24 protein-coding genes and 3 pseudogenes (1 of these 27 running past the window's edge) are annotated in these 57,671 nt (G+C 59.1%); 8 read left to right on the top strand and 19 right to left on the bottom strand.

Translation table 11 applies throughout. The features are described from left to right. Together IHE30_RS14120 and IHE30_RS14115 are read left to right on the top strand one after the other, a co-directional pair. Nucleotides 1-23: the final stretch of an ABC transporter permease gene (locus tag IHE30_RS14120; protein ID WP_337691525.1), read on the top strand. The gene continues 631 nt to the left of window position 1, outside the view; 23 of the gene's 654 nt are visible here — the last part of the coding sequence; the start codon falls outside the window, past its left edge; it ends in the stop codon at nucleotides 21-23. Beyond that, a complete protein-coding gene (locus IHE30_RS14115) occupies nucleotides 20-1,168 on the top strand; it encodes an ABC transporter ATP-binding protein (protein WP_337691524.1) in 1,149 nt (382 codons plus the stop codon). The genes IHE30_RS14120 and IHE30_RS14115 overlap by 4 nt, the downstream gene beginning before the upstream one ends. A gap of 1,189 nt (nucleotides 1,169-2,357) precedes the next feature. On the opposite strand, the gene IHE30_RS14110 is transcribed toward IHE30_RS14115, so the two are convergent. Then, nucleotides 2,358-2,819, bottom strand: a complete 462-nt coding sequence (locus IHE30_RS14110; protein ID WP_337691522.1) for an NUDIX hydrolase — start codon at nucleotides 2,817-2,819, stop codon at nucleotides 2,358-2,360. A 53-nt stretch (nucleotides 2,820-2,872) separates the two neighbouring features. Beyond that, on the bottom strand, nucleotides 2,873-5,131 hold the full coding sequence (locus IHE30_RS14105) for an amylo-alpha-1,6-glucosidase (protein WP_337691519.1): 2,259 nt from the start codon (nucleotides 5,129-5,131) through the stop codon (nucleotides 2,873-2,875). A 199-nt stretch (nucleotides 5,132-5,330) separates the two neighbouring features. On the opposite strand from IHE30_RS14105, the gene IHE30_RS14100 reads away from it, so the two are divergent. Continuing rightward, the gene (locus IHE30_RS14100) at nucleotides 5,331-5,642 is read left to right on the top strand and encodes a hypothetical protein (protein ID WP_337691517.1); all 312 of its coding nucleotides are present in this window, start codon (nucleotides 5,331-5,333) and stop codon (nucleotides 5,640-5,642) included. Nucleotides 5,643-5,843: 201 nt separating this feature from the next. Here the strand turns inward: IHE30_RS14100 and IHE30_RS14095 are convergent, their stop codons facing one another. From IHE30_RS14095 to IHE30_RS14070, 6 genes are all read right to left on the bottom strand, one after another. Beyond that, nucleotides 5,844-7,010, bottom strand: coding sequence for a porin (locus IHE30_RS14095; RefSeq protein WP_337691515.1), 1,167 nt, complete (start codon nucleotides 7,008-7,010; stop codon nucleotides 5,844-5,846). A 217-nt stretch (nucleotides 7,011-7,227) separates the two neighbouring features. Further along, a complete protein-coding gene (gene kdpC, locus IHE30_RS14090) occupies nucleotides 7,228-7,809 on the bottom strand; it encodes a potassium-transporting ATPase subunit KdpC (protein WP_337691513.1) in 582 nt (193 codons plus the stop codon). Nucleotides 7,810-7,909: 100 nt separating this feature from the next. After that, nucleotides 7,910-10,048, bottom strand: a complete 2,139-nt coding sequence (gene kdpB / locus IHE30_RS14085) for a potassium-transporting ATPase subunit KdpB (protein ID WP_443193680.1) — start codon at nucleotides 10,046-10,048, stop codon at nucleotides 7,910-7,912. 13 nt (nucleotides 10,049-10,061) lie between these two features. Continuing rightward, nucleotides 10,062-11,870 (bottom strand): potassium-transporting ATPase subunit KdpA, encoded by a 1,809-nt coding sequence (gene kdpA, locus IHE30_RS14080; RefSeq protein ID WP_337691511.1) that lies wholly within the window; start codon nucleotides 11,868-11,870, stop codon nucleotides 10,062-10,064. Then, the gene (locus IHE30_RS14075; protein WP_083813550.1) at nucleotides 11,867-11,962 is read right to left on the bottom strand and encodes a potassium-transporting ATPase subunit F; all 96 of its coding nucleotides are present in this window, start codon (nucleotides 11,960-11,962) and stop codon (nucleotides 11,867-11,869) included. The genes kdpA and IHE30_RS14075 overlap by 4 nt, the downstream gene beginning before the upstream one ends. Further along, on the bottom strand, nucleotides 11,959-12,063 hold the full coding sequence (locus IHE30_RS14070; RefSeq protein WP_337691506.1) for a potassium ABC transporter ATPase: 105 nt from the start codon (nucleotides 12,061-12,063) through the stop codon (nucleotides 11,959-11,961). Before IHE30_RS14070 ends, IHE30_RS14075 begins: the two co-directional genes overlap by 4 nt. A 644-nt stretch (nucleotides 12,064-12,707) precedes the next feature. Between IHE30_RS14070 and IHE30_RS14065 the strand changes: the two genes are divergently transcribed. Together IHE30_RS14065 and IHE30_RS14060 are read left to right on the top strand one after the other, a co-directional pair. Further along, the gene (locus tag IHE30_RS14065; protein WP_337691504.1) at nucleotides 12,708-13,025 is read left to right on the top strand and encodes a hypothetical protein; all 318 of its coding nucleotides are present in this window, start codon (nucleotides 12,708-12,710) and stop codon (nucleotides 13,023-13,025) included. A 184-nt stretch (nucleotides 13,026-13,209) separates the two neighbouring features. Continuing rightward, the gene (locus tag IHE30_RS14060; RefSeq protein ID WP_337691501.1) at nucleotides 13,210-13,401 is read left to right on the top strand and encodes a hypothetical protein; all 192 of its coding nucleotides are present in this window, start codon (nucleotides 13,210-13,212) and stop codon (nucleotides 13,399-13,401) included. Nucleotides 13,402-13,888: 487 nt separating this feature from the next. On the opposite strand, the gene IHE30_RS14055 is transcribed toward IHE30_RS14060, so the two are convergent. Continuing rightward, nucleotides 13,889-14,356, bottom strand: a complete 468-nt coding sequence (locus IHE30_RS14055) for a DUF29 domain-containing protein (RefSeq protein ID WP_337691499.1) — start codon at nucleotides 14,354-14,356, stop codon at nucleotides 13,889-13,891. 310 nt (nucleotides 14,357-14,666) lie between these two features. On the opposite strand from IHE30_RS14055, the gene IHE30_RS14050 reads away from it, so the two are divergent. Continuing rightward, a complete protein-coding gene (locus tag IHE30_RS14050; RefSeq protein WP_337691498.1) occupies nucleotides 14,667-15,329 on the top strand; it encodes a UdgX family uracil-DNA binding protein in 663 nt (220 codons plus the stop codon). 91 nt (nucleotides 15,330-15,420) lie between these two features. Here the strand turns inward: IHE30_RS14050 and IHE30_RS14045 are convergent. From IHE30_RS14045 to IHE30_RS14030, 5 genes and pseudogenes are all read right to left on the bottom strand, one after another. Beyond that, nucleotides 15,421-15,845 (bottom strand): annotated as a pseudogene (locus IHE30_RS14045) (IS3 family transposase); the annotation flags it as partial. A 242-nt stretch (nucleotides 15,846-16,087) separates the two neighbouring features. Then, a complete protein-coding gene (locus IHE30_RS14040; RefSeq protein WP_337691496.1) occupies nucleotides 16,088-17,677 on the bottom strand; it encodes a phenylalanine aminomutase (D-beta-phenylalanine forming) in 1,590 nt (529 codons plus the stop codon). Between the two features lie 448 nt (nucleotides 17,678-18,125). After that, nucleotides 18,126-44,123 (bottom strand): non-ribosomal peptide synthase/polyketide synthase, encoded by a 25,998-nt coding sequence (locus IHE30_RS14035; protein WP_443193681.1) that lies wholly within the window; start codon nucleotides 44,121-44,123, stop codon nucleotides 18,126-18,128. Between the two features lie 717 nt (nucleotides 44,124-44,840). Further along, a pseudogene (locus tag IHE30_RS15255) lies at nucleotides 44,841-48,104 on the bottom strand (amino acid adenylation domain-containing protein); the annotation flags it as partial. Between the two features lie 1,254 nt (nucleotides 48,105-49,358). Continuing rightward, nucleotides 49,359-49,565, bottom strand: coding sequence for a hypothetical protein (locus IHE30_RS14030; protein ID WP_337691491.1), 207 nt, complete (start codon nucleotides 49,563-49,565; stop codon nucleotides 49,359-49,361). 66 nt (nucleotides 49,566-49,631) lie between these two features. Here IHE30_RS14030 and IHE30_RS14025 point away from each other — a divergent pair, with 66 nt between their 5' ends. Then, nucleotides 49,632-51,758: a VTT domain-containing protein gene (locus IHE30_RS14025; protein WP_337691488.1), complete on the top strand. Its 2,127-nt coding sequence runs from the start codon at nucleotides 49,632-49,634 to the stop codon at nucleotides 51,756-51,758. Nucleotides 51,759-51,763: 5 nt separating this feature from the next. Beyond that, nucleotides 51,764-52,576: an endonuclease/exonuclease/phosphatase family protein gene (locus tag IHE30_RS14020; RefSeq protein ID WP_337691486.1), complete on the top strand. Its 813-nt coding sequence runs from the start codon at nucleotides 51,764-51,766 to the stop codon at nucleotides 52,574-52,576. A gap of 93 nt (nucleotides 52,577-52,669) precedes the next feature. Here the strand turns inward: IHE30_RS14020 and IHE30_RS14015 are convergent, their stop codons facing one another. The 5 genes and pseudogenes from IHE30_RS14015 to IHE30_RS13995 form a co-directional block, all read right to left on the bottom strand. Continuing rightward, a complete protein-coding gene (locus IHE30_RS14015; RefSeq protein WP_337691531.1) occupies nucleotides 52,670-53,380 on the bottom strand; it encodes a succinate dehydrogenase/fumarate reductase iron-sulfur subunit in 711 nt (236 codons plus the stop codon). A 171-nt stretch (nucleotides 53,381-53,551) separates the two neighbouring features. Continuing rightward, nucleotides 53,552-54,313 carry a 4'-phosphopantetheinyl transferase family protein gene (locus IHE30_RS14010; protein WP_337691484.1) on the bottom strand — a complete coding sequence of 254 codons (762 nt, stop codon included), beginning with the start codon at nucleotides 54,311-54,313 and terminating at the stop codon, nucleotides 53,552-53,554. A gap of 281 nt (nucleotides 54,314-54,594) precedes the next feature. Then, complete coding sequence (locus tag IHE30_RS14005) at nucleotides 54,595-55,548, bottom strand: hydroxymethylglutaryl-CoA lyase (RefSeq protein WP_443193679.1); 954 nt, start codon at nucleotides 55,546-55,548, stop codon at nucleotides 54,595-54,597. A gap of 122 nt (nucleotides 55,549-55,670) precedes the next feature. After that, a complete protein-coding gene (locus IHE30_RS14000; protein WP_337691483.1) occupies nucleotides 55,671-56,456 on the bottom strand; it encodes an enoyl-CoA hydratase/isomerase family protein in 786 nt (261 codons plus the stop codon). 44 nt (nucleotides 56,457-56,500) lie between these two features. Continuing rightward, nucleotides 56,501-57,671, bottom strand: a pseudogene (locus IHE30_RS13995) (carboxyl transferase domain-containing protein); the annotation flags it as partial.

The following is a 57,671-nucleotide window of genomic DNA, read 5'->3' as shown; positions in this document are numbered from 1 at the left end:
CGAAGGGAGTAGCGAAGACATGATCGAACTTGACCACTTGACGAAGACCTTCACGCGCAAGGACGGCAGTGCGGTACGGGCGGTCGACGCCGTCAGCCTGACCGTTGCCGAGGGCGAAATCTGCATTTTTCTCGGCCCTTCGGGATGCGGCAAGACCACGACGTTGAAAATGATCAATCGGCTAATCCAGCCGACCAGCGGCCGGGTGCTGCTCAACGGCGAGGACACCGCGAACGTCAACGAAGTGGAACTGCGTCGCCACATCGGCTACGTGATCCAGCAGGTCGGCTTGTTCCCGAACATGACGATCGAGGAGAACATCACGGTCGTGCCCCGGCTGCTGGGCTGGGACAAGTCGCGCTATCGTGAGCGCGCGACCGAACTGATGTCGATGGTTGCGCTGGACCCGAAGCTGTACTTGAAGCGCTATCCGCGCGAGCTGTCTGGCGGCCAGCAACAACGCATCGGCGTGATCCGCGCGCTCGCGGCTGATCCGCCTGTGATGTTGATGGACGAGCCGTTCGGCGCAGTCGACCCGATCAACCGGGAGTCGATCCAGAACGAGTTTTTCCAGATGCAACGTGCGCTGAAAAAAACGGTGATCATGGTCAGCCACGATATCGACGAGGCGATCAAGCTAGGCGACAAGGTCGCCGTGTTCCGGCGCGGTCAGTTGGTGCAGTTCGATCATCCCGACACGTTGCTTGCCCATCCCAAGGACGAATTCGTCAGCGCGTTCGTGGGCCACGACAGTACACTCAAGCGCTTGCTGCTGGTCAAGGCGAGCGACGCGGCGGCCCACACCCAAACCGTGCATGTCGATACCCCGCTTGCCCAAGCGCTCGGCGTCATGGATGACGCCGACAATCGCTACGTGACAGTCACCGATGACGCGCGGCGCGCGCTAGGCTATGTATCGCGTCGCGCTGCGCGCGAAGGCGCATCCACCCCGGCGCGCTGCGGCGACAAAATGCGTGAATTTGCAACCACCGTAAATGCGGAGGATAACCTGCGCGTGGTGTTGTCAAAAATGTTTGAGGTTAACTCGCCGTGGTTGCCAGTCGTCGATCCGGAAGGCGGCTATCTCGGCGAAATCACGCAAGACTCGATTGCCGAATACTTGAGTTCGGGCCGCTCACGCGGCGTGCCAACCGCTGCTAGCAGGTAAGTGCGATGCATCGAAGCGCCCATCGACGTCGATCGATGGGCGGGTGCCCGCAGGAGACTAGACATGCGTCTCACGTAACCTGCCTAAGAGAGCGAAACGTTGTTCAATTGGGCGGAAACGCTGTTCAGTTGGCCAATCTGCCGGCTGGTCGCTGCATCGGCCACGCATGATTGTTCTGCGGCACTTCACTAGCTTAACCTCGTCAACGTCGCGTATCATCAAGATCGAGGGCCCTTGCATAGGGTGCTCACGCACGGGTGTACACCACTCGTATCGGAGATCGAAAAGCCGGGCTACGCGCGCTCCGCAGGAAGCCGGAAATTCCATCCCGATCGGAAAGGCGCGCACGCGCACGACAGGCGGATCGAGCTTCAATTCGGGATCTTGAAGTCACGGCACGCCAACTCGCATTGCGCGTCTTATCGGGAATGGAAGGTGCTTACTCCTGGACATGCGGATTTAACGTAGTCGTGAGATGTGCTGAGATACAAGGTAACCTGTCCAACCACAAGGAGTGCGTTATGTCAGGAGCGAATCGGCCAGCAGGCCCTGCTACCCCAAAATCCCGACAATTGGCAGAACAGATTACCCGCGACGAGATGGAGCGTAATCTCCCGGATGCATTATGGGGTCAAGACCGCGACAGCGAAAGCGGCCACGGCGGGCCGGACGGCCCACTATCCCAGGCACGCCCCATCGGCAAGCCTCGCCATTCGGCGAAGACACCCGACGGCGGTTGAATGCAAGGCGGCGCAGGGGCCAACTGCCTGTGCGTCGCCCACCACACCCTTGCCGGCCACCGGAAAATGCGGCCCGACTCACGCGCGGTCAGTCCACGTTGAAGCGTGTAATGGCAGCGTAACCGGGACCAGCCTGTCTATGCTGCGTTCACGACACGCGCCGGCACGCTACCGTTTACCGTTACGCATTATTCCATGCGAGTTCGACTCAGCGATCGCGAACATCCGCGTGCAGGTCACCGAATACGGATTAACTTCCCAGGACATCTTTGGCCGACGGCATGCGGTGAGCATGCGTAACGGCAAAGCGTGCTCCCGTGCGGGCGAAGTACCAAGACCTAGCCAGCGGGGCCATGGGGTCCGGGTGAGGACGGACGCCGGCCGAGATCCACGGCAAGAAGCGCGAACGCAAAAAGCGCGAACGGTTCCTGATCAACGAATAATGCGAATCACGCTGCTGCACCGTTCAGTTGGCAGTGCAGCGCCGGCAGTGAAAGCTTGGTTTCGAACAGTCTCGTGAGGCTGGCGCTAGTGTAGCGGCTCACTTCAGTCGGCTGCACCCACCGGAACGCGTCCATTTCGGGCAACATTTTTCCGTTCCGGTGGCTCAGAAATAGGCACGTGCAGACGCATTTGCGGATATCGACGTCGCCCGTTGAGACGCTGGTCGCGAACAAGTGCAATGCCTTGTCCGGTCGATAAGGAAACGCCCCCAGCTCGACCAGCGCTGCTGCGTCGAGCGTCAAACCGGTCTCTTCGCGGGTCTCGCGCAGCGCTGCGTCGATCGGTGTCTCGCCCGGATTGGGCTGACCCTTCGGGATGTCCCAATGGCGCGTCCCGGTTGCGTGGCACAGCAACACGCTACCGAGTTCGTTGAGTATCACGATGCCGCACGAGGTCTGTTTTGGCATAACGACCCTGTTTCACGTTCTGGTACGGCTCGATGCATCGATCTGTACACGCGCTAAAGCAACGCGATCACGCGCGCGTCACCGCGGTCCACCGCCGGCACCACCTGTTCCCCCACGCGGCGGAACGTCAACGATACAGTCCGGCTGCCCACGCGTAGATCGCCGACTTCCAGCCAATCTATGCCTTCCGGCAACCGCGGGTGCTCGATGCGGACTTCCTCCCGCTGCGCGTCCACGGTCACGCCCAGGCAAGCCTCGAGCATCATGAACGGCGAACCTGCCGCCCAGGCCTGCGGCAAGCACGCGACCGGATAGGCAACCGGTGGTTCGCCGCGCCGCCGCGTGAAGCCACAGAACAGCTCAGGCAATCGCATGTCGAAGTGGACCGCTGCCTCGAACAATGCCTGCAGCAACCGCACCGCCGCGTCCTTTTCGCCGTAGCGCGCCATGCCGCGCACGCACAGCGCGGTATCATGCGGCCACACCGAACCGTTATGGTACGACATCGGATTGAATCGGGGCTGGCCGCCGGCCAGCGTGCGCAGGCCCCATCCGGTGTGGAACAACGCGGAGTCGAGAGTATGCGCGACCTGCTCGCCACGCGCCTTGTCCGGCAGCCCGAACGCCAACAGGTGCCCGGCGTTCGAGGCTAGCACGCGGCACAGCTGACCATGCCCGTCCAATGCCATCCCATAGAAACCTTCCTGGGGCATCCAAAACATCGCCTCGACCCGTTCGCGCAGCGCTTGGGCACGCGCCGTATAGTGGGCGGCGAGCGTGGCGCCGCCACGGTGCTGCGCCAGCCGTGCCATTGTCTCGAACGCCGCACACGCGTACGCCTGTACTTCGACCAGTGCGATCGGTCCGTCCGGCATGCGCCCATCCGAGTGGAACACCGAATCGTGGCTGTCCTTCCAGCCCTGGTTGGCCAGGCCGCTGTCCGCCGCGCGCTGATAGTCGAGCAATCCAAACGGGTTGCGATCGCATACCCGTGCCATCCATCGCGCGGCCAACTCCAGCGCCAGCCACAATTCGTCGATCAATGCCACATCGCCGGTCCTCTCGAGGTAGGCTCCGGCCAACACGATGAACAGCGGCGTCGTATCCACGCCGCCGTAGTACAGCGCAAACGGCACTTCCCCGGTTGCCGCCATCTCGCTCTTGCGCATCTCGTGCATGATTTTGCCCACCGCGGCATCGCGAAACGCCGAATCCTCGCGCGCCTGCTGGGCCGCGAGAAAGCGAAGCACGCCACGAGCCAGCGCCGGCTGCACCCACAGCGTCTGCAAGGACGTCATCACCGCGTCCCGCCCGAATGGCGTTGAGAACCACGGAATGCCCGCATACGGATAAGGTCCGGTGTCTCGATCCGTGGTCAACAATCCCAGATCGGCAAACGAACGTTCCATCCAAGCATTGAATAACGGATTGCTCGAGCGCAGCTTTGCACTGGCGCGACGCCTATTGCGCATCATCCGGTGCGACTCGGCCAGCGCGGCGCGTACCGCCGCCCGTCCCGCGCCGCTCAAGCCGGCTGGCGGCTTCGACACCGGACCGCTAGACACCGGCACGGCGGACTCGTTGATTGACCGGGTAACGACCGTGACCTGCAGGTAAACCGACAGGCACGCCTCGGCCGGCAGCGTCAACGTATAGTCGGCGCGCCCCGGCAGCAGCTTGTCCGGGGCGGGAGAAAACGCGATGCGCACAATCCGCTCGACATTGTCCAAACCCTGGTAGCACAACACGACCTCGCCATTGTCGACATAGGGCGTCACCAGCGTGCCGCGCCGGCCGCGCGGCGAGCCACGCACTTCGAACATGTCTAAAAAATCGCTGGCGAATGAAAGCGACAGCGGTACGACTGCCAGCTCGGTGCCGTAATCGGTCAGCGTGATCGCCTCGTTCAATACATTACCGCACAGCACCCGCAAACGCTCAACATGGATCACGCCCTGCGGCGTAGGCTCGCCACCCCATGGCGGCAACGGCCGGTTGGTCAAATGCGCGGTGAACGCCGTGTTGTCGCTGCTCACGCTGCTCGACAGCAGCGATGGCGCCCGGCCGCCAAACGTGAGTTGCAGTTGCGACAGTACCCGCGTGTCGTTGACGAACAGGCCGTCGTCATGGCCTAGGATATCGCCATTTGGATCGTTGACGACGAACGTGTCGCCCGACTTCAGCACGTACTGCCGGCCGGAGGTGACATTCGCGTGCTCCAGCGCAATGAACACGCCGCCGTCGTCGCCGCTCTCGGCGCCCTGCTCCGACAGCTTCGCGAGCCCGCTGGCGATCGGTTCTGGCTCCTGCATGAGTTGGCTCCCTTTCAAACACCTGCGTTGTCACAGCACCGCTCGCATGCTGCCGATTGTATGACCATGGCACAATGCGATCGTGCATTCGCACAAGGATGTTCGTCCAATCACCCAGTGCTCCTCCCAGAGCTCCTATAACATGCAAATCTGATACGTTGCATACTCGGCGTTTCCGATGTCGGCCAGACCTTGCACATTGACCGAACATGATATCGAGCAATGGATCGCAGCCATTTCATCCGGCCAATATCTAGTGGGCACAACGCTGCCCGCCGGCAGGGTGCTCGCGCCAATCCACGGCATCAGCCAGGCGGTGATCCGCGATGTTGCAGGAGGACGGCGGGCACAAGGACTTGTCGATAGGCGCCAGGGCGCCGGCGGCACAGGGCGCTCGCGCACCTGCGCCCGCGGCTATCGCTCTAATTGCACGGACATCGCCATGCCAGGACGCACAGGCTTCGCAACGTGGCCGAGCAGTGCCCTGCTTGGCCAGATTCATACTCCTTGATGATCGATAACTTGAATTGCTCCGTGTACTTCGCCATGGAAAACACCCCAAAGATTGGATCGGCGTCCAACTTTTGGGGTGCAGTTCAGGAAAACGTGGGGTTTCGTCAGCAGCCCGAGCGCAGGTCAGGCCTGCGCTTTTGTTGCCCCCTGCGTCGAACCGGCCACCCCGGTCCTCCCGCAGGAGCAGATTGCGTGCCGCTTAGAACCTGTGGCGCAGGCCCAGCGCAACGTACTCTTGTGCACCGCCGTTCGCACCGACAAAGCCGTACGAGCCGATCGAAGCCTGAGCTTGCGAGCCCGCGCCGTCCTGCTGGCCGGTGGCCTTTTGCCATGCGCCCACCAGATACACGTCGGTGCGCTTGGACAAGCTATAGTCGGCGCCCAGGCTGACCTGGTTGTACTTGGCCGATGCGTTGCCCGAACCCTTCGTGTAGCTATAGCCAATGCCCGTGAGCAGCGCTGGCGTGGCCCGGTAGGTCGCGAACACGTTGCCGGTGTTGTACTTCTGCGTCTGGCCGAACGACGAAGCGGAGTCCGCCGTGTACTGCGCGTTGCTGTACGACGCACCGACGTTGACCGGGCCGATTGTGTACTGGCCGGCAACACGGGCGATCTTGAGCGACGCAGCCGACGTGTAGGCACCATTGACCGGACCGTTAAAGACCGAGTCGGTCGTCGTATTGGTCGCCGTCGTGGTGGAACCTGAGAAGTCCCGCACGCCGTCGGTGACCTTGCCGCCGTTGTAGTATTGGTAGCTCGCCGCCACGGCGATCGGGCCGTTCGTGTACGCCAGCGCGGCGCCCCACGCACGGCGGTCGCCGAACGAGCCGGCCTGGTTACCAAACGCGTACAAGCCCTCAAATTGGAAGCCGGCCCAGATCGGGCTCGTGTACTTGACCGAGTTATTGACGCGGATGCTGTTGTCGTAGTTGTCGACGTCACCCGGGGTGGCGAATACGGAGCCGAAGTAGTTGTCGCCCGTGATGCCTTGTACCAGATCCGTATCCGGCACATATTGGCGACCCAGCGTCACCGTGCCGTATGCATCGTTCTGCAACCCTAGATAAGCCTGACGGCTGAATTCGCGGCCGCTTTGACCGAGACGGCCATTGTTTGGGTTAAAGCCGTTTTCCAACTGGAAGATCGCCTTCAGGCCACCGCCCAAATCTTCCGCACCCTTCAAGCCCCAGCGCGACCCTTGCAGGTTGCCAGAAACCGTGGACCATTGGTTCTTGCCGCCTTGGTTATGCAAGAAGGTCATGCTTTCATCGATAACGCCATACAACGTCACCGCGCTTTGGGCGTGGGCTGCCGAGGTAGCGGCGAGCACACCGAGCGAGATGGCTGAGAGTACCAATCGTTTCATCTAATCTTCTCCGAACGGTCGTTCATTTGGTTTTCCGTGCGGCCGAAGCATACCTCGACACCCGTAGAAGAAAGAAATAAAAGCCCGGCCAACGTTGTTAAATTTAGACGGCATGGATTCTTAACCCCTGTTCTCGGCAGACGGCGTGGTAGCCCGGGCCAGCGGCGCCACGCACCTATTCTGTATAAGGCGGGATCGTTATCATCGAGCCGTTTCCTCAGTGCACCGGCTTGATCTGATCCAGCGCCAGGTTCAGCTTGAGCACGTTCACTCGCGGCTCGCCCAGCAGGCCAAACTGCCGACCAGTCGTATGGCGGGCAATCAACTCGTCGACCTGCGCGGGTGAAAGGCCTCGTGCTCGCGCCACGCGGGGGGCCTGGTAAGCTGCCGCCGCGGGGCTGATGTCCGGATCCAAGCCACTGCCTGACGAGGTTACCAAGTCCACCGGCACCGGCGCCGTGTTAGTCGGATCGGCTTCATGTAAGGCGGCAAGCCGTGCCTTCACCTCGTCCGCCAGCGCCGGATGGGTCGGGCCTAGGTTCGACCCGCTCGAGCTTTGCGCGTTATACGGATTGGGCGTCGTCGCCGACAGCCGGCCCCAGAAGTAGTCGTTTCTATCGAACTGCTGCCCGATCAGCGCCGAGCCGATCAGCTTGCCGTCCTTTTCGATCAGGCTACCGTTGGCCTGAGTCGGGAAAACAGCCTGCGCGATCGCCGTGACCGCGGCGGGATAGACGATGCCCGTGATCACCGTCAGCGCGACGAACAGCACCAGCACGGGACGCAGTAAAGTGTTCATGATCCTGGTTCACAATGGAGCAGCACGCCGCCCCGAAAAAGGCCGGACGGGGGCAAACGAAGCGACGCCGACCCGCCCGGCAAGGGTTGCACGAAACAAATCAGGCCCAGCCCAGGGCCGTGATCGCCATATCGATCAACTTGATGAATGGGAACGGCAGCACAATGCCACCCAGCCCATAGATCAACAGATTGCGCCGCAGCAGCGAAGCGGCACCCAGCGGCCGGTACTTAACCCCCTTTAGCGCGAGCGGGATCAGAAACACGATGATCAGCGCGTTGAACACCACCGCCGACAAAATGGCGGAGGAAGGCGAAGTGAGCCGCATCACGTCGAGCACATGCAACTGCGGATAGGTGGTCGCGAAGGCCGCCGGAATGATTGCGAAGTACTTCGCCACATCGTTAGCGATCGAGAACGTGGTTAGCGAGCCGCGCGTCATCAACATTTGCTTGCCGATCTCCACGATCTCAATCAGCTTGGTCGGATTCGAATCGAGATCGACCATGTTGCCCGCTTCCTTTGCCGCTTGCGTGCCGGTGTTCATCGCGACCGCGACGTCGGCCTGCGCCAGCGCCGGGGCGTCGTTCGTGCCATCGCCGGTCATCGCCACCAGTCGCCCTTCGGCTTGGTACGCGCGGATCGTCGCAAGCTTGGTTTCTGGCGTGGCCTCGGCCAAAAAATCATCGACGCCAGCCTCGGCGGCAATCGCTGCCGCGGTGAGGCGGTTATCGCCGGTCACCATCACCGTCTTGATCCCCATCTTGCGCAACTCGGCAAAGCGCTCCTTGATCCCACCTTTGACGATGTCCTTTAGCTCGATCACGCCGAGCACGCGGGCTTGGCCAGCAGCGCCTAGCTGCCGCTGTGCGACGACCAGCGGCGTACTGCCGCGGCGCGCCACGTCATCGACCGCCGCGCGCACTTCCTGAGGGAAGCGGTCTGCATGTGCCTGGACATACTGCTGGATCGCGTCAGCCGCGCCCTTACGGATCTCGCGCTGCGGCAGATCAACGCCGCTCATCCTCGTCTGAGCGGTGAAGCCGAGGAACTGCGCATGCAGGCTAGCCATGTCCCGCTCGCGAATGTTGAAACGCTGTTTAGCAAGGACCACGATGCTGCGGCCTTCCGGCGTCTCGTCGGCCAGCGACGCCAGCTGTGCAGCATCGGCCAGCTCCTGCTCGGACACGCCCGGTGCCGGCACGAACGCCGACGCCTGCCGGTTGCCAAGCGTAATCGTGCCGGTCTTGTCCAGCAACAGCACGTCTACGTCGCCAGCAGCCTCAACAGCGCGGCCGGACGTGGCGATCACGTTCGCCTGCATCATCCGGCTCATGCCGGCCACCCCGATCGCCGACAGCAATCCACCGATCGTGGTCGGTATCAGGCACACCAGCAACGCGACCAGGACCGTGATCGTCACGACATGACCGGATTTCATCGCGGAGATCGAGAACATCGAGAACGGCAACAGCGTCGCGGTCGCGAACAGCAGCACGAGCGTCAATGCCACCAGCAGGATGGTCAACGCGATCTCATTGGGCGTCTTGTGCCGCTTCGCGCCCTCGACCATCGCAATCATCCGGTCCAGGAAGGCTTCGCCGGGGTTCACGCTGACTCGCACCACGATCCAGTCCGACAACACCCGGGTGCCGCCGGTGACGGACGAGAAGTCTCCGCCAGACTCGCGGATCACGGGCGCCGATTCACCGGTAATCGCCGACTCGTCAACCGACGCGACGCCTTCGATGACCTCGCCGTCCGCCGGAATCGTGTCGCCCGCCTCGACCAGCACCACGTCGCCGCGGCGCAACTCCGTGGACGTTATGATACGGATCGGCGCTTTCGGATGAGGCTCATTGAGCTTCTTGGCCATCACATTGTGCTTGGCACTGCGCAGCGACGCGGCCTGGGCCTTCGAGCGGCCCTCGGCCAGCGCCTCGGCGAAGTTGGCGAACAGCACCGTGAACCACAACCACAACGCAATGGCCAAGATGAAGCCTGCCGACGCTTCGGCCTGCCCGGCAAGCGCCGCGATCCACAGCACCGTCGTCAGGATGCTGCCCACGTACACACAGAACATCACCGGATTGCGCAGTTGGGTCCGCGGCGCGAGCTTCTTAAACGCATCGATGATGGCCGGCTTGAGTAGCACCGGATCGAACATCGAATGGACCGCGGTACGGGCCTGCCCAAGGTTGTCCGCGCGATGGGCAGGCGATGGATTGACGTTAGTCATGCTTTCCTCGAAATCAATGGCCGGCGATCATCATCAACTGCTCGACGATCGGCCCCAGCGCCAACGAAGGCACATAGGTCAGCGCGCCGACCAGCACGAGCGTGCCGAGCAGCAACACGACGAACAACGGACCGTGCGTGGGCAGCGTGCCCGGCGTCGCGGCAATGCGCTTCTTGCTTGCCAGCGAGCCCGCGACCGCAAGCACCGGCACGATCGTGCCAAAACGGCCAAACCACATCGCGATCGCCAACAACACGTTGTAGAACGGCGTACTGACCGATAGCCCGCCGAACGCACTGCCGTTGTTGTTGGCTGCCGAGCTGAACGCATACAGCACTTCGGAGAAGCCGTGCGGCCCGGGATTGGCGATACCGGCCACACCCAACGGCGAGAGCACCCCGATCGACGTGCCCACCAGCACCAGGAATGGCGTGAGCAGCACCACAAGCGCGACCATCTTGATTTCGAACGACTCAATTTTCTTGCCGACGTACTCCGGCGTGCGCCCGATCATCAATCCCGCGACGAACACGGCGAGCAACGCGAACACGAGCATGCCGTAGAGCCCAGAGCCGACGCCGCCGAAGATCACTTCGCCCAGTTGCATCAGCAGCAGCGGCACCAAGCCACCCAGCGGCGTGAGCGAGTCGTGCGTGTTATCCACCGCGCCGCACGATGCTGCCGTGGTCGCCACCGTGAAGATGCCGGACTGCGCGATGCCCAAGCGCACTTCCTTACCTTCGGCGTTGCCGCCCGCTTGGCGCGCCGACGCCTGTTGGTCCACGTGCAGCGACGCAAACAGCGGATTGCCGGATTGTTCTGCAAAAATTTCCACAAAGCATGCCACCGTGAATGCAATCGTCATCGCCGTGAGCACCGCATAGCCCTGCCGGCGGTCGCCCACCATGCGCCCGAAGACGACGCACAGTCCGGCCGGAATAATCAGGATCGACAGGATCTGCACGAAGTTGGACAGCGGCGTTGGATTCTCGAACGGGTGAGCTGAATTCGCGTTGAAGAAGCCACCACCATTGGTGCCCAGCATCTTGATCGCTTCCTGCGATGCGACCGGCCCCATGGCCAGGGTCTGCTTGTCCACCTTCACATCCTGCATCATCACCTTGCCGTGCGCGTCCTTGACCGGATTGCCCTGCGCGTCCGTCTTGGGCACCGAATCAGTCGTCACCTGCAGCGTCGATACCTGCTGATACGGCTTCAGGTTTTGCAGCACGCCTTGGCTCACCAACACCAGCGACACGACAATCGCCAGTGGCACGAGAATGTAAAGCGTAACGCGCGTCAAATCGACCCAGAAATTGCCGATGGTTTGCGCGGTATGGCGAGCAAACCCACGGATCAGCGCGACCACCACCGCAATGCCGGTGGCCGCGGACAAGAAGTTCTGCACGGCTAGGCCCGCCAACTGGGTCAGGTAGCTGACCGACGACTCCGGTGAGTAGTTTTGCCAATTGGTATTGGTCACGAAACTGACCGCCGTGTTGAACGCGGCATCAGGCGTCATCGCGCCGAGCCCCTGCGGATTGGCCGGCAACCATTGCTGCAGCCGCAGCAGGCCATACACCACGACAGCCCCCAGCGCGTTGAACAGCAGCAGCGCGAGCGCATAGTGCTTCCACGACATCTCGGCCTGCGGATCGATGCCTGCGACGCGATACAGCCCGTGCTCCAGCGGGCGGCCCAACTTGCGCACGAGCACCGACGAGCCATCCAGCACCCCGCACATATAGCGGCCAAGCGGCAGCGCCAGCGCGATCAGCACGATGATGAGCAGCGCCGCCTGCCACAACGAATTGGCGTTCATTCCAGATCCTCCGCGCGCAGCAGCGCATACACGAGGTACACCAGCACCAGCAGCGTCGCGATGCCGGCCAGCCATGTCATCCACGCCATCATGAGCGGCCTCCAGGTGTGCGGCGCAGCTTGTCGCAGCCGGTCGTCAGCGCCATGCACAGTCCCAGGAACAGGACGATGCCAGCGAGGTAGATGAGGTCCATTGTTATGTTCTCCGTTAATGCGCCAAGGCATCGAGTAGGCTATCCGCAGGGCCATAAATCGCGCAACAAGAGTGACCTGCACGGCGTAAAAAGCGCGTAAACGCCGCCCTTGCTCATCATCCCGGGCGACGGCGCGCAGGATCCTATTGGCCGCTGCGCGCGTGAATGTCGGCGAATCCGTCAACGCGCCGTTGTGCACGGCCATCGCATCGATCCTCGCCGGCCTTACCGCGGATAGCGTTGCGCTGCATCGCATGAGATCAAACGCCCACACACGTCGAGACAAGGCGGCGGTGGCACTACTGTTCCAGGCGGGCGCGGCCCGCCTGCTGTAAGCCGCGTCGGCGATAAGCTAAACCGCGTCGCTTGCCAGTATGCGCATGCAGCAGAAAGTGCGACGGCCCGTCAGTGAGCCCGCGATACCGGCCGAATAGCTGACGTAGTGCATGCCGAGTTCGAACTTCTTCTTACAGTGCATTGCAATCACAACGCCAATATCATCATGTAATCAATATATTAAACATATGATAGGGATAGGCGTGAATGCGGTACCCTCACCCTTCCGCCGTTAACTGACCGGGGCCTAACTGTTCTAAGCCCGTTTTATAGCTGCCATGCCATTGCGTCGTTTCGTCCCGATCCTGATGAGCAGTTTGTTATTGTGCGGCTGTATTACGCAGACGCCGCCGCCCCCCTCCGTCCATCCGGACTCAGTCGTGGAAGGTACTCAGCGGTATGAGCAAGTCAATGCTCGGATCGCCAACGAGCGTCGGCTGATCGATGTACGCGTCACACGCGACGACTACCCGGCTGCGGTGGGCGCCGACCTGAAGCACCGGCTCGACTATGTGCAACGGGACGCTGCCCGCACCGCCGGCCAGCACAATGGCGGCCTGGACGCCGACGCGCAGCGTGCACTGAATGAGCGGCTCACTGCGATTTCCGAGACGATAGCGCACTGAGCCGCCACGGCGCGGCAGCTGACCCTAGGACGGCCCGCTCACCCTAGCAAGGCGGGGCGATGACAGCAGCCGCTCAGATGGCACCTGCCGAGCCAGCGCCAGGGACGTCTGCCGCTGGGTCGATCACGCCGGGCACGTGGTTTGCGACAACATTCGACGTCTGTCTTATGGAGCCACGACCAATATGTCAAACAAGGAACACATTTCGCGCGACAAGAAAGAGGAAGCCATCGATAAGTCGGTCGAGGACACCTTTCCTGCCAGCGATCCTCCCGCGACAGGCGGTGTGACAAAAATCGTACCGGATGAGGATAAATCGCACGGCAGCCACGACGAGAACACGGATCCATCGTCGCAGCCTTCGGACAAAAGCTGACCATTCTTCTGGACCACTACGCCGCAACGTCGGCGCGGTGGCCGCCCCGGCCGCCACGCCGATGTTGAACGCTTAAGACGCCAGTGACGCTGAGCGAGCGGCAGCACATCCACCCATTTCTTTGACGGTTCATTACCTACATGCGACGCAGTTATGTGTCGGCTATGCGTTTTTGCACGGTGTCCAAATCGTCGTCTTCCCTACGCCATTCGACCTGCAGGGTACAGACTCACTAACCAGGCGGTACATGGTCTATACGGCCGTGAAGGATACCGTCGATTCAGCACACGACGGCGAATGCCTCGGTACCCGCATGTCGTCATGTCTAACTGCCGGTGCAGCCGGGGCGGCCTGTGGACCGCGCTAGGCATCTTAAGCGCGGTCGCAACTGCGCTGGCGAGCGACCTACACGATCAATTCCTCGACAGCGCGCTCTACCGAAAAGGCGAAGTGTCGTCACGAGGTGTGGGCTCATTGCCTACATTGTCTATTTCTGGCGCGGCATCGATTCTTGCTCGATCGCCGGAAAGTAAGCATGATCCAGCACCTCATCAGTCGTCCAAGGGCACACGTCAGGAAAAGTTGTGTACGATAAACCGGTTTCCTTCGACGCCGCTTCAATCGCATCGTCCCAGGCGTCTGCCCACCAATCGGGATCGGCGAGCGACGCCTTCAGACTGGGCGTCTTCCGAATACGACGAGCAATGCTGTTGCGCTGCGTGTGAATGGTGGTTTCCCCACTCGCGCCTCGGCGCTCGGGTTGATATTTCCACTTCAGCAAATGGCACAACAGCACGGCCATCCGATTCGACAGTTCGCGCTGCTCGCTTTTGCCCACGTCTTCAATCTCCTCAGCGATATGCTGGACGTCAATCACAGACAGTTTGCCCGCGCGCAACAGCGCTGCTTGCTCGAGCGACCATGCGATCACATCCTCTTCGTATCTAGTTCCCATTACGCGCTCCGTTTGTTACTGGGTAACGGATGAAGTAGAGTGATATTGAATATCCCTATTGGAAGTATGACCGGACCGGATCAAAACCGCAATTTGCAGCCGCGTCATGCTTCACCTCCTCGGAAAATTGCCTGCGCCAGATGCTTTTCGCAAATTTTCTCGCGCATGCAGCCCCACCACCGCGTCGCCATTACACGAGCCCTTTTTACAAACCCAACGGAAAAATGCGCGGCGTATCCGCGGCGCCTGAAGGACGGCAGCCGGGGACCTCGGGCACGCGTCGTGCAATGACGTTTGCCAGGAGCCTGTTATGACCACGCGCAAACCGATGACGCAGGAACACGAAAAGATCGACATCCAACCGCAACAGCAGCCGCAAGGCCTAGACGATTGCCGGCGCTGTGCACTGTGGCACGACGCGTCGCAGCCGGTGCCGGGCGAGGGACCCGCTCATGCGCCCATCATGATGGTCGGCGAACAGCCCGGCGACCAGGAAGATCGACAAGGCAGGCCATTTGTCGGCCCGGCTGGCGTACTACTGAACGACGCGTTGCGCGAGGCCGGTGTTGCCCGCGACGATGTCTATGTGACGAATGCCGTCAAGCACTTCAAATGGGAACCGCGCGGTAAGCGGCGCATGCATAAAACGCCCGCACAGCGCGAAATCGAAGCGTGCCACTACTGGCTCGATCGTGAGTTCGATACGGTCGCGCCCGCGGTGGTCGTCGCCCTTGGTGCGACAGCGCTCAAAGCCGTGCTGCAAGATCGGAACATGACACTGCAGCGTTCGTTGGGCCAAACGATCGAGTACGGCGGGCACTTTGTCATCCCAACCTATCACCCGTCGTTCGCCCTACGGGCACCCGATGAGCCGACGCGGCAGCACGCCTATGCGCAAATCGTCGACGCGCTGCGGCGGGCGGGGAAGCTGGCGCAGCAGCTCGAGCAGCAGGGCCGGCCGCCACGCCGCTGAACCCGGGATGAACCCGTATCACCGCCGGAGAATCAGCGGTCGGCTTTTTAACCTTTAGCTGGATTTGCCCGTCCTACTTCTGGACACGGCTTCACACTAAAATGGACAAATCGGTCCTGCGTCGGAACTCGCGTGGCGAGCGATATTTCAACGCGTTATGCGATGCTTTCCGCTGTAGTACTCGAAAGCAATGGCGAGAGGGCGCGCAGCCTAGCAATGTCTTGCCCGCCGTGTCGCCCGAGTCTTTATCCGTCAACCGCTCGATTTCTGCCGCTGCCTTAGAAACGTTGCTAAAGCGATTCTCTACAGTCCCAGCATGACAGCACGCGCCACGTCGCCGCTATGCCCACCGGTTGTTGCCGCCCAACCAACTCATCGCTTCGCGATCGCAGCAATCCAACGCGAATATAACACGCAGCGGCTCGCCATTGCTGCAATGAAACCCAGCTCCATCCGAACACCCGTGCTGGCTGCGCTTCGCCACGGCAACCTACCGTCATGTCGTCGCGCAGGACGTAGCAAGGGCCCTCTACGCTACAGCCACCATTGAAGCCGTCTTCCGCCTCCACACTCTCCCGCACCACTGTGCCAAAATTCAAATCTCGAATCACCAGGACGGCGTCATGCGTTGAACTCAATTATCTACAATGCCGCACCTTGGCGAAAATTTCACCCATTTTTCAAGACACCAATCAGCATTGTCTCTATCACATAATTGATGTGCCGACATGCTTGCCCCCATTTTTTGCGCGCAAATTTTACATAACAAGTTTGTCAGTTCCTTCCGAAGAATGAACCATTCCATTTCGAATAAAAATAGCAATATCTTCTAGATACGGGGTGAGCGACTCATCTTTATCAAAAAACGGCAAAAAAGACCGCACTGAATTATAAAGCATAGCAGTATGAGTTCCCAATTTGTCAGCACCACGAATATCAGCCGCTTGACACGCACACAAAAGTTCGAAACTTATAACATAAACAGTATTATTAAATATTTCCTGTGCACGCCGAGCGGCCACAAGACCAAGTGACACGATATCTTGGAAGTCAGCCGTTGAGGGCAATGATTGAATAGAAACTGGCATACATAAAGACCGGTTTTCTGAGGCAAGGGAAGCACTCATGAACTGGCCTCCCATCAATCCAAGCCGGATTCCTTGATCACTTACACAAAGAAATGGCGGCAATCCATTGCTATTATTTTTATCCATAAATCGATCGATACGCCGATCTGACAAGTTACTTAACGTAACCAACGCGATAGATAAATGATCCATCGCCATGGATATATACTGGCCATGAAAATGGCCATTATGATATACATCACCATGCCGCGGAATAACCAAAGGATTGTCACTACTAGAATTTAACTCATTTTCCACTACAAGCTTAACATAATCAACAGCATCCCTGATCGGCCCAATTATTTGCGGAGTACAACGCAAAGAATATGCATCTTCGATTTGATCAGCAACACCATCTACCACATTATCGTAAAGTTGCGACCGAAGGTTTTTTGACACATCATCTTCACTACTTATCATATTACTGTCGGCAAGCGCATTGTAGATATTTTCTGCAGACGTTTGCTGGCCTCGATGTGGCTTCTCTTCGTGCACCAACGGTGAAAATACTTTACGCTTTCCTTTCAACGTCTCCAAAGTTAAAGACGTTATTAATTCGTATGATTTAATTAACTTCTCTACATCACTTACTATCAGGCATGCCAACCCAGTCATGGCTGAAGTCCCATTTATTAATGCCAAGCCTTCTTTATAACTAAGTTTGAGCGGTTCAATATTAGTCTTGCGCAGTGCCTCTGATGCGCTCATGATTTCCCCCTGATACCTAACCTTCCATTTTCCAGTTAGTGCTAAAGCAATGGCAGCAAGTGGACCCAAATCTCCACTGGTACCAAGGGAACCTTTCTGAGGTACGCAAGGACATATCCCTTCATTAAAAATATCTACAAATTTTTGAATATTCTCTAGTGAAATTGCAGATACCCCTCGAGCAAGCGAGTTGATACGTGTTAACATCGTCGCTCGAACCACAGAATCGTCAAAGTATGAACCAACATTTGTTGCGACTGCTGCAATGAGATTTTCTTGCGTTTGCGTGGCATACTTTTCTGGGATAAGATATTTAACAAATCCGCCCATACTTGTATTTACACCATAAATCACCTTCCCCTGCAAAAGAAGATCGTCAAGCAATTTACGGGATTCAACAATAGACTTGCACGCCTTTTGTCCAAGACGAACATTGATATTAAAATCATATGCTGCCCTGGCAATGTCATTTGCCCTTATGGGTTCACCTGTAATTTCCAGCATGTTTTCCATAACTGACCTCTTTTCAAAAAATTATTAGGCACTCTCAATCCACCAAGCACTTACATCCGGATTCAGACTAGTCGTAGATAGCATTCAATTAACCAAAACATCTAAAATAATTAAAAATTATGCGCCATGCTTCTTTCATGTTAGCATCATCACCTGGTCTAGTTAGGCAAACCAACACTATTTACGAATAGCCTTTAAACGACTTAAATTTGTCAGCTATCTGCCACCTCGCCTGCACAGCGCCCTCATGATTAATGTACTTCTTAAAACAATACCGAGAAAGCTATTACCTTTTTGGCATAATTGGCAAATATATGCGCAATAAAATCGACACAAGCAGCGAACCTCTCGCCCTTTATCATATAAGCCAACCTGGCGAGTGCAAGTCATATACGAGCAAGGAATGCCATAATTAACGGCAGGCCTGGCAGTATCATTTTTCAAAATCCTACCGTACTGCATCAGTCTCTCCTTGGATTTTTTTATCTGCCAGTTCATCCAGTTTACGAGCTAAAATTTCGCCAATTACCGTCGCTGGCTCCTGCCTAAGCATTTCTCCGTGACTACAGTGCACCTCATAAACTTCTATATTTCCAAGCACATAAGGCTTCCACACGTCAGGGGAAATTAGCACATCATCTTCAACTTCTGTCCGAGTGGCTCGGAAAAATATCGCATTACCAGCATACACTGCCGGACAAAAACCTTTTAAAAGTCTCGGATTATTTTTTGCAATTTCATAAGCGTTTTCCAAGAATTCTTCACTCATAGTTTGAATAAACTCATCACCGTAATGATCGGCAAGGGCAGTATTAACCATCTCTTGGTCAATTTCGCCTTCGCTGTTTATAAAGTAAGATCCTGGACGACTATCTAGTAAAGCCAACAACGCCACCTTTTCACCTTGCTGCTCAAGTTGGATGGCCATACTATGCGCGACTATGCCTCCCAGACTCCACCCTAACAGGTAGTAAGGTCCTTCCGGTTGAATTTGGCGAATTTGCTCTAGGTAGTCTGACACCATGTCATCAATGGTAGACGGAAGTGGCCTTGCTCCGTCAAACCCGCGGGCTTGCACTCCATAGAGGGGTTGATCGCTGTCTAAAAAACTTGACAGGCTAATGTAACTCCAACTCAAGCCGAATCCGGGATGCATGCAAAAAAGAGGAGGACGGCTGCCTTTAGGTTTGAGAGGAAGCAAAACAGAAAACGAACTTTCTTGAACACCATTGAGTTGGGCCAAGCGTTGTGCCAAACCGGCGACAGTGGGTGCTTCAAATACCGTGCGAATGGTAACGTCAACCTTTAACACCTTTCGAATACGATCGATCAAACGCATGGCCAACAAAGAATGGCCGCCCAGGTCAAAAAAACTGTCGTCAATGCCTACGCGCGGCAAGTTCAGCACTTCTGTGAAAAGTTCCGCTAATGTCTGTTCATGCGGCGTACGAGGAATGCGATATTGAGCTGGTGTCAAGTCCGGTTCAGGCAGCGCACGCCGATCAAGCTTGCCATTCGGCGTGAGTGGCAAAGCATCCAAGCGCACGAACGCAGCCGGCACCATATAGTCGGGCAAGCCAGCGGCCACATGCGCACGCAACGTACTAGCCAACTTTTCGCTGGCCTCGGCTACCACATATGCGACAAGCCGCTTATCAATACCCTCACCTCGCACGAGCACGACCGCATCACGCACCTGTGCGTGTTGCACCAGGCACGCTTTGATCTCACCAAGCTCAATGCGAAAACCACGAATCTTGACCTGCTCATCATTGCGGCCTATGTACTCCAGATTGCCATCGGGTCGGTAACGAGCCAAATCGCCCGTTTTGTACATGCGTGCATCGGGCACCTCCGAGAACGGGTTAGGTACGAAGCGCTCAGCCGTCAACTCAGGACGGTTCAGATAACCACGGGCGACACCGACTCCGCCGATATACAGCTCCCCAACCGCACCCAGTGGCACCGGCTGACCATGCGCATCCAGCAAGTAGACCTGCGTGTTCTCGATTGGCCGCCCAATTGGGATAGTGTCTTCTGCGCATGCTGCTGGACACGTCCAAAACGTTGTACCAATGGGATTTTCAGCGGGACCATACAGGTTGTGAACTTGCACATCGGGCAGCAGCGTTTGACACAACCGGGTGGTTACGCCGGGCAGCGCCTCACCACCGCAAATTAGATGTTTTATGGACGTGCAGCGCTGAACGCCTTCCGTATCCAAGAAAATGCTAAGCATGGAAGGCACAAAATGCACAGTCGTGATGCGCTGCCGGGCGATGAGATCGATCAAGGCGACAGGCTCTTTATGAGCGTCGGGGGCAGCTACCACAAGGGTCGCGCCATTAAGCAACGTCCAAAAAAGCTCCCAGATTGATACATCGAAATTAAAAGGTGCTTTTTGGAGAACGCGATCGGCAGGCGTCAGACTATAACCTCGTTGCCGGTTGGCCAGCTGCTGGTCCCCAGTTAGGGTGCCCTTGGACGTTGTCACCTCGAACAAGCGCGTAATTTGAACGTGTTCAATCATCACACCCTTCGGTGTGCCAGTGGAGCCAGATGTGTAAATGACATACGCGAGATGGCAAGCGGTGAGTTCGGCTACCCGTGGGTTGGGTGCTGCTTGATCGGGCAGTCCATCCAACTCAAGTACGGTTCGACACGCAAGCGCCGCTTCCCCCAACGTGGCTCGGCCAGTTTCATCAGCCAGCACGATCGTTGGCGCCGCATCATTAAGAATATGCGTGAGGCGCTCGGACGGATACGCGGGATCAAGCGGCACACAGGCACCACCCGCTTTCATGATAGCCAATAGCCCCACCACCATCGCCGACGAACGTTCGACACAAATCGCCACCCGCGCATCCGGCTTGACGCCCAATTTAATGAGACGATGCGCAAGGTGGTTGGCCCGTGCATTAAGCTGCGCATAGCTCAATGCCTGCTCTTCATATACCAGCGCAATGGCATCCGGGCTGCGCTCCACCTGCGCCTCAAACAACTGATGCATGCACTCGTGCGCCGGATAGGGAGTCGTCGTCGCGTTCCATGTCTGAAGCAGCAACTGACGCTCATCCGCCCCCAGCATCTGAAGCGTCGCCACCGGCTGCTGTGGGCAAGCCACCATCGCCTGCAACATCGTCGTCAGATACCCAACGTGCCGCTCAATCGTCGATGGGTCAAACAACGCGCTCGCATAGCACAATGCCCCGATAATTTCGTCGCCTGCTTCAAACAGGTGCATTTCCAGGTCAAACCGAACCATGTCGTAATCAAGCTCGGCAGGTGTGACGTCCAGCTCGGGTAAGCACCACTGCCCTGTCTCGTTGCTCTGCCACGCGAACAACACTTGAAACAGTGGCGTGTGATTGAGCCGGCGCGGCGGCTGCACAATCTCGACCACTTGCTCAAACGGTAGATCTTGGTGTGCCTGCGCATCCAACGTCGTGCGCCGCACACGCTTAAGCAACTCGCTCGTATTGGGCTCGCCGGACAAATCCACACGCAACGCCAGCGTATTGACAAAAAAGCCAATTAACGGCTCGATTGCGGCATGCCCTCGGTTTGCACTGGGCGTGCCAATGACCAGATCATTCTGGCCCGACAGGCGCGCAAGCACCGCACTCCACGCCGCGAGCACCGTCATAAATAGCGTGGTGCCATGCTCAGTGCTCAAGCGCTTCAGTGCACGCGTAGTCTGCGCATCGATCTGCACCGGCACGTGGGCGCCGGCAAACGACTGCTGTGGCGGGCGCGGCCGATCGGTCGGCAGCTCCAGCAGCACGGGGGCGTCGGCCAGTGTCGCGCGCCAATAGTCGCTCTGGTCTTCCAGCCGCTCGCCCGACAGCCACTGGCGTTGCCAGGCCGCGTAATCCGGATACTGGATCGACAACGCGGATAGGGGCTCGGCTTGCGCCCCGACGCGCGCTGCATACAGCGCGCTTAGCTCGCGCACCAGCACACCAATCGACCAGCCGTCCGACACGATATGGTGTTTTGTGAGCAGCAGTACATGTTCGTCGTCGGCCAATTGGATCACGCATGCGCGCATCAGCGGGCCGTGCAACAAATCAAACGGTGCGCGCGCCTCGCTGTGACTTAGACGCGCCAGTTGCGCGTCCGCATCGGGCACTCCGCGTAGATCATGCCAGCGCAATGGCACGCCCGTGTCGGCCGGCAATAGCTGCACTTGCGGCTGGCCATCGACGTTCACAAACGTCGAGCGCAGTGCCTCATGGCGCGCGAACAGTGCATCCAGTGCTTGTTGCCATGCGGCTCGCTCGAAAGACCCGCATACACGCAACGCGAACGGCATATGATAGGTATCGCTGACGCCATCGAGCTGTGCGAGAAACCACAGCCGCTGCTGCGCGAACGACAGCGGCAAGCTGCCTTCACGCGAGACCGGCGTGATCTCAGGTGGCGCATTGGTTTGCTGGCTCAGTTGCATACTCACCACCGTCGCAAACGCAGCCAGCGTCGGCGAGGCGAACAGGCTTGCCAGTGGCACATCGGCACCTAGGGCCCTGACCCGGTTCATCAAACGCACCGCCAGCAGCGAGTGGCCCCCCAGTGCAAAGAAGCTATCATGCCGACCCACACGCTCCACGCCCAGCAACTCCGCCCAAATTGCCGCAAGCGTCGCCTCAAGCTCACCTTGCGGTGCCTCATACGCTTGATGCGCAAGTGCGTCGGCGTCTGGCGCCGGTAGCGCACGGCGATCGAGTTTGCCGTTGGGCGTTAAGGGCAGCGCATCCAGACGCACGAACGCAGCCGGCACCATGTAATCAGGCAGATGAGTCGTCACATAGCGGCGAACGTCAGCAAATTGATCGAAGCTGGCCGGTTGATTCGCGTAGCTAAGCGGTGACGATTGGCCATTGTCTGAGGACGGCAAATAGACATCGGTGGGCATGGCTTGAGCCATCTCATTGGCTTGCACGAACACAACGTCCATACAGGCATGGGCATCATGCTCTGACCACGTGGTACCCACCCAGTAGCCAAGCGACTCACCTAGTGCATAAAAATCATCGGGCTTCAAGCCGATTGCTTGCGCATTGCCGGTGCTGAGCTGACGTTTAATGGCGCTGATATCATCGCCATTTTCAAGTGCCTGCATCGCTTCTATCTCTAGCGCTAGACGTGCATTGGGCACACCCGTGATGCGCAGTTGGGCGGGACGCTCCGTAGTAAGCAATGTCTGTAGCGCATCAATCTCAACTACGCCTCGTCCCCACCGCAGCTGCGGCGCCTGAGCAAGCGACAATGTGCTGAGGGGGCCTTTGCGCAGCACCACGTCGTAGCGATAGCGGCTCAATTCATTATGGTAATCACTGCGCTTGAGCTCAATATCGACCGCCGCAATGGTGTCGACACTATTAGGCAGTGTGCTAAAAAAGGCTGGCGCCAGCAGCAGCTCTTTCTCTGCCAGCAACGCTTGCTTGATACACCGGCCTAGGCTAGACCTATCGTCAATGGCTGAATCGGCTTGGTGCAACTGCACCGCGGTGGTAAAACACCTCAGCAAGTTAAGGTCGCGCACGTCACCGATGAAAACGCTCCCACCGGGCACCAGTAAGTCCATCGCTTGACGGACCACATCCATGAGATAGCTGGCACTGGGGAAATATTGCACCACCGAGTTAATCACGATGGTATCGAAGTAGCCGAGGGGTAAGCCCTCAGTGACATGCGCAGCCTGCGGGCGCAATTGAACGTGTGAAGCCAGCTCGGGCTGCTGCGCCAACTGAGCGCGCAATGTCTCGATGGAAGGCGCAGAAAAATCCGTACCCCAATATGCTTCGCAGTGGGGCGCTAAGTGCGCGAGCAGCAGTCCCGTACCTACGCCAATCTCAAGCACCCGCCGCGGTTGCAACTCACGAATACGTGCGACTGCATCCGCGCGCCACGCTTGCATATCCGTCAACGGAATCGGCTGCCCGTCGTAGCTGCTCTTCCAAATATTAAAGTTTTCACCAAAAGGATAGTGCGCGTCGTCTTGATAGTACGTATCGTAGACCTTCTGCCATGCTTCGACTTGGCTCGCCTCCGTCACAAAATCTCGCTCGGCAGGCGCTTGATCCAGCACGATATAGCCAACCAGCTGTTGGCCCGCAGCCGGCTCCTCTCGAGCAATCACCGCAGCCTGCGCTACAGCCGGATGATGCTGAAGCACCGCCTCAATCTCACCTAGCTCCACCCGGAAGCCTCGAATCTTGACTTGCTGGTCCGCCCGGCCGATAAACTCCAGCGCGCCATCCGAGCGCCAGTACGCCAGATCGCCCGTGCGGTACAGCCGCGCACCGCTCGCCTCGAACGGGTTAGCGATGAAACGCTCGGCGGTCAACCCCGGTCGGCTAAAGTACCCTCTGGCCACGCCCGCGCCGGCTATATACAATTCCCCCACTACGCCCATCGGCACAGGACGCACGCACGCATCTAACACGTAGGCCGTGGCATTATCCAGTGGCGTGCCTATCGGAATAGACGCTTGCGCTTGATACGGCGCCTGGATCAGATGGCTCGTGGCAATGGTTGTCTCGGTGGGGCCATACCCATTGATCAAGCGCAGTGCGGGACAATGCGCAAGCACGCGCTGCGCCGCCGCGGACGAGACGATGTCCCCACCCACCGTCAGCTGACGCACACTGCTCAAATAGCTCAAGTCACCTTCGGCCATGACCTGAAACAGCCCCGCACTCAACCACAGCGCGCTCACCTGATGCGCTCGGATGGTCTCTTGCAGAACAGGCACATCCAACTCCCCTGGCGGTACAATGACGGCCTGCCCACCCCAGAGCAGCGGCGTCCACAGCTCATACAGGGAGACATCAAAGGCGTGCGACGAATGCAGCAGCACCCGCTCTCGCACTTCGGACAAACGCCGGTCCAGAGCCATATAGCGCACCGTGCGATGCACAATAGCCACGCCTTTGGGTTGACCGGTTGAGCCCGACGTGTACATCAAATACGCCAGTTGCTCGGGCGAGCAAGCCACAGCGGGGTTATCGCTTGACTCATCACCCAGTGACGCATCGGCATCGACAACAATGACGTGAGCACTGAGTGCAGCGCAGCGCGCTTGCAAGGTGCGATCCGTCAGCACGATGGGCGCGCGCGTCTCACTCAATAACGTGTGCAGCCGGCTGTCGGGCCACTGCTCATTCAGTGGCATATAGACGCCGCCGGCTTTGATGATGGCTAGCGCTGCGACCACGCGCTCGGGTGAGCGCTGCATCAAAACCGCCACGGGCGTCTCCGCCCTCACACCCAACCGGATCAACCGATGGGCCAGACGGTTCGCTTGAACATTCAGCTCCGAGTAACTAATTCGCTGTTCTTTAAAGACAAGCGCAACGGCTTCAGGTGTTTTTTCTGCCTGCTCTCCAAATAACTGATGCACGCACTGATACGATGGATAGTCACGCTGCGTCGCATTCCATGTTTCAAACAGCAAGGTTCGTTCGTTTTCGGGCAGCACCTCTAGCTGCCGAACCAGTCTATCAGGCGCATGCTCGAGCGCTTCAACAAGGCTTTCCAGTGCCCGCTGCATATACCCACACACACGATTCGGATCAAACGGCTGTGCCACTTGACAGCTCAAACTTAAAGCTTGCTTAAAATCGTTTATCGATAACGTAACCGGATAATTAGTACGCTCCTCTGCACTTAGCAATTGAGTACCGCCCGTCATTGTGCTTTCAGCCGAAGGCATTTCATTATGTCGGTAATTAAACAGTGCACTGAACAGTGGCATGCCCACTGGCACCCCACTGCAGCGCTGCGCGAGTGCCAACGAAGCATGTTCATGCTCGAGCAACGCGGCCAAGCGTGTATGTGTGTCTCGCACACTGTTCTCAACAGTGCCATGTAAATCTACAAGCAACGGCAACGTATTAATAAACATCCCCATCGCGTTGTCCGCGCCGTCCCCCCCTTGCATCCGTCCAAACAGCACTGTACCGAACACGACTCGCTGCTGATTGCTCACGCGTGCGAGCACTTGCGCCCACGCGAGATGGCATAAAGTAGCCACGCTTACACCCAAGCGTCTGGCCTGCACGTGCAGCCGATCGTTTAACTCTTGCGATAGCGTTCGGTGCGACTCGGTGATTTGGCTACCATCGCAATGTACATCGGCCAATCCAAACGGCAGCGTGGGCTCCTCTACGTCAGCCAGCATGTCAGTAAAGAAGCGCGCATGCTCTTCTTCACTTACGCCTAGGCGCGCCTGCGCGACCAGGTTACGGAACGGTTGAGGCAGTGGTAATCTATCGCCCCGGCCCTCAATAAAAGCCTGCACTTCGTTATTCATGACCTCCAGCGTCGAATGATCATTGATTAAATGATGCACCAACTCGACTAATAACCAGCGGCCATCGCTATCTCGCGCGATTACAAAATGCATTAAGGGGGCTTGAGTTAAATCGATGCGATGCTGGCGGGGATTGAAGCGCTGGGCCAGTTGTTTGCTGACCGGTCCATCAGCCGGATTCAATGCAAGTTCAATAATTGGCAGCGACACGTAACGCCAGACGACTTGTGCGGGCGTGGATATACCTTCCCATACGAAGGCAGTGCGCAAAATATCATGGCGATTTACAACCTGCCGAACTGCATCGAGGTAGCAATCGAGTTGCTCTCGATCAGCAAAGGCTTTTTGAAAAATCAACAGATAGGGATCACCGTCGGTAGCCAACAGATGATGAAACAATATACCATCTTGTAGCGGCGACAGTGCGTAAATATCCTGAATGTTCGCTACCCCATCCGGCACCTGCGCGACGATCCGGTCAATGTCGGCTTGGGTCAGATCAATCAGTGGCAGCATCTCCGGTGTCAGCATAGTAGCGTCAGGCGTGATCGCATTCGGGGGCACTGTTACTTCACGGTGCTGACCCAGCGATTGAGCCAACGCACTCAACGTGGGTTTGTCAAACAGTGCACGTACAGGCACCCCCAGATCAATACAGCGCAAGCGCTCAATCAAACGCACTGCCAGCAGCGAGTGCCCCCCAAGTGCAAAGAAGCTATCGTGCCGCCCGACCCGCTCAACACCGAGCAACTCCGCCCAGATTGCCGCAAGCGTCGTCTCCAGCTCGCCTTGCGGCGCTTCATACACATGATGCGCAAGCGCGTCGGCGTCTGGCTCAGGTAGCGCACGCCGATCGAGCTTGCCATTAGGCGTCAAGGGCAATGCATCGAGACGCACAAATGCCGACGGCACCATGTACTCGGGCAAGCGAGCAGCCACATGCGTGCGCAGCGTGCTGGCCAGTTGATCATCAGCTTCAGCCACCACATACGCCACCAGGCGCTTGCCATGGCCCTCGCCCCGCACGAGCACCGCCGCATCGCGCACCTGCGCATGTTGCACCAGGCACGCCTCGATCTCACCAGGTTCGATGCGAAAGCCGCGAATCTTCACTTGCTCATCGTTGCGACCCACAAACTCCAGGTTCCCATCCGGCAAATAGCGCGCCAAATCCCCCGTCTTGTACAGCCGTGCATCAGATGCAGCTGAGAACGGATCGCGCACAAAGCGCTCAGCCGTGAGTGCTGGGCGATTCAAATAGCCTCGCGCAACCCCCGCACCACCAATGTACAATTCACCGACCGCACCGAGCGGCACCGGTTGACCATGCGCATCGAGCAGATAAACTTGTGTATTCGCAATTGGCCGGCCAATCGGGATATTGACGTTGCCCTTGGGCACCGCAGTGATCTTGTAAGTCGTCGCGAACGTGGTGCTCTCGGTCGGACCATAACCATTGATCAATTGCTGGGGTGGCGAATCGCGCAGCACTTGCGCCACCACGCTAGCATCCAGCGCGTCACCTCCGACGATCAAGGCCTTGAGCTGGGGAAAGACTGGGCCTAATTCCTCGGCCATTTGATTGAACAAGCCAACGGTCAGCCACAGAACACTAATGCGCTGGTCGCGCAAGGCTCGCGCAAACAAGGCCGGGGTGAGCACCGTGTCATGATCCATCACGACAACCGCTGCACCATTCAATAACGGTGCCCAAACCTCAAAGGTGCTCGCGTCAAAGGCCGGATTGGCTGCAAATGCGACGCGATCATCCGCTCCAACATCAACATAGCCATTGTTGATCACTAGCCGCGCGATCGCACAATGCGGCACCAGCACACCCTTGGGCATGCCGGTGGAGCCAGACGTGTACATCACATAGGCCGTATCAAGGCTGCAGCAGGCCGGCTGCGGACAAGTCGTTGGTGTATGTTCCGTTGCCTCTTTGTCTGGCGAGTTCAAGCGCAATAGCGCTGTAGACACAGAAGCCGACACTTCGGTGTGTGCACCGGTGAGCAACAACTGGGCGGCGCAATCGCTCATGATCCAGCTTTGCCGCTCTGTGGGAGCGCGCGGATCAATCGGCACATACGTGGCCCCCGCCTTGAGAATGGCCAGCTGAGCCACCACCAGATCCATTGAGCGCTCAAGCAGCGTGGCAACATAGTTGCCAGGTCGAATGCCCAGATCCATCAGCCGATGCGCGAGGCGGTTGGCCCGTGCATTGAGCTGCGCATAGCTCAATGTCTGCTCTTCATACACCAGCGCAATGGCATCGGGGCTGCGCTCCACCTGCGCCTCGAACAACTGATGCATGCACTCGTGCGCCGGATAGGGGGCCGTCGTTGCGTTCCATGTCTGAAGCAGCAGCTGGCGCTCATCCGCCCCCAACATTTGAAGCGTCGCCACCGGTTGCTGTGGACAGGCCGCCATCGCCTGCAACATCGTCGTCAGATATCCAACGTGCCGCTCGATCGTCACGGGGTCAAACAACGCGCGCGCATAGTGCAATGACCCAATGATTTGCTCACCTGCTTCATACAGATGCATTTCCAGGTCAAACCGGACCATGTCGTAATCGAGTTCGCCAGGCGCGACGTCCAGTCCGGGTAAGCACCACTGCCCTGTCTCATTGCTCTGCCACGCGAACATCACCTGAAACAGCGGCGTGTGATTGAGCCGGCGCGGCGGCTGCACAATCTCAACAACCTGCTCGAACGGCAGATCTTGATGCGCCTGCGCATCCAACGTCGTGCGCCGCACCCGCTTAAGCAGCTCGCTCGTATTAGGCTCGCCGGACAGATCCACGCGCAACGCCAGCGTATTGACAAAAAAGCCAATCAGCGGCTCGATTGCGGCATGCCCTCGGTTCGCGCTGGGCGTGCCAATGACCAAATCATCCTGGCCGGACAGGCGCGCGAGCACCGCACTCCACGCCGCGAGCACCGTCATAAATAGCGTGGTGCCGTGCTCCGCGCTCAAGTGCTTCAGTGCACGCGTGGTCTGCGCATCAATCTGCACCGGCACGTGTGCGCCGGCAAACGATTGCTGTGGCGGGCGCGGCCGATCGGTCGGCAGCTCTAGCAGCACGGGAGCGTCGGCCAGTGTCGCGCGCCAGTAGTCGCTTTGGTCATCCAGCCGTTCGCCCGACAGCCATTGGCGTTGCCAGGCCGCGTAATCCGGATACTGAATCGACAACGCGGGGAGGGGCTCGGCTTGCGCCCCGACACGCGCTGCATACAGCGCGCTTAGCTCGCGCACCAGCACGCCAATCGACCAGCCGTCCGACACGATATGGTGCTGCGTGAGCAGCAGTACGTGTTCGTCGTCAGCCAATTGGATCACGCATGCGCGCATCAGCGGGCCACGTATCAGATCGAACGGTGCGCACACTTCATCGGCGCTCAAGCGCGCCAGCTGCACATCAGCATCAGGCACCTCGCGCAGATCGTGCCAGTGCAGCGGCACACCCGTGTCGGCCGGCAATAGCTGCACCTGCGGCTGACCATCGACGCTCACAAACGTTGAACGCAGCGCCTCATGGCGCGCAAACAGTGCATCCAGTGCTTCTTGCCATACGGCTCGCTCGAAAGACCCGCGTGCACGCAATACAAGCGGGATGTGATAGTTAGCGCTTGTCTCATCAAGCTGTGCGAGAAACCACAACCGCTGCTGCGCGAATGACAGCGGCAAACTGCCTTCACGCGAGACCGGCATGATCTCAGGCAGCGCACTGGTTTGCTGGCTCAGTTGCGCACTCACCACCGTCGCAAACGCAGCCAGTGTCGGCGAGGCGAACAGGCTTGCCAGTGGCGCATCAGCCCCTAGCGCCCTGACCCGGTTCATCAAACGCACCGCCAGCAGCGAGTGCCCCCCCAGCGCGAAGAAGCTATCATGCCGACCCACACGCTCCACGCCCAGCAACTCCGCCCAGATTGCCGCAAGCGTCGCCTCAAGCTCACCTTGCGGTGCCTCATACGCTTGATGCGCAAGTGCGTCGTCATCCGGTGCGGGCAGCGCACGCCGATCGAGCTTGCCATTGGGCGTTAAGGGCAGCGCATCCAGACGCACGAACGCAGCCGGCACCATGTAATCAGGCAGATGGGTCGTCACATAGCGGCGAACGTCAGCAAATTGATCAAAGCTAGCTGGTTGATTCGCGTAGCTAAGCGGTGACGATTGATCATTGTCTGAGGGCAGCAGATAGACATCGGTGGGCATGGCTTGAGCCATCTCACTGGCTTGCACGAACACAACGTCCATGCAGGCATGGGCATCATGCTCTGACCACGTGGTACCCACCCAGTAGCCAAGCGACTCACCCAGTGCGTAAAAATCATCGGGCTTCAAGCCGATTGCTTGCGCATTGCCAGTGCTGAGCTGACGTTTAATGGCGCGGATATCATCGCCATTTTCAAGTGCCTGCATCGCTTCTATCTCTAGCGCTAGACGCGCATTGGGTACACCCGTGATGCGCAGTTGGGCGGGACGCTCCGTAGCAAGCAATGTCTGTAGCGCATCAATCTCGACTACTCCTCGTCCCCACCGCAGCTGCGGCGCCTGAGCAAGCGACAATGTGCTGAGGGGGCCTTTGCGCAGCACCACGTCGTAGCGATAGCGGCTCAATTCATTATGGTAGTCACTGCGCTTGAGCTCAATATCGACCGCCGCAATGGTGTCGACCCTATTGGGTAGTGTGCTAAAAAAGGCTGGTGCCAGCAGCAGCTCTTTCTCTGCCAGCAACGCTTGCTTGATACACCGGACTAGGCTAGACCTATCGTCAGTGGCTGAATCGGCTTGGTGCAACTGCACCGCGGTGGTAAAACATCTCAGCAAGTTAAGGTCGCGCACGTCACCGATGAAAACGCTCCCACCGGGCACCAGTAAGTCCATCGCTTGGCAGACCACATCCATGAGATAGCTGGCGCTGGGGAAATATTGCACCACCGAGTTAATCACGATGGTATCGAAGTAGCCGAGGGGTAAGCCCTCAGTGACATGCGCAGCCTGCGTGCGCAATTGAACGTGTGAAGCCAACTCGGGCTGCTGCGCCAACTGAGCGCGCAATGTCTCGATGGAAGGCGCAGAAAAATCCGTGCCCCAATACGCTTCGCAGTGGGGCGCTAGGTGTGCGAGCAGCAGCCCCGTGCCTACGCCAATCTCAAGCACCCGCCGCGGTTGCAGCTCACGAATACGTGCAACGGCATCCGCGCGCCACACTTGCATATCCATCAACGGAATCGGCTGCCCGTCGTAGCTGCTCTTCCACACACTGAAATCTTCGCCAAAAGCAGAATCCTGTTCATTACTGTAATAAGCATCGTAAACGCTTTGCCATTCGTTAACTTGGTCTATCTCAGCTGCTGAATTGGATTCGATAGAGGTATCGCCAAGCACAACATAACCGACTAACTGCTTATCGCCAAAACGATTCTCGCGCGCAATAACAGCAGCTTGTGCTACAGCAGGATGACGTTGGAGTACAGCCTCGATTTCACCCGGTTCAATCCGGTAACCGCGAATCTTGATCTGTTGGTCACTGCGGCCAACGAACACTAAGTTGCCGCCAGACTGATAGCGAGCCAAGTCGCCGGTCTTGTACATCCTTGCGTCGGGCACGTCCGAGAAAGGATTAGGCACAAAGCGCTCAGCCGTCAACTCGGGGCGGTTCAAATAGCCACGGGCGACACCGGCACCGCCGATGTAAAGCTCACCGACCGCGCCGAGCGGCACCGGCTGGCCATACGTGTCAAGCAGATAAATTTGTGTATTTGCAATAGGCCTGCCAATAGAGGTTATTAGCCCAACCGCATTTTGATGCTCAGAAATATAGTGAATAGAAGACCAAATAGTGGTCTCGGTAGGTCCGTACAAGTTCCACGAAACTTGGGTAGCGTCGCGAAGCCGTACCGATAAACTACACGGTAATGCTTCTCCCCCGCAGAGAGCCGTCAGACCGGGCATCTGTGTTGGTTTCTCTAAAAGAATTCGCCAAGTCGCTGGCGTGGCTTGCATAAGGCTAATTTTTTGTTCGGCAATAAGCTTTTGAAGTATGCTCGGGTCGGTCACGGCTCGACGGCTAGCGATGACAATTGCCGCGCCTTGACTGAGAGGTAAGTAAAGCTCTAACCCAGCAATATCAAAAGAAATACTGGTCACGGCAAGCAACCGGTCGTGACCCAAAATACCGGGAGATGAAGACATCGAAACCAAGAAATTGACCACGTTACGGTGCTCGATCATCACGCCCTTCGGGGTACCGGTAGAGCCAGATGTATAGATTACGTACGCAAGGTGGTGGGCGGTGAGGTCTAACACCGACGGATTGGTATCTGCCGATGACGGCACCTCATTTGGATCGAGTACGGTCTGTAAAGCGAGTGGCGCCTCACCCAGTACAGCCTGGCCCGCCACATCAGCCAGCATGATCGTTGGTGCGGCATCAGCGAGAATATGCGCGAGGCGCTCAGATGGATACGCGGGATCGAGCGGCACATACGCACCGCCCGCTTTCAAGATCGCCAGCAACCCTACCACCATCGCCGGCGAGCGCTCAACACAAATCGCCACCCGCGCATCCGGCTTGACGCCCAACTCAATGAGCCGATGCGCGAGGCGGTTAGCCCGTGCATTGAGCTGCGCATAGCTCAGTGTCTGCTCTTCATACACCAGCGCAATGGCATCTGGGCTGCGCTCCACTTGCGCCTCGAACAACTGATGAATGCACTCGTGCGCCGGATAGGGGGCCGTCGTTGCGTTCCATGTCTGAAGCAACAGCTGGCGCTCATCCGCCCCCAGCATCTGAAGCGTCGCCACCGGTTGCTGTGGATAGGCCGCCATCGCCTGCAACATCGTCGTCAGATATCCAACGTGCCGCTCGATTGTCGCTGGGTCAAACAATGCGCTCGCATAGTGCAACGACCCGATGATCTCTTCGCCTGCTTCATACAGATGCATTTCCAGGTCAAACCTGGCTATGTTGTAATCAAGATCGTCAAGCGTAACGTCTAGATCTGGCAGGCACCATTGTTCTATGTCATCACTCTGCCACGCAAACATCACCTGAAACAGCGGCGTGTGATTCAGCCGGCGCATCGGCTGCACGATCTCAACCACTTGCTCAAACGGTAGATCTTGGTGCGCCTGCGCGTCCAACGTCATACGCCGCACGCGCTCGAGTAACTGCGCTGTCGTCGGCTCGCCTTCCAAATCCACGCGCAATGCTAGCGTATTAACAAAGAAGCCGATCAGCGGCTCGATTGCGGCATGCCCCCGGTTCGCACTGGGCGTGCCAATGACCAAATCATCCTGGCCCGACAAGCGCGCAAGCACCGCACTCCACGCCGCAAGCACCGTCATAAATAGCGTGGTGCCATGCTCAGTGCTTAACTGCTTCAGTGCACGCGTGGTCTGCACATCGATTTGCACCGGCACGTGTGCGCCCGCAAACGATTGCTGCGGCGGGCGCGGCCGGTCCGTCGGTAGCTCCAGCTGCACCGGGACGTCAGCCAGTGTCGCGCGCCAGTAGTCGCTCTGCGTTTGGAGCCGCTCGCCCGACAGCCACTGCCGCTGCCAGGCCGCGTAATCCGGATACTGAATCGACAGCAGCGGCAATGGCTCAGCTTGCGCCCCGACGCTGGTCGTGTACAGTGCGCTCAACTCGCGCACCAGCACGCCAAACGACCAACCGTCCGACACGATATGGTGCATTGTGAGCATCAACCTGTGCTCGTTATCGGCCAATTGTATGCCGCATGCGCGGATCAGCGGCCCATGCACCAGATCGAACGGCGCATGCGCTGCGTGGCTACTTAAACGCGCCAGTTGCACGTCGGCGTCCGGCTCGCCTCGCAAATCGTGCCAGTGCAGTGGCACACTCGTGTCGGCCGGCAATAGACGCACCTGCGGCTGACCATCGATGCTCACAAACGTTGAGCGCAGCGCTTCATGACGCGCGAGGAGCGCATCCAGCGCCTGCTGCCACGCGGCTCGATCGAGCGGTCCGCGCACACGCAATGCGAGCGGGATATGATAAGTATTACTTACGCCGTCGAGCTGTGCGAGGAACCACAGCCGCTGCTGCGCGAACGACAGCGGCACACCACCTTCGCGCGAGACCGGCATGATCTCGGGCAGTGCACTAGTTTGCCGTTTCAGTTGAGCACTCACCATCGTTGCAAACGCGGCCAGCGTCGGTGACGCGAATAGAGCCGTGAGCGGCACATCAGCACCCAAGGCCCTTACCCGGTTCATCAAGCGCACCGCCAGCAGCGAGTGGCCACCGAGTGCAAAGAAACTGTCATGCCGACCGACACGCTCGACGCTCAGCAGTTCCGCCCAGATTGTTGCAAGCGTCGTCTCCAGCTCGCCTTGCGGTGCCTCATACGCGTGATGCGCGAGCGCGTCGGCGTCTGGCTCAGGTAGCGCACGGTGATCGAGCTTGCCGTTGGTCGTGAGCGGCAACGCATCCAAGCGCACGAACGCGGCCGGCACCATGTATTCAGGCAGCCTGGCCGTAAGATGCGCGCGCAACGCATGTGCAAGCTGTTGATCCGGTTCGGCCACGACATAGGCGACGAGCCGCTTATCCATCCCCTCGCCCAGCGCAAGCACTGCAGCTTCGCGTACCTGCGGATGTCTAACAAGGCAGGTTTTAATTTCGCCCAACTCGATTCGCAAACCTCGAATCTTGACCTGATGGTCATTGCGTCCCAGAAACTCCAAATTACCGTCAGGCTGGTAACGGGCCAAGTCACCCGTTTTATACATGCGAGCGCCGTTGCGATCGCTGAAAGGATCGATCAAGAAGCGCTCGGCGGTCAGATCGGGGCAATTTAAATAACCGCGTACGACACTTGCGCCACCGATGTACAACTCACCGGTCGCTCCAAGCGGCACCGGCTGACCGTGCCTGTCCAATAAGTAAAGTCGGTTATTGACAATGGGCCGACCAATCGGAATATTGTCCTCCGTATAATCCGCTGGGCAAGTCCAAGCTGCCACACCAATCGTTGCCTCAGTTGGACCATACAAGTTATGCAGTTGTGCGTGAGGCAAAAGACTTTGACAACGCCGGACATGCGTACTAGTCAGGGCTTCTCCGGTGCAAAGCAGGCGTTTCACAGCGGTGCAGTGCTGCACACCGTCAGTGGAGAAAAACATGCTAAGCATGGATGGCACAAAATGAACTGTCGTGATGCGCTGCCGAATCATCAACTCCATGAGGGCAGACGGATCCCTATGGACACCGGGCGCTGCCACGACGAGGGTCGCGCCATTGAGCAACGTGCAAAAGCACTCCCAAACAGAGACATCAAAAGTAAAAGGCGCCTTTTGAAGTACACGATCGTCAGGTGTTAGTCCATAAGCTTGTTGCATCCAAACTGGATGGTTTGTTGACGCTTGATTTTTCTTTTGGGCGTCGTCTAGTTTTGCAACATCAAATAAATGGACAATTTGAGCATGCTCGACCATCACGCCCTTCGGCGTGCCGGTGGAGCCGGACGTATAAATCACATACGCAAGATGGTGAGCGGTCAACTCAGGCACCTGTGGATTGGTGGCCGCCCGTTCCGGCAGTATGTTTGGATCTAGTACGGTTAATGAGGCCAGAACCGTGTCGCCCAGGGCAGACTGGCCAGCCGTATCAGCTAACGCGATTGCCGGCGCGGTATCAGCGAGAATATGCGTGAGGCGCTCAGATGGATACGCGGGATCGAGCGGCACATACGCGCCGCCAGCCTTCAAAATCGCCAGCAGCCCTACCACCATCGCCGGCGAGCGCTCAACACAAATCGCCACCCGCGCATCCGGCTTGACGCCCAACTCAATGAGCCGATGCGCGAGGCGGTTAGCCCGTGCATTGAGCTGCGCATAGCTCAGTGTCTGCTCTTCATACACCAGCGCAATGGCATCGGGGCTGCGCTCCACCTGCGCCTCGAACAACTGATGAATGCACTCGTGCGCCGGATAGGGGGCCGTCGTTGCGTTCCATGTCTGAAGCAACAGCTGGCGCTCATCCGCCCCTAACATCTGAAGCGTCGCCACCGGCTGCTGTGGGCAGGCCGCCATCGCCTGCAACATCGTCGTCAGGTACCCAATGTGCCGCTCGATCGTCGCGGGGTCAAACAACGCGCTCGCAAAGCACAATGCCCCAATAATCTCCTCGCCTGCTTCATACAGGTGCATTTCCAGGTCAAACCGGACCATGTCGTAATCGAGTTCGCCAGGCGTGACGTCTAGTCCGGGTAAGCACCACTGCCCTGTCTCGTTGCTCTGCCACGCGAACATCACCTGAAACAGCGGCGTGTGATTGAGCCGGCGCGGCGGCTGCACAATCTCAACAACCTGCTCGAACGGCAGATCTTGATGCGCCTGCGCATCCAACGTCGTGCGCCGCACCCGCTTAAGCAGTTCATTCGTATTGGGCTCGCCGGACAGATCCACACGCAACGCCAGCGTATTGACAAAAAAGCCAATCAGCGGCTCGATTGCGGCATGCCCTCGGTTCGCGCTGGGCGTGCCAATGACCAAATCATCCTGGCCGGACAGGCGCGCGAGCACCGCACTCCACGCCGCGAGCACCGTCATAAATAGCGTGGTGCCGTGCTCCGCGCTCAAGTGCTTCAGTGCACGCGTGGTCTGCGCATCAATCTGCACCGGCACGTGTGCGCCGGCAAACGATTGCTGTGGCGGGCGCGGTCGGTCGGTCGGCAGCTCTAGCAGCACGGGAGCGTCGGCCAGTGTCGCGCGCCAGTAGTCGCTTTGGTCATCCAGCCGTTCGCCCGATAGCCACTGCCGCTGCCAGGCCGCATAATCCGGATACTGAATCGACAACGCGGGGAGGGGCTCGGCTTGCACGCCGACGCTCGTGGCATACATCGCGCTTAGCTCGCGTACCAGCACGCCAATCGACCAGCCGTCCGACACGATATGGTGCTGCGTGAGCAGCAGTACGTGCTCATCGTCAGCCAATTGGATCACGCATGCGCGCATCAACGGGCCGTGTGCCAAATCAAACGGTGCGCGCGCCTCATCGGCGCTCAAGCGCGCCAGCTGCACATCGGCATCAGGCACCTCGCGTAGATCGTGCCAGTGCAGCGGCACGCCCGCGTCGGCTGGCAATAGCTGCACCTGCGGCTGACCCTCGACGCTCACAAACGTCGAGCGCAGCGCCTCATGGCGGGCAAGGAGCGCATCCAATGCCTGTTGCCACGCAGCCCGATCAAAAGCCCCACGTGCACGCAATACAAGTGGGATGTGATAAGTCCCGCTGATACCATCAAGCTGTGCGAGAAACCACAACCGCTGCTGCGCGAACGACAGTGGCAAGCTACCTTCACGCGAGACCGGCATGATCTCAGGCAGCACACCGGTTTGCTGGCTCAGTTGCGCACTCACCACCGTCGCAAACGCAGCCAGCGTCGGCGAGGCGAACAGGCTTGCCAGTGGCACATCAGCCCCTAGCGCCCTGACCCGGTTGATCAAGCGCACCGCCAGCAGCGAGTGCCCCCCAAGTGCAAAGAAGCTATCGTGCCGACCGACCCGCCCCACGTCCAGCAACTCCGCCCAGATTGCCGCAAGCGTCGTCTCGAGCTCACCTTGCGGCGCTTCATACGCATGATGCGCAAGTGCGTCGTCATCCGGTGCAGGCAGCGCACGGCGATCGAGCTTGCCGTTGGGCGTTAAGGGCAGCGCATCCAGACGCACGAACGCAGCCGGCACCATGTACTCCGGCAAACGAGCAGCCACATGCGTGCGCAACTCGCTGGCCAACTGCTCATCGGCCTCAGCCACCACATAGGCCACCAGGCGCTTGCTATGGCCCTCGCCCCGCACAAGCACCACCGCATCGCACACCTGCGCGTGTTGCACCAGGCACGCCTCGATCTCACCGGGCTCGATGCGAAAGCCGCGAATCTTCACTTGCTCATCGTTGCGACCCACAAACTCCAGGTTCCCATCCGGCAAATAGCGCGCCAAATCCCCCGTCTTGTACAGCCGTGCATCAGATGCAGCTGAGAACGGATCGCGCACAAAGCGCTCAGCCGTGAGTGCTGGGCGATTCAAATAGCCTCGCGCGACCCCCGCGCCACCAATGTACAGCTCGCCGACCGCACCGAGCGGCACCGGTTGACCATGCGCGTCCAACAGATAAATCTTCAGGTCGGGAATCCGTACGCCAATTGGATTGCCCGCTTGTTCACTGTCTTGTTGTCGAAGTGGGCGATAAGTCACATGCACGGTGGTTTCGGTAATCCCATACATGTTGACCAATTGCGGACAGCGTTCATCGCGTGTGGCATACCACGCCTGCAAGGCAGCAGGCTCCAGCTCCTCCCCACCGAAGATCACATAGCGCAGCTTGTCCGATAAGGCACTTTGCGTCTGACTGGCGATAAAGGCCTTGAACGCGCTGGGCGTTTGGTTCAATATGGTGACGCCCTGCTCACAAACCAATTGATGAAACGCTTGGGCAGAGCGAGCAATATGATGAGGCACAATCACCAGCTTGCCGCCATAACGTAACGCGCCCCATAACTCCCACACAGAAAAGTCAAAAGCAAAGGAGTGAAACAGGCACCAAGTATCGCGTTCGTTAAAATCAAACCAAGGCTGTGTCGCGTTGAGCAGACGCACCACCTGTGCGTGCTCGACCATCACGCCCTTTGGAGTGCCGGTGGAGCCGGACGTGTAAATCACGTACGCGAGATCGCGTGCCGTCAGGCCTGGCACCGACAGATTGGTATCCGCTGTGTCCGGCAGCCTATTGGGGTCAAGCACTGTGCATGACGTCAGTACGGCATCACCGAGCGCAGCGCGCCCAACCGCATCAGCCAGCACAATCGATGGTGCAGCATCGGCAAGGCTATGCGCAAGGCGCTCGGACGAATACGCGGGATCGAGCGGCACATACGCACCGCCAGCCTTCAAAATCGCCAGCAGCCCTACCACCATCGCCGGCGAGCGCTCAACACAAATCGCCACCCGCGCATCCGGCTTGACGCCCAACTCAATGAGCCGATGCGCGAGGCGGTTAGCCCGTGCATTGAGCTGCGCATAGCTCAGTGTCTGCTCTTCATACACCAGCGCAATGGCATCTGGGCTGCACTCCACTTGCGCCTCGAACAACTGATGAATGCACTCGTGCGCCGGATAGGGGGCCGTCGTTGCGTTCCATGTCTGAAGCAGCAGCTGGCGCTCATCCGCCCCCAGCATCTGAAGCGTCGCCACCGGTTGCTGTGGACAGGCCGCCATCGCCTGCAACATCGTCGTCAGATATCCAACGTGCCGCTCAATCGTCGCTGGGTCAAACAATGCGCTCGCATAGTGCAACGACCCGATGATCTGCTCACCTGCTTCATACAGATGCATTTCCAGGTCAAACCGGACCATGTCGTAATCGAGTTCGCCAGGCGTGACGTCCAGTCCGGGTAAGCACCACTGCCCTGTCTCATTGCTCTGCCACGCGAACATCACCTGAAACAGCGGCGTGTGATTGAGCCGGCGCGGCGGCTGCACAATCTCAACAACCTGCTCGAACGGCAGATCTTGATGCGCCTGCGCATCCAACGTCGTGCGCCGCACCCGCTTAAGCAGTTCATTCGTATTGGGCTCGCCGGACAGATCCACACGCAACGCCAGCGTATTGACAAAAAAGCCAATCAGCGGCTCGATTGCGGCATGCCCTCGGTTCGCGCTGGGCGTGCCAATGACCAAATCATCCTGGCCGGACAGGCGCGCGAGCACCGCACTCCACGCCGCGAGCACCGTCATAAATAGCGTGGTGCCGTGCTCCGCGCTCAAGTGCTTCAGTGCACGCGTAGTCTGCGCATCAATCTGCACCGGCACGTGTGCGCCGGCAAACGATTGCTGCGCTGGGCGCGGCCGATCGGTCGGCAGCTCTAGCAGCACGGGAGCGTCGGCCAGTGTCGCGCGCCAGTAGTCGCTTTGATCTTCCAGCCGTTCGCCCGATAGCCACTGCCGCTGCCAGGCCGCATAATCCGGATACTGAATCGACAACGCGGGGAGGGGCTCGGCTTGCACGCCGACGCTCGTGGCATACATCGCGCTTAGCTCGCGCGCCAGCACGCCAATCGACCAGCCGTCCGACACGATATGGTGCTGCGTGAGCAGCAGTACGTGTTCGTCGTCGGCCAATTGGATCACGCATGCGCGCATCAACGGGCCGTGTGCCAAATCAAACGGTGCGCGCGCCTCATCGGCGCTCAAGCGCGCCAGCTGCACATCGGCATCAGGCACCTCGCGTAGATCGTGCCAGTGCAGCGGCACGCCCGCGTCGGCCGGCAATAGCTGCACCTGCGGCTGACCCTCGACGCTCACAAACGTTGAACGCAGCGCCTCATGGCGGGCAAGGAGCGCGTCCAATGCCTGTTGCCACGCGACCCGGTTTAGCGCCCCCTGCACATGCAGTACAAGCGGGATGTGATAGTTAGCGCTTGCCTTATCAAGTTGTGCGAGGAACCACAACCGTTGCTGCGCGAACGAAAGCGGCAAACTGCCTTCGCGCGAGACCGGTGTGATCTCGGGCAGCACACCGGTTTGCTGGCCCAGTTGCGCACTCACCACCGTCGCAAACGCAGCCAGCGTCGGCGAGGCGAACAGGGTCGCAAGCGGCACGTCAGTCCCCAGGGCCCTGACCTGGTTCATCAAACGCACCGCCAGCAGCGAGTGCCCCCCAAGTGCAAAGAAGCTATCGTGCCGCCCGACCCGCTCGACACCAAGCAATTCCGCCCAGATTGCCGCGAGCGTCGTCTCCAGCTCGCCTTGCGGCGCTTCATACACATGATGCGCAAGCGCGTCGGCGTCTGGCTCAGGTAGCGCACGCCGATCGAGCTTGCCATTAGGCGTCAAGGGCAATGCATCGAGACGCACAAATGCCGACGGCACCATGTACTCGGGCAAGCGAGCAGCCACATGCGTGCGCAGCGTGCTGGCCAGTTGATCATCAGCTTCAGCCACCACATACGCCACCAGGCGCTTGCCATGGCCCTCGCCCCGCACGAGCACCACCGCATCGCGCACCTGCGCATGTTGCACCAGGCACGCCTCGATCTCACCAGGTTCGATGCGAAAGCCGCGAATCTTCACTTGCTCATCGTTGCGACCCACAAACTCCAGGTTCCCATCCGGCAAATAGCGCGCCAAATCCCCCGTCTTGTACAGCCGTGCATCAGATGCAGCTGAGAACGGATCGCGCACAAAGCGCTCAGCCGTGAGTGCTGGGCGATTCAAATAGCCTCGCGCAACCCCCGCACCACCAATGTACAATTCACCGACCGCACCGAGCGGCACCGGTTGACCATGCGCATCGAGCAGATAAACTTGTGTATTCGCAATTGGCCGGCCAATCGGGATATTGACGTTGCCCTTGGGCACCGCAGTGATCTTGTAAGTCGTCGCGAACGTGGTGCTCTCGGTCGGACCATAACCATTGATCAATTGCTGGGGTGGCGAATCGCGCAGCACTTGCGCCACCACGCTAGCATCCAGCGCGTCACCTCCGACGATCAAGGCCTTGAGCTGGGGAAAGACTGGGCCTAATTCCTCGGCCATTTGATTGAACAAGCCAACGGTCAGCCACAGAACACTAATGCGCTGGTCGCGCAAGGCTCGCGCAAACAAGGCCGGGGTGAGCACCGTGTCATGATCCATCACGACAACCGCTGCACCATTCAATAACGGTGCCCAAACCTCAAAGGTGCTCGCGTCAAAGGCCGGATTGGCTGCAAATGCGACGCGATCATCCGCTCCAACATCAACATAGCCATTGTTGATCACTAGCCGCGCGATCGCACAATGCGGCACCAGCACACCCTTGGGCATGCCGGTGGAGCCAGACGTGTACATCACATAGGCCGTATCAAGGCTGCAGCAGGCCGGCTGCGGACAAGTCGTTGGTGTATGTTCCGTTGCCTCTTTGTCTGGCGAGTTCAAGCGCAATAGCGCTGTAGACACAGAAGCCGACACTTCGGTGTGTGCACCGGTGAGCAACAACTGGGCGGCGCAATCGCTCATGATCCAGCTTTGCCGCTCTGTGGGAGCGCGCGGATCAATCGGCACATACGTGGCCCCCGCCTTGAGAATGGCCAGCTGAGCCACCACCAGATCCATTGAGCGCTCAAGCAGCGTGGCAACATAGTTGCCAGGTCGGATGCCCAGATCCATCAGCCGATGCGCGAGGCGGTTGGCCCGTGCATTGAGCTGCGCATAGCTCAATGTCTGCTTTTCATGCACCAGCGCAATGGCATCGGGGCTGCGCTCCACCTGCGCCTCAAACAACTGATGCATGCACTCGTGCGCGGGGTAAGGGGCTGTTGTCGCGTTCCATGTCTGAAGCAGCAAGGTACGCTCTTCACTGGGCAACACTTCTAATTGCCAAACCGGCAAGTTTGGCGCATATTCGAGCGCTTCAGCTAGGCTTTCCAGTGCCTGCTGCATATAACCGCACACACGGTTCGCATCAAACGGCTGCACCACTTGAACGCTGAGTCTTAGCGCTTGATCAGCATCATCCACCGACAGCGTAAGTGGATAGTTGGTACGTCCTTCTACCTCTAACAAACCTGCACTCTCTACTGCTTGGCCCTCAACCGGCCGCACCGCATTGTGCCGATAATTAAACAGCGCGCTAAAGAGTGGCATGCCCGCCGGCACGCCGCTGCAACGCTGTGCAAGTGCCAGCGACGCATGTTCGTGTTCGAGCAACGCAGCCAAGCGCGCTTGCATATCCCGCACGCTATGCTCAACGTGACTGTCTAGCTCTACTCGCAGCGGCAGTGTGTTAATAAACGGCCCCATCGCGCTGCTCGCGCCATCGCCCCCTTGCATTCGCCCAAACAACACCGTGCCAAACACGACCCGCTGCTGGCCGCTCGCACGTGCAAGCACTTGCGCCCACGCCAGATGAAATAAGCTGGCCACGCTCACACCCTGGCGTCTAGCCTGCGCACGCAACCGATCGTTCAATGCCTGCGGCAGCCGTCGCTGCGCTTCGGTGACTGCCGCGCCGTCATGATGCACGCCGGTGAGCCCAAACGGCAGTGTCGGTTCCTCCACATCAGCGAGCATGTCGGTGAAGAAACGCTCATGGGCTTCTTGACTCACGCCCAGGCGTGCCTGCGCGACCAAGCTACGGAAGGGTTGAGCCGGTAGCAATGTGTTGCCCCGGCCCTCAAGGAACGCCTCCACCTCAGTGTGCATGACTTCCAGTGTCGCGTGATCGTCGATGAGATGGTGCACCAACTCCAATAGCAGCCAGCGGCCATCGCTGTCTTGCGCGAGCACAAAATGCATCAATGGAGCTTGAGTTAAATCGATGCGGTGACGGCGAGGATTGAAGCGATGGATCAGCTGCTCGATGACGGGCCCCTGGGCCGGATCCAAAATAAGCTCAGTCATCGACAGCGGTGCATGGCGCCAGACAACCTGAGCAGGTGCAGACAATCCCTCCCACACAAAGGCAGTACGCAAAATATCGTGACGATTAACGACTTGCCGGACTGCATTGAGGTAACGATCAAGCGCCTCCCGATTACCAAATGATTTCTGAACCATCCGTAGATACGGGTCACCGTCAGTGGCCAGCAAGTGGTGAAACAAAATCCCATCCTGCAGTGGCGAAAGCGCATAAACATCTTGGATGTTTGCCACCCCGCCCGGCACCCGTTCAACAATTTGATTGATGTCCGCTTGAGTCAAATCGATAAGCGGCAGCATCTGCGGCGTGATTGCCGTGGTGTCGGGTGTGATCACGTTGGGCGGCACCGTCACTTCACGGTGCTGGCCAAGCGATTCGGCAAGTGCACTCAGCGTGGGTGAGTCGAACAACGTGCGTACCGAGACCGTCAACCCAAACCGACGCAAGCGTTCAATCATCCGTATTGCAAGCAGCGAATGACCGCCCAGTGCAAAAAAGCTAGCTTGGCGCCCCACCCGCTCGACCCCAAGCAACTCACTCCAAATCGTAGCGAGCGTGGTTTCCAGCTCCCCTTGCGGCGCTTCATATCGCTGATCTGACAGCGCGCTGTCCGGAGTGGGCAAGGCTCGTCGATCAAGCTTACCGTTCGGTGTGAGCGGCAACGTATCCAGGCGCATGAAAACGGCCGGCACCATGTATTCGGGTAATCGCGTTGCGACATACTGACGAATATCCGCGAACTGATCTAAGCTTGTCGGGTTATTTGCATAAGCATGCGGTAATTGCCCACTACTGGAGTAAGGCGGCAGGTAGAGATCCGTCGGAATGGCGCGAGCCATGTCGTCTGCCTGCACAAGCACGATATCTATACAGGCCGGAGCGATATGTTCTGACCACGTGACACCAACCCAATAACCCAGCGATTTGCCTAATGCAGAGAAATCTTCAACAGTGGGGGCAATGGTCTGGGCATGACCCGTTTTAAGCCGATGCTGGATCAGTTTAAGATCACCATCGTCGTTATTTAGCGCCTGCATGGTTTCCAGTTCACACGCTACGCGCATATTAGGTACACCGACAATGCGCAAACAGGCGGGCCGTTCATCAGTTAAATGCGTCTGCACCGCCTCGAGTGTGGTAACCTCTGCTGCCCAATGCAGCTGCGGCGCCTGGTCCAACGATAGCGTGTTAACCGGCCCTTTGCGCAGCACCACATCATAGCGATAACGGCTCAATTCATTATGGTAATCGCCATGCTTGAGCTGAATATCGATCGCCGCGATCTCGTCAATCGTGCGAGGCAGCGTGCTGAAGAAGGCCGGTGCCAGACGCAATTCCTTTCTGGCCAACTGATTTTGCTTGATCCGTCGGCGCAAACTGGCGTAGTCATCCGTCGCGGGATCCGCTTGGTATAATTGGATGGCACTCGTGAAACACTCAAACAAGCGCAAGTCTGGCACATCCCCGACGAAAAGCGCGCCGCCCGGCGCAAGTAGCGCCATGGCCTGACGTAGCACATCAATCAAATAATCAGCGTTCGGGAAATGTAAGACAACGGAATTAATGACGATGGTGTCAAAATAGCCTTGCGGCAAGCCATCGGTAACATGGGCGGCCTGCGTGCGCAACTCAATACGGGCGGTTAAGTCAGCGTGTTGCGCCACTTGTGCCTTAAGCGCGTCAATAACAGGGGCGGAAATATCCGTGCCCCAATACGCTTCGCAGTGGGGCGCTAGGTGTGCAAGCAGCAGCCCCGTGCCTACGCCAATCTCAAGTACCCGCCGCGGTTGCAGCTCACGGATACGTGCAACGGCATCCGCGCGCCACGCTTGCATATCCGTCAACGGAATCGGCTGCCCGTCGTAGCTGCTCTTCCAAATATTAAAGTTTTCACCAAAAGGATAGTGCGCGTCGTCTTGATAATACGTATCGTAGACCTTCTGCCATGCTTCAACTTGGCTCGCCTCCGTCACAAAATCTCGCTCGGCAGGCGCTTGATCCAGCACAATATAGCCAACCAGCTGTTGGCCCCCCGCCTGCTCCTCTCGAGCTATCACCGCAGCCTGCGCGACAGCCGGGTGATGCTGCAGCGCCGCCTCAATCTCACCTAGCTCCACCCGGAAGCCTCGGATCTTGACTTGCTGGTCCGCCCGGCCGATAAACTCCAGCGCACCATCCGAGCGCCAGTACGCCAAATCGCCCGTGCGGTACAGCCGCGCACCGCTCGCATCGAACGGGTTAGCGATGAAGCGCTCGGCGGTCAACCCCGGTCGGCTAAAGTAACCCCTGGCCACGCCCGCGCCGGCTATATACAATTCCCCCACTACGCCAATCGGCACAGGACGCAAGCACGCATCTAACACGTAGGCCGTGGCGTTATCCAGTGGCGTGCCGATCGGGATAGACGCTTGCGCTTGATACGACCCTTGGATCAGATGGCCCGTGGCAATGGTTGTCTCAGTGGGGCCATACCCATTGATCAAGCGCAGTGCGGGACAGTGCGCAAGCACGCGCTGCGCCGCCGCGGACGAGACGATATCCCCACCCACCGTCAGCTGACGCACACGGCTCAAATAGCTCAAGTCACCTTCGGCCATGACCTGAAACAGCCCCGCACTCAACCACAGCGCGCTTACCTGGTGCGCTCGAATGGTCTCTTGTAAAACAGGCACATCCAACTCGCCTGGCGGCACAATGACTACCTGTCCACCCCAGAGCAGCGGCGTCCACAGTTCATACAGGGAGACATCAAAGGCGTGCGACGAATGCAGCAGCACCCGCTCTCGCACTTCAGACAAACGCCGGTCCAGGGCCATGTTGCGCACCGTACGATGCACAATGGCCACGCCTTTGGGTTGGCCGGTCGAGCCCGACGTGTACATCAAATACGCCAGTTGCTCAGGCGAGCAAGCCACCGCGGGGTTATCGCTTGGCTCATCATCGAGTGACGCATCGGCATCGACGACAATGATGTGAGCACTGAGTGCAGCGCAGCGCGCTTGCAACGTGCGATCCGTCAGCATGATGGGCGCGCGCGTCTCACCCAATAACGTGTGCAGCCGGCTGTTGGGCCACTGCTCGTTCAGTGGCAGATAGACGCCGCCGGCTTTGATGATGGCGAGCGCTGCGACCACGCGCTCGGGTGAGCGCTGCATCAAAACCGCCACGGGCGTCTCCGCCCCCACCCCCAGCCGGATCAACCAATGGGCCAGACGGTTCGCTTGAACATTCAGCTGCGCGTAACTGAGCGTCTGATCGATGCACACCAGCGCAGTGGCATCGGGGGTACGCTCGACCTGTTTTTCAAACAACTTGGGTAGCGTTGCGTCAGGCACTGGTTGCGCGGTGGTGTTCCATTCGACAAGCAGGCGCTGCTGCTGCGCTGCATTAAGCCAGTCAACGTCGCTGATAGACCGAGTAGGCTCGGCGTTGAGCGCTTTCAGGAACGTTAGGAAACCATGTTGAGGTGAGGTTAGTTCATTTGCCGTGTCAAATGCGCGGTTCGCATCAAGATCAACCCGCAACATGGGGCTATCGGGCTGAACATGGGCCACGACAAGAAGATTTTCGATCGATCCAGTGGCTAAAAGATGGTTCGTTGACGAAGACGCACCAAAGAGCAGATGGTTATCCACCACCCCGACGTCCAATAGGGAGCCAAACAACCGCTGAGTGGGCGATAATTCTAATACTTGGCGTAACGCACCCATCGGATAGCGTTGATGCCGCAGTCCCTGCTGAATTTTTTGTGCTACTTGATCCTTGAGCACCGAGAGGCTTGTGCTTGGCCGCACAGTTAACCGTACCGGCAGTACGTTGGATACCCTACCGGGGACGCATCGATCCATACTCGAGCAAACCGTCGCCGGGACGCCGAGCACCACGTCCTGCGCCCCGGTTAGCCGATGCAAATAGGCCGCCATGGCGGCAGTAGCGAGTTGGGCTAAATCAATGGCAGAAGACTCAAATGTATCAATCCTTTGGCTATCGGACTGGGCAAGCTTAGCAGTATGGCGTAAGCGAGGATGGAAAGCGCTCGCAAGTTGGCCTGCATACGTCACCGGTTCAGGCCAATTGGTGCAACGCTTAAGCCAATACGCTTTATCACGAGCCCATTGTGCCGAATTGCGATATTGGGCATTTTTCTTTAAAAACTGAGATACAGACCTGAAAGGGCATGGAGCGGGTTTGACACCCTCGCGCATCGCGCTATACACGTGCGCGACGCGTTGTGCGATAAGGTGCATGCCCATGCTATCCATCATGACAGCGTGATAGCGTTGGTACCATAGCACCTGGTCCGAAGCGGTTTTCAGCAATGCATAATGGAACAGCGGTCCTTGTAAAATATCCAACGGCTGCTCATAATCGGCGCGCATCCATGCTTGAGCGGCGGCTTGCGAGTCCGCTTCCGCACTGAGGTCAACCCGCGATAGCGACCACGCTGGTGAGCCGACATATTGTTGAATGCCTTCATCGGTCTCGACAAAATGCAACCGCAGGCTATCCGCTTCATGGATCACCTGCCGCAACGCCGCTTCGAACAAGGCTGGATCAATGACGCCTTCGATGGTCGTATACTGGCCAATGGTATTGGCACGGCTGTCTGAATAGAGCTGCTGGACAAGCGAGATTTCCGTTTGTGCGGTGGATAACGGATACGTAAGCGGCATGACGCGAATAGACATAATTGAGCTCCAATCCAGGCGAGAAGCAATTCTTTTACATAGCTGAAACAGTTAACCAGCCATCTTTGAATTTGCAATTTTTAGCAGTACAAAACTCATACCAGCTATCATGCCCGTTTCTGCTTGTACCAACAGTCAATCTTTCAATGGATAATTCTTAGCAGATACCGTTCCTACCATGAAAAATCGGACGCACTCACTGGCCAACATGACACTCCATGTGCATGCAAAGTCAAACTCAACAGTACATCGTCATACAGCACCGTATGTCCCTACCCAGTGAGCTACAGTAGCGCGCCGACTTGATTAGCTATACTTATGTTAAGCATGGTATCGAACCACGCTGACTGCATTAAACATACATGACCCGCCTATCGGGTGAGCGGTCATACTTTCTGTTTTGCTGTCTATCCATTTGTATGGAATTCGCAAAACCACTTCCCCACTTAGGGAATCGAATCAACTGGTCTCGATAAAGCGTCGCCCCCAATGGGACGATGCAATATTGCACATTAACAACTGAAATATGAACAATTTAACGATATCCATGCCCATGCAGGCTATTGTCCGCACTTAAAACACCAGCGCGTGGCCGCTCACAAAGCAGGTTCAAGGCAAGGAGAGGAGAAGTGGGCATACCACATAAGGACAACTTGGGTCGGTGCTCTGTTAGGGTACTTCGTCATTACGTTCACTCCAGACATCGCCTGTATGAAACGGCAGTCGCGACTGCCGACGAATCATCCCATTTTTGGCTAAACCGCACTGCACACCAGGATGAAGCTCCATTCCCATGGAATGGTTAGCATGAGTACAACCACTATAAAGTGTAATTTCAAGCAACTAAAGCGTTTTCTCTTTCTCAAAACCGACAAAATCGGAACATAAAAGCATTCAAACAGCATGTCGCTGATAACTGGAATGTGACAACAGGCGAGAAATACGACGATATTTATGATATTCATATTTATAAAATTAAGCTTGAATGAATAACATAAAAAAACAATTATCCTTGAAATCAACTTAATTCGATGCTTTGAGAAACAATTAAGAAGCCGCCACATTCACTGACTCAGCCATCCCGTTACTTTGCGGGCTGCACACCGGCGTGGTCAATGTCTTCAATCCGATTGAGCACGCGAATGTCCGTGGCTCGCCCGCTAGCTAAGGGCATCGCACACTGCCATGTCGGCGCCGTGTCGGCGTCCGCGCGCCGAGCTAACCGCCGTCGCGAGCGACTCACCAGCACGCGACGATCTCGCACTTGAGTTGACTGGCAAGCGCAAAACGGGCGCCCGGGCGCCATTGCTTGCCGATCTCGATGACCAGCACCACCCGGCAATCGGCGCGTCGTCCCGACCCGAATCTCGTCGCCATTACCGGCATTGCCGACTTATTGTCGCGCTTCCGCGCTCCACCGACATAAGGCTCACGCATCACCGGCATGCGGATTGCTATGCACGTCGACAGAGATGCCCGCCTGCATCCTATCCCGCATTCAGAGGAGCAACGTTGAACACTTGCTCGACCCATGGGCTACTGGAAGTCGGCCGCAACTGCGACTCGCTGTGCCATGCCGATCGCTTCAGCGTGCTGATCGACGCCGATGTGTATTTTTCAGCGTTGCGCGAAGCCATCCGCGGCGCGCAGCATACCGTTTTCATCGTCGGCTGGGACATCAACAGTCGAATGAAGCTGGTACCACAGGGCGCGGCAGACGGCTTCCCCGAGCCGCTTGGCGCTTTCCTGCAAGCCGTGGCCAGCGCCAACCGACGGCTGCGGATCTACGTGCTGGCATGGGATTTCGCCATGATTTTCGCGTTCGAACGAGAATGGATGCCTGTCTATCCGACCGGCTGGCGTTCGCATCGACGGATCCTATTCCGGATGGATAGCACACATCCGCGCGGTGCTTCGCACCACCAAAAGTTTGTGGTCGTCGATGACCGGCTCGCGTTCGTCGGCGGGCTGGACCTGACCCGCGCGCGCTGGGACACGCCGGCTCACGCTGCAAACGATCCTTGGCGCCGCAACCCCGACGGCTCGCCGTACAACCCGTTCCACGATGTCCACACGGTCTTCGATGGCGAAGCCGCGCGCGCGATCGGCCAATTAGCACGAGGCCGCTGGCGCCGCGCGTGCGGCAAGGCACTGGCGATCCGCGCCGAGCGCAACCTGAGCGGCGCCGATCCATGGCCGTCGAGCGTACCGGTGGACGTGCACGACGTCGTGCTCGGCATTGCATTGACCGCGCCGCCTTACCGCAATGAGCCTGGCGTGCAGCACATCCGTACGCTCACCGTCGACATAATCGAGGCCACGCAGCACAGTCTCTACATCGAAAACCAGTACTTGACCTCCGCTGTCGTGCGCGACGCGCTGGACCAACGGCTCGGAGACCCGCACGCGCCCGACGTCGCGGTGGTCGTGCCGCGCAACCACAGCGGCTGGCTGCAGGAAGCGACCATGGGCGCGCTGCGTGCGCGGCTACACCGTGCGCTCACACGGGCCGATCGCCACGGACGCTATCGGCTCTGGAGCCCATACATCGACGGGCTGCGCACGGGGTGCCTGAACGTACATAGCAAACTGATGATTAGCGACAACGAGCGGCTTTGCGTCGGCAGCGCGAACCTGAACAACCGCTCAATGGTGCTCGACACAGAATGTAACGTCGTATTGGACGCCAACGGCAGCGACCGCGTGCGTGCGGTGATCGCGTCGATCCGAGACCGGCTACTGGCTGAGCACCTGAATGCCTCGCCTGAAGCGGTGGCTGCCGCGCTGCAGCATCATGGTCGCTTGAACAGTGCGATCGACGCGTTGCGGCACGACGCACGCACGCTCACCCCACTGGATCCCACCATCCCGCCCGAACTCGAAGCGTTGGTGCCGGTCAGCGCGTGGGCGGACCCAGAAGTCCCAGTAGAACCGGACGCACTGGTCCGGCAGTTCCTCGACGATGGTCAGGGCACGCGCCCGGCGGCCCGGCTGCTGCGCCTCGGGGCCGTCGCACTCGCATTAGCCACGCTGGCCGCGCTGTGGCGCTTCACCCCTGCCGGTCAGGCATTGAGCGTGGCCAATATCGTGCATTGGAGCGAACGATTGGCCGCATTGCCGCTGGCGCCGGCGATCGTACTGCTTGGCTACGTCGTCGCTTCACTGGCGGCCGTGCCAATCACGCTGATCATCGCCGCCACTGGACTGGTTTTTGGCACATGGCCGGGCGCAGTATACGCGCTGGTTGGCTCGATGCTGGCTGCGACGGCCACCTACTACGTCGGCGTCGGGCTGGGACGCGACGCGGTGCGCCGGCTCGCCGGTTCCCGCGCGAATCGCCTGAGCGAGCGCATCGGCAAGCGTGGTTTGCTAACCATCCTGGTGCTACGACTGGTGCCGGTCGCGCCGTTCTCGATCGTCAACCTGGTGGCCGGTGCATCCCATATCGGGATAGGCGACTTCTTGCTCGGCACGCTGCTCGGCATGGCCCCGGGGACGGTGCTAACCGTGACATTCGCACACCAACTGATCGCATCGATCCGACATCCCGACGCGGGCTCACTCGTGCTGCTCATAGGCATCGGCGCCGCGCTAGTGGCACTGTCGATTCTATTGCACAAGCTGCTGAAAAAACATTGACCACTATGGCCTATTCAGAACTGCGTATTGCGACTTACAACATCCATGGCGCTGGTGGCCGATGGCGACCACGCTCAATGCAACGCATCGCTGACGTTGTCGCCGAACTAGATGCGGACATCGTCGCCCTTCAGGAGGTGCCACTGAACGGCGCCTCCAACGCACCCGGCGTGCTGGACGATTTGCGGCAGGCCACCGGCATGGAGGCGGTTGCCGGGCCAACGCTGCAGACCGAGCGCGGAGACTACGGCAATGCGGTGCTGTCGCGGCTGCCGATTCGCGCGGCACGCACGCTGGACTTGTCGTTCACGCGGCGCGAACCGCGCGGCGCGCTCGATGCGGACATCGAATATGCAGACGGCGTGCTGCGCGTAGTGGCGACGCATCTGGGGCTGTCGGCGATCGAGCGCAGTGCACAGGTGCGCACGCTGCTTGCCGCATTCGACAGCAGCGAGCTGCCGGTGATCCTGCTGGGCGACATCAACGAATGGTTCGTGCACGGCCGTGCATTGCGCGCGCTGGTCGGGCATTTTCGTCGGGCGCCGGCGCCACGCACGTTTCCGGCACGCTGGCCGATCCTTTCGCTGGACCGCATCTGGGTCCATCCCGGGGAATGGCTGGTCGATGTCCAAGTGCATCGCAGCGCGCTTGCGCGCGTCGCGTCGGATCATCTGCCGTTGATTGCGCGCATCCGCGCAAACGGCAACGGTACTCGTCCTCTCGAGATAGCCAGCGTCGCTACCCCAGCGGGCCTGCGAGATAGCGCGACACGCACCGGTGAAGATCCGACCGGGGACATTCGGTCGCTGCCGCGATAGCATCGGCATGGGCCCGCAGCCGACAGCGCATTCTAGTGCGGCGCGCTATCGCGGGGCGTCATGCTACGCACGGACAAGCCGTCCAGGAAACCGCTAGAGCGCACGGCACGCCAGCATGGAGCGAATATGCCCTATAGCGGCCGCGGGATTCAAACCTTTTGGACATACATCCGCGCAGTTCATGATCGTCCGGCAGCGGAACAGTCGATACGGATCCTCCAAATTGTCTAGGCGCTCGCCAGTGGCTTCGTCGCGCGAGTCCACGATGAACCGGTACGCCTGCAAGAGGCCGGCCGGGCCAACGAATTTGTCCGGATTCCACCAGTACGACGGGCACGCGGTCGAGCAGCACGCACACAGAATGCACTCATACAACCCGTCGAGCTGGTCACGCTCCTGCGGCGTCTGCAACCGCTCGCGCTCCGGCGGCGGCGTCTCGTTGATCAGATATGGCCGGACCGAGTGGTATTGGTTGAAAAAGCTAGTCATGTCCACGATCAGGTCACGCACGACTGGCAGCCCGGGCAATGGCCTGAGTTGGATGTGCGCCGGCAGCGATTGCATGTTCGTCAGGCAAGCCAATCCGTTCACGCCATTGATATTCATCGCATCCGAACCACAAATCCCCTCGCGACACGAGCGACGGTAGGCAAGCGTCTCATCGAGGGCCTTGAGCCGTCCCAGCACGTCAAGCAGCATCCGGTCCTCGGGCTGCGGCTCGATCTCGTAGCGTTGCATGCGGGGACGCTCGTCCCCGTCGGGATCGTAACGGAAGACATCGATGATGCGTCGTCGCTGGGTCATGGCAACAAGCTCCGGAAAGTCGAGCAGCAGGAACACGATGGTGCGCAACAACCATTCCCATGCCAACGCGGCGCTGCCGACCCATAACGGCCGGTTCATCCGGCCTCAAATACGCGCAACTCAACGGCAAGGCCGTTGACGCGCTGCTCGATGACGGCAGGTATCGCAGCCTCAGCCAGAAGTGGGGGGTTGGCGCGGACGTGCGCTGACGCTGCCGAGCGGTCCGAACGCGATACAGCCGGCATAGCCGGCAACCTCGTCAATCCAGTGCAGTTGCAGCGCCGCGATATCCCCCCATGCACCACTCGTCGGCGCATCAACGCGCTGCACGCCCTGGGCAAATGGATCCACCGACACCTGCTGCAAGCCATACCCGATACCGACGCCCAGCGCCTTGAGCACGGCCTCCTTGGCCGTCCAGCAGCGGAAAAACCCGTGAGCGCCGTGCATGTGGCCACTCAGGCGCAGCGCACGCTGCTCGGCGTCCGTGCATACCGTGCCGAGCAATGCCTGCCAGTCGAGCACACGCTCGATGCACTCGATGTCCACGCCCACGCAGCGCCTGTCTGATAACGCAATTAGCGCATGCTGGCCTGCATGCGTGACGTTGAACGACAACGTGTCGCCGTAGCCGTCGAGTTCCGGCCGCCCGAAGGGCCCCGACGAAAAGCGCAGCGACAGCGGCACACCACCGGTATGCCTAGCGAGCAACGTTCGCAATACGGCACGTGTCGCAGCAAAGCGCAGCCGATCCTCGTCACGTCGATAACGCAATGCCTGCTGCTGTTCATCGTCGGATAGCCACGGTTGTAGCCGGTTCCACGCAGTGGCAGCGAGTGGGACCCGCACGTGCCACAGCATCACGTCATCGGGCCAGCGTCCGCCGGGGCGCAACAGGGTTGTTGTCGTAACGTGTGTCGCGTCCTCGGTCATCGCTTGTATGCGGGAGAGAAAGTCACAGCCCGTCGCAGCGCTGCGACGGGTACTTGTCGCTTGTGCCCCAATTGTAAGCGATGCGGCCGGACTTCATGGCGGGCCTGCGTCGGCCGTCCTGGGAGTGCGAGCATTTGCCGTCCGCAATCGGTGTGATGAACCTGCCAGCGTTTCCGTGTGGGCGGCGTTTGGTGCCGCGATGCGTCGGGTGCCGGCGTGCGCCCGCGCATTCCCCGGCGCGCGAAGGCTGGCTGCGTCGTCTACGCCGCCCTGAGGCTGATCTACACTGCGTTGGCGAGCAGCGCCCTGCCGGCGCGCGCGCCGTTAGGCTTGCCAATCGCGCGGCTGATGAAGTCGCCCGCCGCGACCACTGCGTTCAGATCGACACCTGTCTCGATCCCCAGTCCGTGGAGCAGATACAACACGTCTTCCGTGGCCACGTTGCCCGTCGCACCTTTCGCGTAGGGGCAGCCGCCGAGGCCCGCGACCGATGAATGGAAGATGGCGATACCGGCCTGCAGCCCCGCATAGATATTCGTCAGTGCTTGTCCATAGGTATCGTGGAAGTGCCCGGCCATGCATTCGAGCGGAAAGACAGATGACACGGCTTCGGCCACCTCCAGCACACGGTTCACGGTACCGACGCCGATGGTGTCAGCGATGTCGATCTCATCGCATCCGAGATCGCGCATCCGGGTCACCACATCGACCACGGCATCGACCGCGACTTCCCCTTGGTACGGGCAGCCAAGCGAGCACGAGATGCTGCCGCGCAACCGCAGTTTGGCATCTTTGGCGGCCTTCGCGACAGGAGCGAAACGCGCGAGCGATTCAGCGATCGAGCAATGGATATTGCGTTGCGAAAACGCTTCGCTTGCCGCACCAAAGATCACCACCTCGTCCACGCGCGCGGCCAGCGCCGCCTCGAAACCTTGCATGTTGGGCGTCAACGCCGAATACAACGTGCCTGCCCGTCTCCGAACGCGTGCCATCACGTCGGCGCTGTCGGCCATTTGGGGCACCCATTTCGGTGACACAAATGACGCCGCCTCGATGTTTGCGAAGCCGGCCGCGCTCAGCCGGTCGAGCAATTCCACCTTGACGTCGGTCGGCACCTGCACTTTTTCCGCTTGCAGGCCATCGCGGGGCCCCACTTCGACGATCTTCACCCAGCCGGGCAGCCCGGACATGCTGCTGCGGGGCGCGGCCGCCGGGTCGCTTCTGTCCTCCGTCATGAAGTCACCTCCAGCGTCAATGGCTGTGCGCCGTCGGCCACCTGATCACCGACCGCCACGCTGTGGATACCCAGGCGGCAACACGCCGCGATGGGCGCGGACAAGCCAACACGTAACCGGTTTCAAATGCGCCATCCCGGCGCGCGCTTCTCGAGGAACGACGCCACGCCTTCACGGCCCTCCGCCGAGGCCCGCACCCGTGCGATCCGCTCGACGGTCTCGTCAATTAACTCGTCGGTCAACGGCCTGTCGGCGATGTCCCGCACCAGCCGCTTGGATTCGGCGACCGCACCGGGGCCATTGGCCACAAGCGCATCGGCCAGCCGGCGCACCGTCTCGTCCAGCGCAACTTGCGGCACCAGTTCGCTGACCAGCCCAAGCCGCAACGCGGTCGCACCGTCGAACGGCTCGGCAGTCGTGAAATAGCGCCGGGCCGCACGCGCGCCCATCGCGCGCATCACATAGGGCGCAATCGTCGCCGGGATCAGGCCGAGCCGCGCCTCGGACAGGCAGAAACGTGCCGCTTCTTGCGCGACAACGATGTCCGCGGTCGATATCAATCCCATCCCGCCGGCGTAGACATCACCGTTAACGCGTGCCAGCACGGGCTTGGGACAGCGGTCAATCGTTGCCAGCATGCGCGCGAGCGTACACGCGTCAGCACGACTCTCGTCGCTCGAGTAGCCGGCCATCTTGCGCATCCAGTTCAGGTCAGCGCCCGCACAGAACGCCACCCCATTGGCAGCGAGCACGATCGCACGGATTTCGCCGCATTGGCCCAGCATGCCGAACACCGACGTCAACTCGGCGATCATCGTCTCGTTGAATGCATTGCGCACCTGGGGCCGGTTCAACGTCACGGTCGCCAGCGTATCCTCGCAATTGAGCGTCAAGGTGTCGTATTGCATCGCTTCGCCTCCTCGCACCCGCAGAACAGAAGAGCCACTAGCGCCTACATGCGGAACACGCTGAAGCGTGCCTCGCCGATTGGCGCATTCATCGCGGCCGACAAGCCCAGGCCGAGCACATCGCGGGTCTGCGCCGGATCGATGACGCCATCATCCCACAGGCGGGCGCTCGCGTAGTACGGATGGCTCTGCTGTTCGTATTGCTCACGGATTGGCGCTTTGAAGGCCTCTTCGTCCTCGGCGGACCAAGTCCCGCCCTTCGCCTCGATGCCGTCGCGGCGCACCATGGCCAGCACGGAGGCGGCTTGCTCGCCGCCCATAACGGAAATCCGCGCATTCGGCCACATCCATAGCATCCGCGGCGAGTACGCGCGGCCGCACATTCCGTAGTTACCGGCGCCGAACGAGCCGCCAATGATCACCGTCAACTTGGGCACCTGCGCGGTCGCGACCGCGGTGACCATCTTCGCGCCGTGACGGGCAATCCCTTCATTCTCGTACTTGCGTCCGACCATGAAGCCAGTGATGTTCTGCAGGAAAATCAGCGGAATCTTGCGCTGGCAGCACAACTCGATAAAGTGCGCGCCCTTGAGCGCCGATTCAGAAAACAGAATACCGTTGTTAGCGACGATGCCGACAGGATAACCCCACAGATGGGCAAATCCGGTCACCAGTGTCGTGCCATAGCGCGCCTTGAACTCGTCGAACGCCGAATCATCCACAAGGCGCGCGATCACCTCGCGCACGTCGAACGGCTTGCGCGTGTCGGTCGGGATCACACCGTACAACTCACGCGTGTCGTAGCGCGGCGGCTTCGGCTCACGCAGTGCAAGCGGCTGCGGCTTGACTCGGTTCAGGTGGCCCACGATGCGCCGCGCAATCGCAAGTGCATGCGCATCGTTTTGTGCAAGATGATCGGCGACGCCGGACAGCGGGTGTGCACGTCACCGCCGCCCAGGTCCTCGGCCGTGACGACCTCGCCGGTCGCGGCCTTCACCAGCGGCGGGCCACCGAGGAAAATCGTGCCTGGCCTTTTACGATGATCGACTCGTCGCTCATAGCGGAACATAGGCGCCGCCGGCGGTACACGAGCCCATCACCACGGCAATCTGCGCGATGCCTTGCGCGGACAGGTTCGCCTGATTGTAGAAGATGCGGCCGAAGTGATCTCGATCCGGGAAAACCTCATCCTGGTTCGCAGGTTTGGCCCCGCCC

Source organism: Mycetohabitans sp. B46 (assembly GCF_037389205.1).
Lineage (GTDB): Bacteria > Pseudomonadota > Gammaproteobacteria > Burkholderiales > Burkholderiaceae > Mycetohabitans.
This window is presented reverse-complemented; position numbering and strand designations above follow the sequence as displayed.

Excerpts from the sequence above, each read along its gene's own strand:
- IHE30_RS14115 (WP_337691524.1), top strand. The coding sequence starts at position 20 with ATGATCGAACTTGACCACTTGACGAAGACCTTCACGCGCAAGGACGGC.
- IHE30_RS14110 (WP_337691522.1), bottom strand. The coding sequence starts at position 2,819 with ATGCCAAAACAGACCTCGTGCGGCATCGTGATACTCAACGAACTCGGT.
- IHE30_RS14105 (WP_337691519.1), bottom strand. The coding sequence starts at position 5,131 with ATGCAGGAGCCAGAACCGATCGCCAGCGGGCTCGCGAAGCTGTCGGAG.
- IHE30_RS14095 (WP_337691515.1), bottom strand. The coding sequence starts at position 7,010 with ATGAAACGATTGGTACTCTCAGCCATCTCGCTCGGTGTGCTCGCCGCT.
- kdpC (WP_337691513.1), bottom strand. The coding sequence starts at position 7,809 with ATGAACACTTTACTGCGTCCCGTGCTGGTGCTGTTCGTCGCGCTGACG.
- kdpB (WP_443193680.1), bottom strand. The coding sequence starts at position 10,048 with ATGACTAACGTCAATCCATCGCCTGCCCATCGCGCGGACAACCTTGGG.
- kdpA (WP_337691511.1), bottom strand. The coding sequence starts at position 11,870 with ATGAACGCCAATTCGTTGTGGCAGGCGGCGCTGCTCATCATCGTGCTG.
- IHE30_RS14075 (WP_083813550.1), bottom strand. The coding sequence starts at position 11,962 with ATGATGGCGTGGATGACATGGCTGGCCGGCATCGCGACGCTGCTGGTG.
- IHE30_RS14070 (WP_337691506.1), bottom strand. The coding sequence starts at position 12,063 with ATGGACCTCATCTACCTCGCTGGCATCGTCCTGTTCCTGGGACTGTGC.
- IHE30_RS14065 (WP_337691504.1), top strand. The coding sequence starts at position 12,708 with ATGAGCAGTTTGTTATTGTGCGGCTGTATTACGCAGACGCCGCCGCCC.
- IHE30_RS14060 (WP_337691501.1), top strand. The coding sequence starts at position 13,210 with ATGTCAAACAAGGAACACATTTCGCGCGACAAGAAAGAGGAAGCCATC.
- IHE30_RS14055 (WP_337691499.1), bottom strand. The coding sequence starts at position 14,356 with ATGGGAACTAGATACGAAGAGGATGTGATCGCATGGTCGCTCGAGCAA.
- IHE30_RS14050 (WP_337691498.1), top strand. The coding sequence starts at position 14,667 with ATGACCACGCGCAAACCGATGACGCAGGAACACGAAAAGATCGACATC.
- IHE30_RS14040 (WP_337691496.1), bottom strand. The coding sequence starts at position 17,677 with ATGGAAAACATGCTGGAAATTACAGGTGAACCCATAAGGGCAAATGAC.
- IHE30_RS14030 (WP_337691491.1), bottom strand. The coding sequence starts at position 49,565 with ATGCCGGTGATGCGTGAGCCTTATGTCGGTGGAGCGCGGAAGCGCGAC.
- IHE30_RS14020 (WP_337691486.1), top strand. The coding sequence starts at position 51,764 with ATGGCCTATTCAGAACTGCGTATTGCGACTTACAACATCCATGGCGCT.
- IHE30_RS14015 (WP_337691531.1), bottom strand. The coding sequence starts at position 53,380 with ATGACCCAGCGACGACGCATCATCGATGTCTTCCGTTACGATCCCGAC.
- IHE30_RS14010 (WP_337691484.1), bottom strand. The coding sequence starts at position 54,313 with ATGACCGAGGACGCGACACACGTTACGACAACAACCCTGTTGCGCCCC.
- IHE30_RS14005 (WP_443193679.1), bottom strand. The coding sequence starts at position 55,548 with ATGACGGAGGACAGAAGCGACCCGGCGGCCGCGCCCCGCAGCAGCATG.
- IHE30_RS14000 (WP_337691483.1), bottom strand. The coding sequence starts at position 56,456 with ATGCAATACGACACCTTGACGCTCAATTGCGAGGATACGCTGGCGACC.